This is a genomic window from Limnothrix sp. HT2024, assembly GCF_059138625.1.
Genome location: NZ_CM181121.1, coordinates 1,095,759 through 1,153,429, shown reverse-complemented (window position 1 = coordinate 1,153,429; position 57,671 = coordinate 1,095,759). Strand labels below are relative to the sequence as shown.

The window sequence follows — 57,671 nt, the reverse complement described above, 5'->3', positions numbered from 1 at the left end:
ACGATCAGCTCTCGGTTTGTTTAAGGAGTTAGAGTCAGGCACTGGGGCGATCGACAGCGGCGATCTGGGTGTGGGTGCAGAAGCAGTGCAAAACCGCTCGATCGCCCGCCATGCCCCGGTTCCACCGTTGGCGGCCCGTGGGGGCAAGGGGCTTAAGCCCCTTGTCTGGGGCGGTTGGGGCATGAAAATAGCTGTTTCAGGGTGATCTGAGGAAATGACGATCGGCCCTAGGGCCTGTCGTCATTATTTCGAGGTGATGCTGAAACAGTTGATCTTCCATGCCCTAGTCGTCGCAACAAGATGCTTGAGCATCTTGTCCCCCACGATCCGCTAACGGCAGATCTAGGGTTTCGTGCTCAACGACGACAGGCCCTAACGCCCTTACAGAGTCGTGCCAAGTTGTCGCTCCAGTTTCCGAATTAGGCCCGCGCGACTGACCACGGTGGCCCTTTGCCGATCGACCCGCACAAACACCCGTCCCGAAAACCACCTGCGCCAGGAAGCGCGTTCATACACCTGGATATCAGTGCGATCGCCCAACACCGTTGTGGGATCCACCGTCGCAAATTCCCAGCTCGTGAGCAGTTGCTCCAGTTGCGCTTGCAGATCGTTGCCCGATCGCACCGTCAGCTCCAGCGAAGCCGTGCGGTTGAAATAAGCCCCCAACAGCCCCAACACCAGCCCGATCGGCAAGGCCGTCTCGATCGCCTCCAGGCCCAACCGCCCACCAAACAGCAACGGCGCACTCGAGAAAGTGGCCACCACCGTCGCCATCACGGTGTAGTAGACAAATGTGAACAAAAATCCTGGCCCCTGTGGCATGGTCTGGCGACTCCGTACAACGTTTCCAACACAATTTCCCACCCAATTTAGACGCGATCGCCCGCCAATCAAACCCCGATCGCGATTCGGCGGCTTTCCCCAATTGATCCTTTCCCCGGTCGATCCCCGCCCGGTTTTCCAGCCAATGGCAGCCAAAGCAAAATGGTAGGATGAAACCTCAGCGCCAGCTCCACCACTGGCCAAGCTAGGGGTGTCTGGGATCCTTGCCCAGGCTGAGAACACACCCTTAGAACCTGATCCGGTTCAAACCGGCGTAGGAAAGCTGTTTTTTGAGGAATAACTATGTTGCGTAGCGAATGGGTTGCCAAGCGTCGCGGTCAAGAAAACGTGTCGCAAATGCACTACGCACGTCAGGGCATCATCACCGAAGAGATGCTCTACGTTGCCCAGCGCGAAAACCTCACGCCCGAGCTGATTCGTGATGAGGTGGCTCGTGGCCGGATGATTATTCCCGCCAACATCAACCACCCCAACTTGGAACCGATGGCGATCGGGATTGCCTCCAAGTGCAAAGTCAACGCCAACATCGGCGCATCGCCCAACTCCTCCAACCTGGCCGAAGAAGTGGCCAAGCTGGAACTGGCGGTGAAATATGGCGCAGACACCGTGATGGACTTGTCTACCGGTGGCGGCAACCTGGACGAAATCCGCACGGCGATTATCAACGCCTCGCCCGTGCCGATCGGCACCGTGCCGATCTACCAAGCCCTGGAAAGCGTCCACGGTCGGATCGAAAACCTGACCGCCGATGATTTCTTGCACATCATCGAAAAGCACGCCCAACAAGGTGTGGACTACATGACGATCCACGCCGGGATCTTGATCGAGCACCTGCCCTTGGTCAAGAGCCGGATCACCGGGATCGTGTCGCGTGGCGGCGGCATCATCGCCCGCTGGATGTTGCACCACCACAAGCAAAACCCGCTCTACACGCACTTCGACGACATCATCCAAATCTTCAAGAAGTACGATGTGTCCTTCAGCTTGGGCGACTCGTTGCGCCCCGGTTGCACCCACGACGCATCGGACGAGGCGCAATTGGCCGAGCTGAAAACCTTGGGCCAACTGACTCGCCGCGCTTGGGAACACGATGTGCAAGTGATGGTGGAAGGCCCCGGCCATGTGCCGATGGATCAGATCGAGTTCAACGTGAAGAAGCAGATGGAAGAGTGCTCCGAAGCGCCCTTCTACGTGTTGGGGCCGCTGGTGACGGACATCGCACCGGGCTACGACCACATCACCAGTGCGATCGGGGCGGCCATGGCCGGCTGGTATGGCACGGCGATGCTCTGCTACGTCACGCCGAAGGAGCACCTGGGCTTGCCCAACGCGGAAGATGTGCGCAACGGCTTGATTGCCTACAAGATCGCGGCCCACGCGGCGGACATTGCTCGCCACCGGCCCGGCGCGCGCGATCGGGACGATGAGCTGTCGGCTGCTCGCTACAACTTCGATTGGAACAAGCAGTTTGAGCTGTCCCTCGATCCGGAGCGGGCCCGGGAATATCACGATGAAACCTTGCCGGCCGACATCTACAAAACTGCTGAGTTCTGTTCGATGTGTGGGCCGAAGTTCTGCCCGATGCAAACCAAGGTGGATGCGGATCAGTTGACGGAGCTGGAGAAGTTCCTGGCCAGCGAAGCCGCGAAGAAAGACTTGGTGGCGGCTCCGTAAGGGTCAATCACTGGGCTGATGGGTGGTTCGATCGAACCTTACGGGGCGATCGAACCGCCTAACTCGCAAGGGGTGGAATTTTCCTACCCCAGTTGATAGCACTTTTGATCCAGCCATATTGTCTGTTCTTGTAGTTGAGCGATCGACTCCGGCAACTCCCTCAGTTGGTTGTCTTGGAGATCAAGACTTGTCAGATTTTTCAGTTGAAGGATGACTGCTGGTAGCTCAGTTAGTTGGTTGCCACTGAGGTAAAGCTTGGTCAAATTTTGCAGTTGCCCAAGCTCTGCTGGTAGCTCAGTTAGTTGGTTGCCATCAAGGTGAAGCTCAGTCAGATTTTGCAGTTGTCCAAGCTCTGCCGGTAGCTCAGTTAGTTGGTTGCCATCAAGGTGAAGCTCAGTCAGATTTTGCAGTTGTCCAAGCTCTGCTGGTAGCTTGCTTAGTTGGTTTCTATCGAGGTCAAGCTTGGTCAGATTTTGCAGTTGACCGATCGCTGCCGGTAGCTCCCTCAGCGGGTTATAGCTGAGGTCAAGTTTAGTCAGATTTTGCAGTCGTGTGATTGCCGCTGGTAGCTCCCTCAGTTGATTGAAGTTGAGAAACAGCGCGATCAAGTTTTCCAGTTGCCCAAACTCCGCCGGTAGCTTGCTCAGTTGGTTGTAGCCGAGACACAGCTCTTTCAAATTTTCCAGTTGCCCAAACTCCACCGGTAGCTCGCTCAGTTGGTTGCCACTGAGGTAAAGCTCGCTCAGATTTTGCAGTTGCCCAAACTCCGCCGGTAGCTTACTCAGTCGGTTTCTATCGAGGTCAAGCTTGGTCAGATTTCGCAGTTGCCCAAACTCCGCCGGTAGCTTGCTCAGTTGGTTGTCCGAGAGGTCAAGCTTGGTCAGATTTCGCAGTTGCCCAAACTCCGCCGGTAACTTACTCAGTCGGTTGTAGCGGAGGTCAAGCTTGGTCAGATTTCGCAGTTGCCCAAACTCAGCCGGTAACTTACTCAGTCGGTTGTAGCTGAGAGACAGCTCTTCCAAATTTCGCAGTTGCCCAAACTCTGCCGGTAGCTCGCTCAGTTGGCTGTAGCTGAGCAACAGCTCGATCAAATTTTCCAGTTGCCCAAACTCTGCCGGTAGCTCGCTCAGGTGGCGGTTGCTGCTGAGAAACAGCTCTTCCAAATTTCGCAATTGCCCAAACTCTGCTGGTAGCTTTCTCAGTTGGTTGGAAGCGAGATTAAGCAGTCTCAGATTTTGTAGTTGGCCAATTTCTGCTGGTAGCTCTCCTAATTGGTTGTCGCTGAGCACCAGCTCGATCAGATTTCTCAGTTGACCAATTTCTGCCGGTAGCTCTCTCAAAGACCACCCGACGTGTAGCTCAGTCAGATTTTGCAGTTGACCAATTTCTGCTGGTAATTGCTCTAGGGCCGGCCCCCGCCCCCAAATAGCCAACTGTGTCTGGCCCTTCGCTTTGGCACGCTCCAGTAGCGCCAACAACTTCGCCCGTTCCATGCCACCGCCCCCTCACATCACCGCTCCAATTGTAAGAGCCTGTCCCCTACAGAATGTTGGCGACATGGGAGCAACGCCGCAGAGAAACTAGTAAGGGGTGGGATTTTCCTGCCCCTTTTTTGTGTTTTTTAGGAAGCGTTATGGCTCAAAAGCTGGGTTCACCGAAGGGGTTGTCTTCCCCGGGGGGCAGGGCTTCGCGGGCTTCGAGGCTGCCGCGCACCCCTTCGACAATGACGTTAAAGGCGGCGGCGGCGATCGCTCCGGGTAAACCAGCGCTGGCCAGGGCGATCGACACAGCTCCAATTGTAGAAGCCTATCCCCAACATCCCGTAGGGGACATGAGAGCAATGCCGCCAAGAAGCTAGAAATGGGTGGGATTTTCCTAGCCCAGTTTCCAGCAATGGTGATCCAGCAATATCGTCTGTTCTTGCAGTTGAGCGATCGACTCCGGCAACTCAGTCAGTTGGTTGTCTTGGAGATCAAGACTTGTCAGATTTTTCAGTTGAAGGATGACCGCCGGTAGCTCAGTCAGTTGGTTGCGGCTGAGGTAAAGCTTGGTCAGATTTTGCAGTTGCCCAAGCTCTGCCGGTAGATCAGTTAGTTGGTTGCCATCAAGGTGAAGCTCAGTCAGATTTTGCAGTTGCCAAAACTCAGCCGGTAGCTCAGTTAGTTGGTTGCGGCGGAGGTCAAGCTTGGTCAGATTTTTCAGTTGAAGGATGACTGCCGGTAGCTCAGTCAGTCGGTTGCGGTGGAGGTCAAGCTTGGTCAGATTTTTCAGTTGAAGGATGACTGCCGGTAGCTCAGTCAGTCGGTTGCGGTGGAGGTCAAGCTTGGTCAGATTTTGCAGTTGCCCAAACTCCACTGGTAGCTCACTTAATTGGTTGCCGCCGAGGTAAAGCTTGGTCAGATTTTGCAGTTGCCCAAACTCCACCGGTAACTCACTCAGTTGGCTATATTCGAGAAACAGCTCTTCTAAATTTCGCAACCGACCAAACTCCGCCGGTAGCTTACTCAGTCGGTTGTAGCGGAGGGAAAGCGATGTCAGATTTTGCAGTTGCCCAAACTCCGCCGGTAGCTCGCTCAATCGGTTCTTCCAGAGGTCAAGCTCGCTCAGATTTTGCAGTTGCCCAAACTCCACCGGCAACTCACTCAGTTGGTTGTCCGCGAGGTCAAGCTTGGTCAGATTTCGCAGTTGCCCAAACTCCGCCGGTAGCTCAGTCAGGCGGTTGCTGCTGAGGTCAAGCTTGGTCAGATTTCGCAGTTGCCCAAACTCCGCCGGTAGCTCAGTCAGGCGGTTGTTGCTGAGGTCAAGCTTGGTCAGATTTCGCAGTTGCCCAAACTCAGCCGGTAACTTACTCAGTCGGTTGTAGCTGAGAGACAGCTCTTCCAAATTTCGCAGTTGCCCAAACTCAGTCGGTAGCTCGCTCAGTTGGCTGTAGCTGAGCAACAGCTCGATCAAATTTTCCAGTTGACCAAACTCTGCCGGTAGCTCGCTCAGGTGGCGGTTGCCGCCGAGAAACAGCTCTTCCAAATTTCGCAATTGCCCAAACTCTGCTGGTAACTTTCTCAGTTGGTTGGAAGCGAGATTAAGCAGTCTCAGATTTTGTAGTTGGCCAATTTCTGCTGGTAGCTCTCCTAATTGGTTGTCGCTGAGCACCAGCTCGATCAGATTTCTCAGTTGACCAATTTCTGCTGGTAGCTCTCTCAAAGACCACCCGACGTGTAGCTCAGTCAGATTTTGCAGTTGACCAATTTCTGCTGGTAATTGTTCTAGGGCCGGCCCCCGCCCCCAAATAGCCAACTGTGTCTGGCCCTCCGCTTTGGCACGCTCCAGCAGCGCCAACAACTTCGCCCGTTCCATGCCACCGCCCCTTCACATCACCGCTCCAATTGTAAGAGCCTGTCCCCTACAGAATGTTGGCGACATGGGAGCAATGCCGCAGAGAAACTCGCAAGGGGTGGGATTTTCCTGCCCCTTTTTTGTGTTTTTTAGGAAGCGTTGTGGCTCAAAAGCTGGGTTCGCCAAAGGGGTTTTCGTCGTCGCCGGGGGGCAGTGCGCCACGGTTTTCCAGGCCCCCACGCACCCCTTCGACTACCACGTTAAAGGCGGCGGCGGCGATCGCTCCGGGTAAACCAGCGCTGGCCAGGGCGATGCCAACGGCGCTTTTGGCGAGTTCGGGGCCGGCGTTTTTGAAGGCGGCCCAGAGGGTTTGTTGCCATTCCAAATCTTTGAACGTGACTTGGGTTTGCAGTTTGGCGGTGGTGGTTTGTTCGTCGATTTTCAGTTGTTTCAGCAGCTCCTGAATTATCTGTTGAGCGGCTTCGGGGGTTTGGGGGGCTTGGTAGTTGTTAACGGTTTTGTCGCCTGCTACGTTGTCGCCGCTGCCGTGGTGGTTTTGGGTGATGTTGGTGGTCATATTCAGTGTTTGATTTCGATTAACAAATTTATCGATCTTGACTACTATTTTATGAAAAAGAGAAGAATGATCATCTGCAAAAAAGCTGCTATTTCCTAAGGATTCTTGTGATTTGCTAAAAGAAATGGCTTTAAGATTTTGATCGCTGAAGTAAAGATCTAGAATTGTTCTTAAATCACCTGGCTCTTCCAAACCTAAAATTTCCGATGAAATAGGAATTGGATTACCGCGTAAGTCTAGCCTCTCAAGATTGATCAATTCTCGAATAAATGTTGGTATATGGTTCAATTGGTTATAAGCGAGATGTAATTCTGCTAGATTTTGCAAACACGTTATATCAATTGGCAGAAAATCTAGTTTGTTGTTGTTAAGATGAAGCCCTACTAAATTTTTAAGTTGAAAGATCTCGATTGGTATTTGAATCAGGTTTGCATTTGTAAGAGAAAGCCAATTTAGTCTTTTTAGGTTCACGATTTCTGGTGGTAATTTTGTTATTTGCTTACCTCCAAGGATTAGTGTTTTCAGATTTTGTAATTGGATGATTTCCAGTGGAAACGAATTCAGTGAATTGTGACAAAGTTCAAGTGTGCTGAGATTTTGTAGTTGGCTAATTTCTGCTGGCAGTGAACTCAGTGGGTTACTCCAGAGTTCAAGTGTGACTAGACTTTTCAGTTGACCTATTTCTGCTGGTAGTTGACTTAGCTGATTGAAGTCGAGGGCAAGTGTTTTCAAATTGTGCAGTTGACCAATTTCTACTGGTAATTGACTCAACTGGTTGCCGCCGAGGTTCAACGATCTCAGATTGTGCAGTTGACCGATTTCTGTCGGTAATTCTTCCAATCCCTTCCATGAAAGATCCAGCTCCGTCCAGCCTTCCGCCTTTGCCCGTCCCAACAGCGCCAACAACTCCGCCCGTTCCATGCCACCGCCCCCTCACATCACCGCTCCAATTGTAGAAGTCTATCCCCCACATCCCGTAGGGTGCATGGGAGCAAACCCCAATGGTCACGAAATGATTAATTTGTTTTCCCATGCACCGTGGATTGAACGCCGCCCAACCGATCAATGTTGTTGAATGTGTGATGGGTTGCGGTGTGTGGAAATGATTGTTGAATGCGTGACGGGTTGCGGTGCATGGGAGAAGAATGATGATGGTCGTTTGTTTCCGAGCGTGCTCCCATGCACCCTACGGTTTTGGTGATTAGCGCCGATCGCCCATTACAACAAACCCACCCCAAAAATGCCAGACTAATTGCCCGGTTTCTATCGTCCCCAAATCCAATGCAAGAGCAGAATCAACAAATACACCACCGCCAAAATGGCCAAACCATAGAACAGAATCGATCGCTCGTCCTTGGGGCTGGGGAGCGAGGGATCTGCCTCCACCGGACAAAACCGCACCAAACTGCGATTCACAAAAGCCTCGCCTAACACAGGATTGCTGAAATAGGCCAACAGTTGCTTACCCAAGGTGGTTTCAATGCCCAGCCCATCGCGGGACACACCCACACGGGAAATGCCCCCATAGGCAAAAGCAGCCAGCTCTCGCACCGGTTGCTGGCTCCAAAAAGAGGGCAGGGCGATCGCGCAGAGTCGGGTACTGGTCACCAGCAACACCGCCGGCCCGTCATCGATGCGCACGGAAACCACGTCAATGAGCTGTTCTTCCGGTGCGTTCAGGAAATACACCAAAAATTCTGCCAGCTTGGGAATCGCGCCCTGCATCGGAAAACCCAGTTGGCCCGTTTCCGCCAGCCAATCTTCATAGACCTTTTCCGGCTGAATCAGGTCGATCGCCTCTTCGGGGTTGGGATAGGTCGGCTCAGGATAAATCGGCGGGAGTTGGGGCGCGGGGGCTGGGCTGGGCGCGGGGGCCGGCGCAACAAACCCGGTATTCCCCGGATCGTAGGTGGCGCTGATCTCCGAGGGGGCGGGGGAAACGCTGGGGGCGATCGTGTAGCTGGGCGAACCGGTCAGGCCCAGAGCGCTCAACGGGGGCGTGGCCAAGGACATGCCAGAGCCGTCATTGGCCAGGTAGAGGGCATCAGTCCAGGTGGGTGCGCCGGCCCCGGCCGCCCAACCGGAGACCCGCACCACGCCCACGGGTTCCACCTTCAGGATGTTCATGCCCTTGCGAACAAAGGTCATCAGCGCCGGGCGATCGGGGGCGTGATCGGCCCCCAACAGATTCAAAATCAAGCAATTGCCATCAAGGCTGACTTCCACCGCAATCCCCGCCGCTTGTAATTTGCGGTTCATGAGGGTGGCGATCGCCTCTACATTGCCCTGCCGGGCGAGCAGTAACAATTCCGTCTGAGACATAGACCGGTGGTGTCAATTGCCTGAAAGCCTGGAGGCTGCTCAACGAGTCAACATAGCCCGGGGGCTGCTGTTGGCCGGGAGCGCCATTTCTCGCAATCATACACCTGGTTTTCGGTGGCTCGCCCATGGTGTCTTGCCGTTGGGGTGCGGCATCCTCAGGCACGACCCCTCAGGCGCGGCCATAGTGGGCCAGGGGCTGACCGGTGCGATCGGCCCACAGTTGATCGCCCCAGGAAAAGTGCCACCACTCTTGGGCATGTTGGGCAAACCCGCCCGCGGCCATGGCCCGTTGCAATAGTTGGCGCTGGGCGTGGAACTGCTGGTGTTGGGGATCGGTGGCTGGGGCGAAGTGGTTGGGAAATGAGCGATCGGAACATTCATCGATCGGGGATCCCATGTCCAGCAGCCGCCCGGCCGCGTCAATCAGGGTCAGATCCAGGGCGGCTCCGGTGCTGTGGGGTGGCGGGGTGGCGGGGTGGTCGCTGGGGCTGGCCCAAAACTGGCTAACGCGCGATCGCAAGGCTTGGGTTTGGGGATGATTGGGATCTTGTGCCAGGGGGACAGGATCCAACCCTTCCATGAGGGCCAATTCGGCAAAGGTGTAGTCCACCATGAATTGCTGAACGGCCAAGGGGCGATAGGCATCAAAGATGGCCAGTTGCCAGCCCGGTTGTTGTTGGGCTAGCCAGTGGGCGGACTGAAGCAGTCGATCGAGCACGCCCGATCGCACCCAAAAGGGCGATTGGTCACCATAGGGCGCACCCAAAACCGCATAAGGATGGGGATCCCAGAGATGGAACCGATCGGGCGGAATGGGCACTAGGGGTTCGCCACAGTCCGCGATCGGGATTTTTTGATAGGGCTTGAGGGCCATGGGGTTGATGGGTGCGGCGCTTTCAGAGCCTGAGGGCAGAGCTTAAGGGTAAAGCTTGAGGATTCATCAACGGCAATCCCTAGGCGCGGCCCAATTCCTGCGATCGTTGCCAGGCTGCGCGTACCGCTTCGATGGTGGCGGAACGGAATCCGGCCTGCTCCAGGGCGGCCACTCCGGCGATCGTTGTGCCGCCGGGACTGGTCACCCGATCTTTCAGGATTGCCGGGTGCAGTTGACTGTCTTGCAACAGTTGGGCGGTTCCCAAAACCGTTTGCAGGGCCAAGGTGCTGGCGGTGGCGCGGGGCAACCCGGCCGCCACGCCCCCATCGGTGAGCGCTTCCACAAACAAGGCCACAAAGGCCGGCCCCGACCCAGACAACCCGGTGACCGCATCCATGAGGGATTCCGGCACTTCCACCACTTGCCCGATCGCCCCAAAAATCTGGCGAGCCTGTTCCATGGCCGCCTGCTCGGCCAAAGAACCGGGGGCGATCGCCGTGACCCCTGCGCCCACGGTGGCCGGTGTGTTGGGCATTGCTCGCACCACCGGACAGCCGCCGAAGGCCGCTTCCAGTTTGGCCAAGGTTGTGCCGGCCAAAATCGACAGGATCAGGGGCGATCGCGCGGGATCCCAAGCACCGGCCACCTGGGCCGCCACCGTGGCAAAGACCTGGGGCTTGATGGCCAAAAGGACGATTTGGGACTGGGCCAGGAGCGATCGATTGTCATCGGTGACCTGTACCCCATAGCGCTCGGCTAAGGTCGCTCGGCGCTCGGCCATGGGTTCACTGACGCAAATTTGCGCTCCAGGAATCACATCCCGATCGCACAACCGGGCCAAAATCGCCTCGGCCATCACGCCCCCGCCAATTACGCCCAACTGCCAAACCGCACCGGCCCCGGAATCCGTCATAAACCTTGTCTCACGCTGAATTTTTCGATCCAATCGATGCGGATTGGATGGGTCTAGGGCAAAAATATAGGGCAATAGATGTACTACTGCCCTACAGTTCGGCCCGGTGTTCAAGGGCCCCTCGATCGCGCTTGATCGTTGAAGATTGAGCCGTGATTAAACCTACTGAGCGGCGGCCTGTTGGAAGCGATCGGTTGCCCAAACGGGGGCTTGGCCAGGACGAGCGGCGGCCTGAGCAGCAGCCTGAGCCTGGAACACTTCGCGCACCAAACCGCTGTGGGTGCTGACCTGCACACAACTGGGCGTGAACAGGAAAATGCTTTCGCCAATCCGCTCTTGGTGACCATCCAGGGCGTAGGTTCCGCCAGCGATGAAGTCCACGGAGCGCTGGGCCTGGTCGGGATCCATCATCGTCAGGTTCAACACCACCGATTTCCGTTCCCGCAGGGCCTGAATCGCTTGGGGCATTTCCTCAAACGATCGTGGCTCCATTACCACCACTTCGGAAATTCCGTTGACCGCACCCGGCATACCAATCACGTTGCTCATAGAAGAAGTTGTTGGGGTTCCAGTTGTTGCGCGGGGGCTGGGCGGCACAATCGGCTCGGGCGATCGGGCCGCGGCCGGTGCCGGGAACCCACCGGCCAACGAAGCGGATGCATCAGCAACGGCGGCATAGCGACGGCTCCGGCGGGCGCTGGCCTCATCCGTGGGAGCCGCAGCGGGCTGGGACTCCGCCGCCGGCTGCTGATACGAACCACGGTAGCCGTTGTTATTGCTATCGTTTTCGTCGTAGTCGTAATCGTATTCCACTGGATCGCCCAGACCCACAAAATCCCGAAGTTTCGTAAAAATAGCGTTCACCTCGTCCTCTCCACTTACTAACCACGTTGGGGGCTGGAGTACCGACGAGTTTCTAGGGGCTGTTGAACGCCGCCAAAACTCCGTCGGCTTGGTTGCCTAACATCCACTCCTCGACGAACCACCATTAACCACCATTTAAACCGCCATTGACCCCAAGAGTTGCATCATTGCTTCCGGTGGGATTGATCGTCACCTTCAGCGTTTTTGGCGCTTGTGGTCTTGAAAATGGGGTTCCAGCGCAGGGCTGTTCAATGATTGTTGAATGGGTTGGGGTATAGGTCGCCCCGATTTTATCAGACTGGGCTAAAAGCCACCTGCTGAAAGGTCTGAATCCAGACCCAATTCCCCAATCTGCACCCCAATGAGCTATTCAAAAGGAGCCGTAATTGATTGGCTGCCCATTTTTTGGTCAACAGTCTACTCCAATTTTTTTGATTCCACCACGATCGGGTTGGTCGCTGAAGGATGGATGGTTTTTAGGAGCGATCGAGTGGCTGAGGGGGAGCGATCGGGGTTGGCGGTTGCCTATGGTCACCATTCGCGAAGATCAGCACTCGATCGGGTCAAAATTGGCTACTTTCAGGCAAATTTTGATAGGTCTTGCTGAATGGTGGGTGAATTTTTGGTGCAATCTCCTCAATTCAACGGGTTAGGAATCTAGACCCGATCGCCAAATAGGGTTCGTCCTAGGCGAATCATGGTGGCCCCCGCTTCTAGGGCGATCGGCCAATCGTTAGACATACCCATTGATCGCTCCGTCATGGCCAAGCGTTGCCAAGGTTGGGCTTGAATGTGATCCGCCAGCGATCGGGCTTCGGCAAAAAAGTCTGCTAGTTCCGCCTCGTTTAATCCCAGGGGAGGAATGGCCATCAGTCCTCGAATTTGCAGATGGGGCAACTGATCCAGCTCGGGCAAGGCCGCTTGCAGTTCACTCGGCGACCAGCCGGCCTTGTTGGGGTCAGGCCGCAACTTCACTTGCAGACAAATTTGGGGCGGGCGATCTCGCTCGGCGGCCAGGCGATCGAGCCGTTGGGCCAAATCGAGTCGATCGACCGAATGAATCCAATCAAACAGTTCCAGCGCTTTTTTGGCCTTGTTACTTTGCAGTGGCCCAATTAAGTGCCAGCGAATATCCGTCAGGTCACCGAGGGCGGCGCGTTTTTCGGCCGCTTCCTGCACACGATTTTCCCCAAAGTCCCGAATCCCGCATTCATAGGCTTCCCGCACGCGATCGGGGCCAAAGGTTTTGGAAACGGCAATTAATCGCACCGAGTCCGGCAGGCGATCGCGCAGAAATTCGACCCGCTGGGACAAACGGGGCAGCATAGCCAAAGCCTGCACCCAATCCTGGGACATAGACGGTGCACTCATGGCAACAGGATGGTTCGTAAGGCGATTTTACTGGAAGGTGCGCTGGTAGGCGGCCCGCACCGCTTGATATTCCTCCCGGTTGCCATTGCGCTGAAGCGCTCGCATTCTGACCTCGACCATGGTTCGGGCATCGCTGCGGGTAACCGGTTCAAACCGGAGTCCCGTTTCCGCGATCGACACCAAAAAGAACAGACGATGGGCGTATAGCGTCGTAAATAATTCGCGACTGTTTTCCAGCCGACAAATCATCAGCAATAACCCAAACGTGGGGTGATTTAGATAGGCTTCGAGGCTCATTCCAGCTCTAGTGGGGTAGGACAGCAAGCCGGCCACCCAGAGCGCTTGGCTCGGGATGGCCAAGGAAGTGCGATCGGGTTAGTTTATGGCGTTCAGATTGCCATCAAATCATGACGCAGCAAAACGTTCGTGTCGAACAGTTGCATCGAACAGTTAATAGTATCGGAATGCGATCGCCTTTCACCGGGATGGCCCGTGAAATCTCTGCGGGATTTCTCCAATTTTCAGGTCTTTCGCGGGGTGTTTCTGACGGGCGATCGGGGTTTTGGGTCGAGATTCGATCGGGGTTTGACTCAAATTCAGCCCAATTCGGTTGAAATTCTTAATTCCGATGACTGTACTGGGGCCAGAAACCGGGGATCAATCAAACACAATCCTTGCCTAGGTTTGCTGCTTTGTTGGGGCGATCGGCCCGATCGACCCCCGAATTCAATTCCCAACGGTTGGGCTGCCTAACCTTGAGTGTTGGGGCCAGGGCGAGGGCCATTGTCATGGCCAGGATCATGCGGCAACCCAAGAGGCTGGGATCGCAGGGAAATGTTACGGCGGGCTAACTTTCTCAGGATCCGTCGAGTTCAACCCTAGGGGGTGTCGTCATTTTTCAAGGTGATGCTGAAACGGCTGATCTTCCGTACCCTAATCGTCGTAACAAGGGGCTTAAGCCCCTTGTCCCCCACGATCCGCTAATGGCAGATCTAGGGTTTCGGGTTCAACGACGACAAGCCCTAAGCCCTTTGTCCCCCACGATCCGCTAACGGCAGATCTAGGGCTTCGGGTTCAACGACGACAAGCCCTAAGCCCTTTGTCCCCCACGATCCGCTAACGGCAGATCTAGGGTTTCGGGTTCAACGACGACAAGCCCTAAGCCCCTTGTCCCTCACGATTTGCGCCCAATTCATCCCCAGATTCAATCTCCGATTCTAGGCGGGCTACCTTGGGTTAATCAACGGCACTGGAGTCAGCCACCGAGCCAACCCCAAACCCACAAACCAGAATGGCGGAAGCGGTGGCATAGTCCCGATCGTGGCTGAAACTAACTTGCCAGTGGTTTTTTTGCCCAGCACTGGCAACGGCGGGGTGGGTTTGGCAATGGAGGGCACAGCGGCGATCGAGCGCGTCCACCGCTCGGCCATGCAAACAAACGCCCGGTTCGCCCGTGGCCCGGCGGGTAATTTCCACATCCTTGTAACCCACTCCGTGCCAGCCTGTGCCCAGGGCCTTGACCACAGCTTCCTTGGCAGCCCAGCGGCCCGCCAACCGGTTCACCACATCGGGGGTGAGGTGATCGTTCAGCAGAGTTTCGGGATTAAGGGTTTCCCAAGGGATCGATCGAGCCAGCGATCGCCAACAAGTCCGCTGTTCCTGGGGAGTATAGACCCGTTGCAGAAAGCGGCCCCCGAATCGATCGAGGGCTGCTCGGATGCGGGGGATATAAACCAAGTCAGTACCCAGATAAAACACGGCGACTAAACATCATCCATTGGGTCAAGGCGGTAGGAGCAGTCCTGGTAACAAGGGGCTTAAGCCCCTTGCTGCCTAACGGTTTAGTGGCGGTAACAGTCAGTTAACTTGACCTATCATTCATGCCTAGTCCGCAGAGCCAGCGGAATTCAGCCGCTGTTGCCAAGCCCGATCGACCGCTTCCGGGTTCAGGGCTTCCTGCTCCGTCACGTCCATTTCTGTGGTGTAGGTCAAATCCCGATCGGTGATTTGGTTGCGGGCTTGGGTCAGTTGCTGTCGAGCGGCCAACTTGCGGGACAAGTCAGAATCTGGATTGGTCACCAAATCCGCTAGGGAACTGCGCTGCTGGTTGCGTCGCTCGATCGCCCGATTGCGCCCCGAAATCACCCACCAACGAACCGCCGGAATGCTCAAAAATGCGCTGCTGTAGCCCAGTCCCAACAGGCAGGTAAAGCGCAAGAACCCATAGGCCTGGCCAAAGGTTGCCGCATCCCCCGCCGCAATCAGACCACCCAACACCAAGGACAGCACCAACAGTGCCACCCCCAGGGCGATCGCCCCGGCCCGTTGCCCCGAGCTGGCGCGACTGAAGTTATAGATACGCTCCGACTGGAATCGCGGCAGGGTTTCGGGCAGATCGGCCAAATCCTGCACAGTGGTTTGCAAGTCGGGGAATTGGTAAATAATTTCGCCTTGCTCGGTCACCTGGGGCTGGCCATTAAACCGCACCAAAACTGGCAACATCCAATCTTCGTCCAGGTCTTGGGCCTTGGGCATTACCCGATCGGGCAGCTCCAGATAGGGGGCCACCTGTTCCACCACCACTGCCCCTTGGTTTTGGCGAATCACTTGGGCAATCAGTTGCCAACGTTCCTTTTCCAAATACAAATTCGGGTTGCCATCCCCAAACAGGAAGGAATAGATCGCCTCTAAAAAGTTGAGGTCGGGCTTTTCCCGTCGCCGTTGGTAGGCGTAGTTGTCGTAGTCGGGCCACCAGATCCAAATCCAATCGGACCAGCCGTAGTAGCCGCCCCAGATTGGGAAACCAATATTCCAACTGCCCGAGCTGGAGCCAGACCCCCGCGAATCGCCACCACCACCACTATCACTATCGCTGTCCCGCGAGTTGCTGAGGGCCACTAAAGCGATCACGATCGCCGCCACCACTGCCACAATCAACAGCAACAGCACAATGCCAACGGACAGCCGAATCAGGTAAAACAGGACTTTCCAAATCTTGGCCCAGGTTTCCTGAAGTTGGAGTTGCCAGAATTTGTTGCGCAGAATGTCTCGAAAGTCGCGGGAAAAGACATAAACCACGTCACCGGACTCGGCCACTTGCAGGTTACCGCCGGCCGAAGCCGCCAACACCATCAACCCCCGTTCCGCCAGGTTTAAATCCAAACCCGATTGGGCAGCCACATCGGCCACGGTGACACGGTAGTTCAGTTGCTCAACGGCTTCTAACAAGCCAGATTCGATCGTGGGCGCAGCAGCCATAGGTCTATAATCAGCCGCTCTGGGTCTTTTGCGGTTTTGCTCAGTGCTGTTCCCAGTATAGGGAAGCCCCTTGGGTTTGAGCTTGGGCCTGAGCCGATCCCAACCGGTTCGGGCCGCTGGGCTGAATATCTGGGCTGAATATGAGGTTGCTTAAGCGACCGATCGACGCATCGCCACCCACAGGTCTTGATATTGCCGTAACGATTCGGCCGGCAACGGTTGCAGCAGTTCGCAGCGATCGAGTTGCTCAGAAGTGGGCAGCAACACATCCCGCTGAACATTTGCTGTCATGGCCGCGCGATCGCCCTCCAACCAGGGAGCTGGAGCCGCATCCACCCACCCGGCCAACCCCTGGGCAATGTCTGATCGCCAAGCAAGACTGGCCCACAGGGTCGCCAAATCCAGTGATTCCGGAACCGCATGAACCGGCCGCACCCACAAATCCGCCCAAAGAGACGTGCCTGATTGGGGAACCACCGCCCGCAAACTTCGCTGGCGAGCCAGGGCCGTCACCACCTCATGGGACCAACCCACCGCCACCCAAGCATCCCCCAACAGCAGCGGTTGCAAGTAATCCTGAGTCGCATAGATCAGAGCCTGTTGATTCAGGGCCGCCAAAGCAGCGGTCAAGCCGGTTACGGACTGGGGTTGAGCTTCGTTATACGATCGCCCCAATCGCTTCAGGGTCAAGCCAATCACCTCCCGAGGCCGATCGAGCAGCACCACCTTGCCCCGCAGCTCCGGCCGCCACAAGTCCGCCCAATCCTGCGGTTCCCATCCCAAGGCCGCAAACCGATCGGGCCGGTAAACCAAAACCGTCGTTCCCCAACGGTAGGGAATTCCCCAAAGGGATCCGGCGCGATCGGGCAATCCTTGGCGATTGAGTTGGATCACGGACTGCCAGCGATCGCCGAAAGTTAACCCCGACGGGCGATCGGGCCAAGGCTGGAGCCAACCGCGCCGCACCGCCCCCGCCAGCCATTCATGGCCCAGCAATCCCGTTAGCCCCACCGGCCCCGCCCCCGTCGGCCGCAAAAACGGAATCCACGATCGCCAATCACCTTGGCCGATGGTGGTTCCCGCCGGATCCCGTTGCCAGTCTTGCAACTGTTGCATCAGCAGTTCCGCCTGATCCAGCAACGTCAGGTGAATGCCTCGGGTGGCTCCCTGTTCGTTAGCCAGCCGTTGAAAAGCTTGGAGCAGTTGGGCAGGAACCGTATTCTCGATCGCTAGCACCGTCAAATCATTGGGATTGCGCCGACCACAGCCCCCCAGCAACAGGCTCGCCGCGATCGCCCCCGTGCCGAGCAACCATTGCCGCCGCCCCCACCGAGGCTCCGGATCCGCCGCCATGCCGGGCGATCGATTCCCCTTCAACTCCACCCTTGCCTCGGGATTTTGCAAAGTCATGGCCGCCTAGATTGTCTTATTGATGCGAAATTGATGCGACTTGCGCGTCGCTTGCCCGTTAATGGCGCATTCATTGCCAGGTCATTTTAGCGATCAACTCTCAATATTTGAAGTTTTATAAAGTTTTGACAAGTTTTTTGTACATATCTTTCTAAAAGATCATTCTTCGGAAGAATGCGAAACACTTTCCAAAACAACAATATCTTGCACAATCTACCATGCGGATAATCGTTAAATGATTCAGCGATTGCTGAACTTTTGAGGATGGGTTATTTACGATAAAAACACAAGCCTCCGCCAGCGCAATCCAAAACTATGCGCTGACCTCCTATGGAACCATTGCAAGATCAAATTTCACTCCTCAATCACAAGCTCGATGCGCTACATCAGTCGATTGAAACACTCTTGGGACGCTTAGCAAGTCGTGTTTCTTCCGAAGAGTCATCATCCTTACATGAACCAATGGCTCAGATTCTTCAACGGGGTGCAGCCTTGGTTGATTCCCCCAGCCCTGTTCTCCATTCCATGGCTGATCTGAATGCTGAATATAAAGATATTCTGATCGATGATAGCTATCGGGAACCGAGCGATCGCGCGGGAGACAAGGAACTCACGCCGGAAATTCAAGTGCAACGGTTAATGGCTCAATTAACTGCTGCCTACAATCGGATCGCCGACTTAGAGGAACAACTCCTTTCGCGACGGATCCATTAACTTGGATGCCTCCAAGGAACGAGTCGATCGACTCTTTGCCTTGGCCTCAATCCGATTGTAGGCAAGTCTTAAATTGGCAGTCATTCGCCGATGACGGTTCGGATTTGGGTCAACTCCATCATGCCTTTCTCATATTTCAGAGGGGCAACTTTGAGACTACTGCTATTAGTTTGTGATCAAAAATTTGATCAGATCCTTGAAGGTTTTTGGAAGGAATTTCTCTGAATTTTGTGGGATCAGCGGATCGCGTGGAAGTAATTCTGTTAGAGATCCCCAACCATTGCCCATGCTTTACGCATCAGGCTTCAGCAATCGCAGAGCGTACCAGGGCTAGTAGATCACGATCGGTGCGCAATATTCAGTTTCGGAATCTTTAAGCTCAGTGGTTACTCCAGAATTCGTAATCACCCTCTGACTTCTTTAGCAAATTGGTGGGAAGACTTTACAAAGCACTATGTGGCTGCTTACCCTTTGGCTCAAAGGGGGGATCTGATGCCAATGGCCGATTCAGGGGCGCTTTGGTTGCGATCGATCGCCCCCTGAAAGCCCTGAACAGCTCTGAAAAGTCCTGCAACGTTCTGAACAATCAGCGTTGTCGCCCAGTCCAAAATCATGAATCGGGATTGATGGATTGGGGCGCATCGCTGTGCATCCCGATCCGGACTCTCGGCTGGCGCTTCTGACCTGTGCCAATCATGGGGCGAGAATGGTCTCAATTAGGATGACTTGTCCAATCTCGCTCTCTTGTATTCCATCATGCAGTACTTCACGCTTGCACGCTCTGGCCGCCACATCACGATCCTAATCAGTGCGATCGCCCTGCCGCTTCCCCTGCTGAGCGCTTGTGCCCCTAGCCGTCTCAGCCCGGAAGTAACCATGGCGCTCGCACCGCTGGCCGTTGCTTGTAGTGGCCAACCGGTTGCCGAAGCCACCGACTACGACCCCAAGAACCCAACACCCCCAATGGTGGCGATGGTGGCAGATAATGGCAATTTCGTTGCCGATGCTCTGTACCTAGATGCCAAAGCCAAGCAGGCAACCGCCGTTAAAGAGACCCAGCTCGTGTTGTGTGTGGTTCCTGAAAAGCCAGAGCTGATTGAAACCTGTCGATATAGTGGCTCCGGGTCTTACGAAATCCCTCGGTTTTCACAAAAAGTTGGTCTGAAATTGGTCAGTGCCAAAACGGGCAAAGTGCTAGCAGAAGCGAATCCCACTGCTGAGGCTAAACCCTGTTCGGAATCGCTGACTACACGCGAAGGATCAACACCCAACACAGCTCCATTGACAGCAGAAATTCCCCTCATGGATTTGGTGCAGTCTTGGAGTTTGACGGCGATCGCCAGTACCGCTCCTGCCGTGAGTGTATCCCCCGCAACTGGTGGATCTTCCTCAACCCAAGGAGCCAGTAACTCCAGCACACCCAAGGAACAGTGCAAAGCCCTAGAAACCCTTACGAAGAGTGACTTTGGCTACGGGTTAAAGGCTCAAATTGAAGTGCAGTCCAGAGCCAACCAGATCGAAGATCCGAATAACGATATTCAGTTGCGCGTCGCAAACAACATGGGCAAACAATCCATGGCAGAACATTTGCCGGCTGTGGCTAAGGCGATCGCCCAAGGTGAAGCCTTGTCGCTGTCGGATAGTGCTTTACAGACCATCCGCGATCGTTTCTTGGTGGGGTTGAAAGGGATGGAAAAAGACTTAAAAGCCTTTGACGGTTTAGTGAAAGAGTCGGCAACAGCGATCGAGAATCAACCCATTGATCGTCAAAAAGTGCAAGAAATCAACCCCAAGATGCAGAAGATTGCCAATGATTTGACAAAACAGTCCAAAGAACTTTCGGAAATTACAATCAATGTTTCTGTGCTTTGCTCAACCATCAAATAATTACGCTGACTCAATCAGAATTTGAGGTGTATTTGGGCTTAATTAACAACTAGTCATCGGCCGTTTGCACCACGGCTAAAAACTCCACCAAGGTGGGAGCCGATCGCCCCGGTATCTCTTCGTCACGCAACCAAAGCAAAAATTCCACATTGCCCGCCGGCCCCGTAATGGGCGATCGCACCAGGCCGCCGTAGTGCCAACCGATCGCCTCGGCCGCTTGCCAAACCGTGGCGATCGCCTCAGCCCGATCGCGCGGATTCCGCACCACGCCATTTTTGCCCAGGCGATCGCGTCCCACTTCAAACTGCGGTTTCACCAACAACACCACCTCACGCGGCGGTTGCAACAACGCCCAGAGGGCCGGTAACACCTTCGTTAGGGAAATAAACGACAGATCCGCCACGCCCAAATCAGGCATCGGATCATCGGGCCCGTAGAGTTCCGCCGGGGTCAGGTGGCGCAAATTCGTGCGTTCGCGCAACCGCACGCGCGGATCCTGGCGCAAGCTCCAGGCCACTTGCCCATAGCCCACATCCACGCCATAGACCTGGGCAGCGCCCGCCTGCAACAGGCAATCGGTGAAGCCGCCCGTGGAAATGCCACCATCCAGGCAGACGCGGCCCGTGGGGTCGATCGGGAAGGCCTCCAGGGCGTGGATCAACTTTTCGCCACCCCGAGACACAAAGCGCGATCGGGCTGCCACTTCAATTTCGGCATCTTCGGCGATCAGGGTTCCCGGTTTGTCCACACAGGCGCGATCGACCCGCACTTCGCCGGCCCGAATCCAGCGCTGGGCCAACTGGCGCGACTCGCACAATCCGCGACTCACCAACAGCGCATCTAATCGTTGTTTGCCCGTTTTTGCCACCGATCGGGATGCTCGCAGCGATCCTGGATTTGGGCGCACAGCGGTGCGCCCCTACCAATTGTTGATTGATCGTTTGAAATTGCAGGGATTGAATCTGAATCCCAATGTTTCCGGCCCGTAGGGGCGCACAGCCGTGCGCCCTCCGATTCTCCGGTGTGATACTTACGCTTCGTTCAACACCGCGATCAGCGCTTCACCCATGGCCGTGCAACCCACCAGGGTCTTGCCTTCGGACATGATGTCACCCGTACGGAAGCCCCGATCGAGCACTTCATTCACCGCCTTTTCGATTCGATCGGCCCCTTCCGGCAGATCCAACCCGTAGCGCAACATCATCGCCGCGCTCAAAACGTGGGCTAACGGATTTGCCTTATCTTGGCCCGCAATATCCGGCGCGGAACCATGCACCGGTTCAAACACGCCCGGCTTGCCCGGTTCGCCCAAGCTGGCCGAGGGCAACATGCCAATACTGCCGGTCAGCATGGCTGCCGCATCCGAAAGAATGTCGCCAAATAGGTTGCCCGTAACGATTGTGTCGAACTGTTTCGGTGCGCGAACTAACTGCATGGCCGCGTTGTCCACGTAGAGATGAGACAACTCCACTTCGGGATAGTCCGCCGCCACGGCCGTCACCCGATCGCGCCACAGTTGCGACACTTCCAACACGTTCGACTTATCCACCGAGCAAAGCTGGTTGCCCCGACGCTTGGCGGTTTCAAAGGCCACGCGGGCGATGCGATCGACCTCGCCTTCGCTGTAAACCATCGTGTTGACACCGCGCTTTTCGCCGTTTTCGCCCTCAAAAATGCCGCGCGGTTGCCCAAAGTAAATGCCGCCGGTCAGCTCGCGCACCACCATGATGTCCGTGCCTTCCACCACTTCCCGCTTGAGGGTCGAGGCATCCACCAACTGGGGCAAAATCGTCGCCGGCCGCAGGTTGGCAAACAACCCCAGACCGGCCCGCAACCCCAGCAGGCCGCGCTCGGGCCGTTGGGCATTGGGCAGGCTGTCCCACTTGTAGCCGCCGATCGCCGCGAGCAACACCGAGTCACTGTTGCGGCAAATCTCCAGGGTGCTGGCGGGCAGGGGTTCGCCGGTTTGGTCGATCGCGCAGCCCCCGATCGGCGCTTCGGTGAATTCAAAGGTCACGCCAATCTTTTGGGCGACGGTTTCGAGCACCTGAACGGCAACGCGGGTAATTTCGGGGCCAATGCCATCACCGGGCAGCAGCGCAATGCGATAGGTCTGGGTCACGGGTCGGTCAAACAAAATCAGGAGGGTTGAACGGACTTCATCATAGGACGGGAGGCGGCCCTTTCCATGGGAGATTTTCCCGACGACTTAGGGCATAGTCGTGAAGACAAATGATTGATGGTTATCTAGTCAACGGTCTAAACCATGAGTTCCAAAGTTGATATCACAGCCCAAAACTTTCAGACCGAGGTGGTGAGCAAATCCAGCGAAAAGCCGGTGGTTCTGTACTTTTCCTCGCCCACTTGCAGCGCCTGCCAACAGCTCAGCCCGGTGCTAGAAGAGATCGTCAAAAACTACGACGTGGTTTTGGCCAAGGTGAACACTCAACAGGAAGTGGGCTTGGTGCAACAGGCGGGGGTGCGATCGACCCCCGATGTGCGATTGGTGCAGAGTGGGCGTGCAACGGATCAATTTGTGGGTGCAGTGTCCGGCAACGAGGTACGCAGCTTCCTGACCCGCAACAGCGTGAATTTGTTGGCGGGGCCCAAATTCCTGGACTTGACCAACGACAGCGATAACCGCGTTATCCCTGTCAACAGTCTCAGTGAATATCCCAGCGGGGTGCGGGCCTTGGGTGGCAATGACACCGTGACTGGCTCCAGTGATGTGGATGTGCTGTTTGGCAATGCGGGCAATGACCTGCTGTTGGGCAACGATGCCAACGATGTGCTCAATGGTGGTGCTGATAATGACGTGTTAGATGGCGGCTTAGGCAATGATCTGCTGAGCGGCAACCGGGGCAACGATTCCCTGGTGGGCGGCGATGGCAATGACATCCTGCGGGGCGGTCGGGAGAACGACACGCTGTTGGGTGGTGATGGGGATGATGTGCTGTCCGGCGACTTTGGCACGGATGTGCTGACGGGGGGTGCGGGCCGAGATTTGTTTGTGCTGCGGGCTGAAGAAGCCGTGGCCGGAGCCGGGGTGCAAACGGTCGATCGAATTACGGATCTCAGCGTTAGCCAAGGAGATGTGGTGCTATTGGCGGCCGATTTTGCCATTGCTGATGTGACGGTGACCGCTGGCAATGTGAACAACAGCGGAGCGGCCGATGCCATCATCAGCCGCACCTCCACCGGGGCTTTGTTGGGGGTGGTGTTGGATCAAACGCCGGACGTGGTGCGATCGGCCTTGCAGGTGATTCCGCCCTCTTCCCTCTAAACCGATCCTGTTCAGTTGATGGGGGCTGCTAGGCGATCGCCCTAGCAGCCCCCTTTGCTCTGGTTGGTCTTGATCAGGCTGCCCGAGTGCCAAGGGAGGTTCCTGGGGCGGAGATTGCTGAAAACCAGTTACAAAACTGGACGCTGAATCGCCATCACCGCCAACGAAATCATCAGCCTTTCAGCGATCGGGCGATCGGCCAGCCTCCGTAGTTTCACGGCTGCCCCTCTCCGGATTTGCAACGCCCACGAGAGTAAGAGTCATCAGGAGCGCGACGCAATCCAATCGCGACCCTGGTTGACCTTCACGACTCGCATCAGGGGCTTGAATCATGACCGCACTTCAAACTTGCACCCGCATCGGCCAAAGCTTGACCCTCGTGGGCGTAATTCTGGGTTCGGCCGCCGTGATGCAACCGATCGATGGCCATTCGATTGATTCCGCCCTGGTGGCAGCCGTTGCGCCCCAAAGCGCCTCAGCCGCCCAGCCCACGCCCCCCGATAACGGTGGCCCCAGCCGCACCCAAGGCACGGGCACTCGCTAATTCTTCAGGGCAGGGGGTTCGGTTGGGGCCCTGCGTTAATGATTAGAATTTCAGTCTGAGCAAATTAATCAAAACTGGGACTGAAATTCGATGGCTATTAAGCTTTATGGCGGTGCGCGCAGCCGGGCCTCGATCGTGCAGTGGTATCTCGAAGAGTTGGGCCTAGACTACGAGTTCATTTTGCTGGACATGCAGGCCGGCGAGCACCGCCAGCCACCGCTGACAGACATTAACCCCTTTGGCAAAGTGCCGGCCATTGAAGATGGCGACTTCAAGTTGTGGGAATCCGGTGCGATTTTGCTCTATCTGGATGCTAAGTACGGCCCCGAAAAATCCACGGAGCAACGAGCAGTGGATCAACAATGGACGCTGTTTGCCAATTCCACCGTGGCCACCGGAATTTTTGTGGAAGCCAACCGCGATCGGGAAGCTCCGCGCTTGTTGGGCGGCATCAACGAGTTGTTGAGCCAATCGCCCTACATCACGGGTGAAACTTTCGGGGTGGCGGATGTGGCCCTGGGGTCAATTTTGGCCTACATCCCAATGATGCTGAAGATGGATCTGTCGCCCTATCCGGCGTTGGGCGCTTACCTGAAACGGTTGAGTGAGCGGCCGGCCTTCCACAAGGCGATCGGCTCGCGAGCTTAGACAGCGCGGCCAGTCCAGGGATAGGGATCAGCATCAAGATCCCAACGAATACGCAAAGGAAAGTGGGAGTCGATCGCCCGATCGGCCCCCACACTTCGTGATCAATTCGTGATTAACGTGATCAACCTGAACAGATCAGTTCGGATCAGTTCGATCGCGCCCCGATCGCCCGTTGTCGGGTGGCAACGGGAATCGCAAACATCGCAGGAACTACTTGCCTTCCACAAATGCCTGGCAGCAACAGAAGGGTTGCGCGGCCGGCGCAGGCGTTGGCGCGGGGGTTGGCGCAGGGGCCGGAATCACCGTCTTGCTGCCGCAGATCACCTTTTGCAGCAGTCCCGTGAAACCACTCAGAGCATCTTGCGATGTGAAACCCTGCCCACCGGTTTCCTTGGCCACGCGGGCATATTCACCCTCGATTTCTTTTTTCACACTGGCCTTCACACCGGAAGTCCCCAAGTAGGTGTGGACTTTCACCTTGGTTTGCTTGGCCGTGGCGATCGCCCGGTTGGCGGCTTCGATATCTGCCTGATCCTGCTTGGCGTTCTCGTTGCCCCCTTCCAAGGACTCATCGCCCAGAAAGAAGACGGCCCGCGATGCGCCCGATCGCCAGTCAAAGTTCAGGGACACATCCTCGATCGCCCTTGCGCCATCCTCTTGGGCCCCGCCGCCGGCCACCGTGCCCACCTTGCGGCCCTTCAGCACCGATTCCGACACCTTGGCCGTTTCCGTCAGGTAACTGCGCACGGTGCGATCGAACCGCGTGCCCTTAAACACCCCCTCAATGCCCAAATAGGTCACCCGCAAATCAGAAGGGCAACTGGTTTTAGCCGCCTCGATCGCCGCGCCCACCGCCTCACTCAGGGCCGTCGCTTCATCCTTCATCGACACGCTGGAATCAATCACCACCACCAAATCCACCTTGGGAATCGTTAAGACCTCCGTGGGCGAGGGCGTTGGCACCGGGGCCGGCGCGGGAACCGGCGTGGCGGAACCGCCCTGGCCGGTCATGGTGGCCGGAGCCAAGGTGGGCCATTGCAGCCGCTTTTGGGTTGAAACATCCCCATTGCCCCGGTGACCGGAAATGGGGCCCAGGCGGTTCGGTTGGGCTTGGCCAGCGGTCATGCCGTGGCTGTTGTAGGGATGGTTCCAGAGGTTGAAATCAAACCGATAGTGGACCCCCTGCCAACCATTTGTCCAGTTGAAGTTAATCAGTGCGCTGATATCCAGCGTGCCCGTCACCGGGTCGCTATACCAAAACGACAGCATCTTATTTGCCGTTCCACCGGCCGACGTGCCGAAGTTGTATTGAATATCAACCCCATCCGGCGGCCCTTCATAGGCAAAACAGCCCCGGCCATAAACCGAACCATCCGCATTCAAGGTGTGGAAAACGAAACTCGTAACCTGAGGCATAGCAGCAAATTCCTATGAGGTTTAGGCTTGGTGATCGTGAAACGTTGGGCAGATCGCTGATTAGAGAACCCCTAGGATTCAACGTAGGCCTGGCAGCAACAGAAGGGATGTTCAATGCGGCGCGGCTCGGGCTTGCTGCCGCAAATCACATCTTGCAACAGAGCTTGGAAGCCCCGCAGCGCATCCTGGGAGGTGAAGGATTGACCGCCCGTTTCCCGAGCCACCCTGGCGTATTCCCCTTCAATTTCCCGGCGAACTTTGTCTTTCACCGAGGAAGTTCCAAGATAGGTATGCACCCGCACACCGGCTTCTTTGGCCACCGCGATCGCGAGGTTGGCGGCTTCGATGTCTCCTTGATCTTGCTTGGCATCCTGGTTCCCGCCATCCAAGGACTCATCGCCCAGGAAGAACAGGGCCCGCCCAGCCCCCGGCCGCCAGTCAAAATGGCGACTCAGATCCTCGATCGCCCTTGCGCCATCTTCCTGGGCCCCGCCGCCGGCCACCGTGCCGCGTTGGCGACCCCGCAACTCGGACTCCGCTGCTTTGGCCGTTGTGGTGAGGTATTTGCGAATGGATTGATTAAAACGGGTGTCTCGGAACGTGCCTTCAATGCCCAGATAGACCACTCGCAAGTCAGAAGGACAATGGGCCCGGGCCGCCTCGATCGCGGCGGAAACGGCCGCATCCAGCGCCACCGCTTCGTCCTTCATGGAAACGCTGGAATCGATCGCCACCACCAAGTCCACCAGCGGGATCGTCACGCCATCTTCTTCAATGACTTCGATCGTGGGCTGCCCGATCGCCACCCACTCCAGCTTGCGCCCTTGACAGCTTCCGTCTTCCGTTGCCCCCCGGTGCGCAGACACAGCACCCAGTTGATCCGGCGTTGCACCACCGGCCACCAAGCCCCGATCGAAGTCTGGCTGGGCCCAGGCATTGAACTGGAACTGTTGTTCACCGGCCCGATCGCTAAAACTCAAGCTCAACAGAGCACTGAGATCCAACACACCGATGATCGGGTCGCGATACCAAAACGCCGTCAAGGTTTCCGCAGTTCCTCGGCGATATTCCACCGAAGACTCGCTGCTATTCCCCAGGGTAAAGCACCCTTTTCCAAACTCAGTGCCGTCGTTGTTCAGGACTCGAAAAGTGTAGGACATTGCTTGGGTGGATGGTGCTGAGGTAGCAGAATCTGCTGCTGTGTTGGTTGTTGCTGTGGCCAAATTCCAAGGAATCAAAACGCTGGGTGTGAGATTCAGCCAGCCGCCATTCTTAACCGTGCCCACATCCGCCAGCGATTTCGACTCCAAAAAATCCAGTAAAGTCTCGCCCTCTCCATCAGCCAAATAGCGTCCAATGCCCTGATCGGAAAAAACAACTAGATCTGCGTTTTGGCAATAGACCACCTTGACAAAATTTTCTTCATCAATTTCCCAGCGGTAGCCAGGCATCGCTTCAACAATCTTCTGATTCTTCATCGATCACTTCTCCAAAAAGCACTGTAACCCTGAGGAAACACCAGGCAACTGATTCGGTTGATCGACTCGATCGACCGAATTGGGCTAATGGGTTTGCCGATGCTTGCTCAACCTGAATCTTGTTTGAGTGGTTGATCTGCGACCTAGTGGAATCTAGCCATTGACCTCTGGATCGGCTCATTACCCACCCCGATCGCCTTGATCTACTCCAAACGAATCTGCTTATTGGCTAATTCCAAATCAAACGGGTAATCTTCATTTCCCCCCGCAAGGGCCTTTTGGAAAGTTTCCTCATTCGCAAACTCACTGACGCGAAACCACCAATCTTCAAATACAATCACCCGCCCATCAGGACAGCGGTAGACCAAGACATGGTAGTCGTCGCGGAATTCATTGCTGAGATCAAGAACTTCACCACCCATTGCTTGAGCAGCGGGTTCTGCACTGTTCACTTTCCAATCCACTGACATGTTGCACAATCTCCAGCTTAATTGGAGGGTTGATCAGACTTTCCAATTGGACTCTACAAATTGTGCCTCAAGCTAATTGAAATTTGAGAGAAGTTAATGTTAATTTTTTCATTTTTCTGAGCAATCCCGTATAAATACGCAATTAAAAATTGACAACAACTCTCTTAAAAAGAGATCATTTCATTTTTAAGTATTTGCAATACAATTTTTTACAAAAATTTCAATTCATCCCAATTGTCAATTCAATTAATTTCTCTTTTTGTTGTAATTTTCGTCATTCAATTCAGGGAGGTAATCGAGAATTTTTTTGGAAAGTTCAATTCGATTTAACTTTATTCGATACTTAAATACGAATAATTGAATCGTTGAAATTCATGAAATTCTCGAAAATCTAAAAATTGAGCATCTTTTCTTGGTTTCAAGTCATTTTTGATGACCGTATCTTATTTTACATTGATACTCTTGATGAAAAAATAATGCTTGAGTCTAAGATTTTGGGCTAAAAGGCATTTAAAAAGTCAACTTTGCTTGTTTATGGAAGAGATCCGCGATCGACTCCCATTGGCAATCGAAAGTGATCAGCTTCTTTGAGGTTGGCTGGTTCTCGATCGTCTGAATTTTGAGGATGATTCGGGGTGGCTTTGGGCTGTTTCTGCCCAGCAAAAGACGAAGATCAGGGCGATCGGGGGGTTAAATCATGGTTGGCAATTTTTTTGACCTGTCTGCCGGGCGCTGGTGTGATAAATTACGCAGCCGTATTTAGAGAGCGCGGCAAACGGTCACCGTTGCCCTGTGACAAGGCAGCATGAGCAAGGCGACTGCATGGGCTGCATAGGCTGATAAAGTGGCGTTGAATTCAGCTTGGCGTTGGCGGACTGGAAACTATGGCTATTGCGATCGCACTAGGATTACTCGTTTTGGCCTACCTGCTCGGCTCCATCCCTGCCGGGTATCTGGCCGGGCGCTGGCTCAAAGGCATCGACATCCGCCAATATGGTTCCGGCTCCACCGGGGCCACCAACGTGATGCGCACCGTGGGCAAACCGGCCGGGATCACGGTCTTTATCTTCGACATCCTGAAAGGGGCGATCGCCATTGGATTGGTGCGCGCCCTCTGGACTAGTGATTTAGTAGTGGATCCCAATTGGTTTGCGATCAAGCCCTGGTTAGAAGTGGTGGCTGGTCTCACCGCCGTGATTGGCCACAGCAAGTCCCTGTGGCTGAATTTCCAGGGGGGCAAATCCGTGGCCACCAGCTTGGGTACGTTGTTGGCCCTGTCTTGGCAAGTGGGCTTGGGTGGGTTTGCGGCTTTCTGTGTGGTGCTGGCGATTTGGCGGTATGTGTCTCTTGGGTCGATCGTTGGGGCAATTATGGTCAGCGTGTTGATGCTGTCTTTGCAAAATCCCTTGCCCTACTGTTTATTTGGCTTGGCCATTACGGTGTTTGTGATTGCGCGGCACAAGGCCAACATCAGTCGCCTGCTGAAGGGAACAGAACCCAAGTTCGGCCAGAAGGTGCAAATCCCCGATCCCGTTTCCGACAGCGCCAGCGGTTCTTAGGATTGCTGTCGGACAATGATTTGGCCTCATGGGTTGTGGTGGCGTATCCGATCAACATCAACAGTAGGTAAGTTAAACGCGCCAATTTTGCAGCCCAACGCCGTTTAACCCTTGCCTATCGGGGGCTTGAGCTGCGGTTGCCGCTCGATCGGGAAGTGGCCTAGAGATGACCATCTTCTGATTTGCCCCCAAATGTAACGAATTGCAACGTATAATAGCTCTGAAAAATTAATTCTTAAGAATTATTCAAGGGAATCCAACACCCATCGCATTTCAAGCGCGATCGGGCGGTTTCCACCCCCATCAGCCCTGTGGCTTCCGTTGTTTACCCCTAGCGAGTAGGACTGTTGAAATCCATGCGAGTTGCAATCGCCGGTGGCGGCCTAGCGGGCCTGGCCTGTGCCAAATATTTGGTCGATGCGGGACACCAGCCGATCGTGTTGGAACGCGAGGCCGTGTTGGGTGGTTTGGTGGCCGCTTGGAAAGATGAGGATGGTGATTGGCTGGAAACGGGGCTGCACGCCTTTTTCGGCGCTTATCACAACATGAAGCAATTGATGGGCGAACTGGACATTCTCGATCGCCTGCAATGGAAGCGCCACGCCCTGGTGTTTAACCAACCGGAAAAACCGGGAACCCTGTCTTGGTTTGATGTGCCGGATATTCCCGCCCCCTTCAATGTGATCATGTCGATTTTGCGAAATAACGACATGCTGACCTGGGAGCAAAAAATTCGATTCGCGATCGGGCTGTTGCCGGCGATCGTTCGGGGTCAGCAGTACGTGGAATCCATGGATCAGTACAGCCTGTTGGAATGGCTGCGGCTCCAGGGGGTTGACGAGCAGGTGAACACCGACATTTTCATCGCCGCCTCCAAGGCCCTGACTTTTATTAATCCTGAGGATGTGTCGGCGACGGTTCCCCTGACGGCGCTGAATCGATTTTTGCAAGAGCGCTACGGCTCCAAGGTGGCCTTTTTGGATGGGGCCCCGCCGGAGCGCTTGTGCCAGCCGATTGTGGATTACGTGACGGCCCGGGGCGGGGAAGTGCGCACCCAAGCGCCGCTGAAGGAAATTGTGTTGAATGGTGCTCGATCGGTGAAGTCTTTCATCGTGCGCGGTCAAAACGGTGCGCCCGATGAGGAAATTGTGGCTGATGCTTTTGTGTCTGCCATGTCGGTGGATGCCTTAAAAATCATGATGCCGGACGTTTGGAAAACTGTTCCGGAGTTCGAGAAGCTGCAAGGCCTCGAAGGCGTACCGGTGATCAATGTGCAAATTTGGTTTGATTCCAAGCTGCCGACGATCGACCAGTTGTTGTTCTCCCGATCGGATATCCTCAGTGTTTATGCGGATATGAGCCGCACCACCAAGGAATACGAAGATCCAGATCGATCGATGCTGGAACTGGTGCTGGCTCCGGCCAAGGATTGGATTGGCCGCTCCGATGAAGACATCATTGCCGCCACCATGACCGAACTGGCCAAGCTATTTCCCGATCACATTCCCCACCAGGTCAAAATTCGCAAAGCCAAGGTGAAGAAAACACCCCGATCGGTCTATACGGCCCGGCCGGGATGCCAGGCCCTGCGCCCCCAACAGGAAACCTCGATCGCGAATTTCTTCCTGTCTGGTAGCTACACCATGCAAGAGTTTCTAGGCAGCATGGAAGGGGCTGTGCTTTCTGGTAAGCTGACAGCGCAAGCGATTGTCCGCAATGCCGCGCGCCTTGAGCGCGATCGCGATTTGGCCCTGGCCACTTCCGCCTAAGCCACTCCTTTGACTGACCCATCGACCTTTCCCAGCCCCGCCGGTCTTCATGCTGCACTTGCCTGACCCGCCACGCACCAACACCCTGGCGACCCTGGAAGAATCCTATGAGTTGTGTCGCCAGGTCACAGCTAAGTACTCCAAAACGTTCTATTGGGGCAGTGCGCTGATGCCGTTGGCTAAGCGGCGGGCCATCTGGGCAATCTATGTTTGGTGTCGGCGCACCGATGAACTGGTCGATGGGCCCATGGCCAAGCTGACCACGCCGGAAACCCTGGACGACTGGGAACGGCGACTCGAACAACTCTTTGGTGGCCATGCGCTGGATGACTCTGATGTGGCGCTGGTTGACACGATCGGGCGCTACAACCTGGATATTCAGCCCTTCCGCGACATGATCGCCGGGCAGCGCATGGATCTCTATCGCAGTCGCTACCAGACCTACGAAGAGCTAGAGCTATATTGCTATCGCGTGGCGGGCACGGTGGGCCTGATGACCACGCCGGTTTTGGGAGTGGCTAGCGAGCCGGCCCGCGCTCCTTGGGATGGGTTCTTACAAATGCAAACCAGTCCCGATCGCAATCCAGATGACCCTACGGAACGGGCGATCGCCCTTGGCATTGCTAACCAGCTCACCAATATCCTGCGAGACGTAGGTGAAGACCGTCACCGGGGCCGAATTTATCTGCCCTTGGAAGATTTGGAGCGGTTCCGCTACACCGAGCAAGACTTAATGAATGGTGTGGTTGACGATCGCTGGCGTGCCCTAATGCAGTTTCAAATTCAGCGGGCCCGCACGATTTTCGACAGCGCCGCCAAGGGAATTCGCCTGCTTCACCCCGATGCTCGCTGGCCCGTTTGGGCTGCCTTAATGCTCTACAGCCGAATTTTGCACTCGATCGAGCGCAATGGCTACGACGTGTTCAATAAACGCGCTTATGTCCCCACCACGGGAAAAGTGCGCTGTTTACCCGTGGCCCTGATGCGATCGCAGGTTCTTTAGGCCCAAGCTGTTAACCCGCCGCGCAGAATCGTTGGGCGAGCCGATCGGTGCTCGTCAGCGGCTGGCTCAGTTCAAACGGCTCAGCCCTTAATTGGCAATTGAATCCGGAATTCAGCGCCTTGTCCTGGTTCCGACTCAACGGTCAGGCTGCCGCTGTGTTTATCGACGACGATTTGTTGGGCGATCGCGAGACCCAATCCTGTGCCTTTGCCTACGGATTTTGTGGTGAACAAATGGTCAAAGATCCTGGATTGCACCTCTGCGCTCATTCCCTTGCCATTGTCCCGAATTGAGATCTGCACTTGCTGATCAATCAGAGTCGTGCTGATCGTGATTTGTTGAGGATTTGCTTCTAATTCCTTGAATGATCGACCCTGCGCCATCTCATCAAACATGTCGATCGCATTAGCCAGGATATTCATAAATACCTGATTAAGCTGTCCCGGGAAGCAATCGATCGGCGGTATTTCACCATAGTTGGTAACCACCTCGATCGCGGGTCGGTTCGCATTCGCCTTGAGCCGATATTTCAAGATTAATAGAGTGCTATCAATCCCTTCATGCAGGTTGGCGCTGACTTTATACTCCGTATCGGCACGGGAGAAAGTCCGCAAACTGGTACTAATCGATTTGATGCGATCGGTTGCCCCTTGCATGGAATTCAAGAGTTGGGGCAAGTCTTCGCAGACATATTCCAAATCAATATCTTCAGCGTGATCTTGGATCGGAGAAGTAGGACTAGGATAATGCTGCTGATATAGAGCTAAATGTTCAAGCAAGTCCTGTACGTGCTCTTTGCCATTATTGATGCTGCCATTCAGAAAGCCGATCGGGTTGTTAATTTCATGGGCAACCCCTGCCACTAGGTTTCCTAGCGATGCCATCTTCTCGCTCTGCACCATCTGTAACTGAGCACTTTGTAGCTCTTGCAATGTATTTTCTAAGTCCTGAGACTTTTGCTGAATAATAGCTTCTGCGGCCTTGCGATCGCTGATATCTCGTATAATTCCTTGTAGCCCAATAGATTGGCCTTGAAGATTTTTAATAGGCGTTACATTGACTGTTACCCACAGATATTCTTTACCTTGACATAGGTGTCGAAATTCTATGTTTTTCTGGCTTTTACCTGTTTCGAGTGCAGCCGTAGCTGATGCTGTCACTATTTCTATATCATCAGGATGAACTAACTTGACAAAAGATTGCCCTACCCAGTCAGATAGCGACAATTTAAACATTGGTTCAAATTGAGGAGATAAATAAGTCAATGTGCTATCTGCTAGAGCAGACCAAATCATATCATCTGCCCCTTCCACTAATCTTCTAAACTTTGCTTCACTACTTTGTAGAGTTTGGTAGAGGTCAGCATTGCGTAAAGAAATAGCAGCTTGAGTGCAAAGAAAGCTAAGCACTGCAATACGATCTTCAGTAAATACACCACTAGTTGATTGATTTTCTAGATACAAAATAGCATGTAGACTCCCCTGGTTCAGAACTGGTAAACATAGAACACTTTTAGGCTGATGATGACTTAGGTAATCACCAATCACTGGAAGATCAGTTTTGAGATCATCAACCATCACCGTCGTCGCAGTATTCTTTACGTATTGAATAAGCTTCACAGGAACCGTTAAATTATTGTCTAGCGGTGCAGAGTGCAAAGTTACTTGCTCTAGGTCTGCTATTACCCGCACCTGCCATTGATTCTCTTCGCAGAGCACCAAAGCACATCGGTCTGCTCCAGAGTTCTCAAGCATCGTTTGAGCCAGCATTTGTAGGAGGTCATCCAGGTTGATCGTGCTAGCAATGGTCTGAGAAATTTGTAGCAAGGTAGCTAAATCTAAGGATTGATGAATGCTGCTAGATGAACTCTTTCGAGAAGTAGAATAAGCTGCATAACCTGGAGCAGTAATATTGGTTAGGGTTTCCAAAATAGTTAGAGATTGAATATCAGTTTTTAAAATTGGTTGCAGTAGTTGGGGGTAGCGTTGCTCTAAGTCGGCAACTTTAGCTTTTGCGCCCCAACGAGCGTAGCAATAATAGGCTTCTTGCATATAGCTTGTAGCAATTTTCTCTTTATCCCAATTGAGATAAAATTTAGCAGCAAGTTCATTAGCGAGCGCTTCCTCTTGGATATAGCCACTTTCTTTGGCGTTAATAATTGCGCGATCATAGTAATCCATCGCTGCGTACATTTGCTCCAAGACTCGATGCTGCTCTGCTTCTACCAAATAAAACTTATGTAAATAGTTAGTGGGTGCAAAACTTGACCATTTTCTTAGAAGATTCTGATTTTCAGCAACTCTTTGTAAATCCAAATTCCGAGCGCTAGATAATTTGGCAAGATAAGTTAGTGAATCATAGAAATGAAATAAGGGAACCATGAAGCATCCTGATATTCCGCTGAGATATTTTTTAGCTTGCGCGGCAGTTTCAGTCGCGGATTCCCATTCACCAAAAAGGTAACAGAGAATTAACTTATTCACGTAAAGGGTTCCTAGCGCATAAAGATCGTGAGCTTTCTGATGTAGAGGCAACATATTGTTTTCATCATAGATTTCACCCTGAATTTTCCAAGAATGCTCATTCCGCATCATTAGGTTCATGATAGATTGATAGAAAATTTTCAAATAGTTATGAGCCACTTCTTGTTTAATTTGTGCTAGTGCTTGATTGTATAGATGAACTTCTGGTTCTAGAGTTGATAAATCTTTTCCGAGAAAGTAGGAAAGCGAGCAATAGTTATAAGCACAATAGGCAGCATATTCTAAAGTTCCTGTTTCTAGTCCACTGTGATATCCATCGAGTAAAGGAGCTAGAGAATTTTTAATGTGGTGCTTCCAGGGCTTTACGAACGGATAAACCATGTTGATAGTGCTAGCTTTAAATTCTCGGTTCTGAAAACGTGATAGTAACCCCAGCGCAATTTCTCCAATGTGATTACCCAAGTCAATTTCTCCGGTAATACACAAAATTACTCCATACCAAGCAAAAGCTTGAGCCGATACAGCAGCACTACCATACTGAACTGATAATTCAACTTGTTTACATACAATCAGTGGTAAAAGTTCAGGGATTGCTTGGTAAACTGCTGCTGTAACAGTTGCTAAAATTCGTATTTGAGCAATAGCTTGTAAGTTAGTCATCTCTGGCAGCACTAATAAATCTGCCAAGTTTTTTTCTTGTAATAATTCCTGAGTCCGCTTTAGGCTTTGAGAAATATCATCAGCATTAGGATTTGTTGGAAACACCATACCGAATAGCTCTAAGACATTAAGAGCAGTTTTGATAGCCTCAGGTTGTTTACTTTGTGCTACCTCAGCCAAAATTTTTACTTCATAGACTTTGGCTTTATCCAGAACATGACGTGCGTTTGTAACTACTTCGTCAACCAATTGCTGCATTTTTCCAAAGTTACTAACTAAACAAGTCACTTCTGCCGCTAAACTATATAGACTCAATGTGATTTTGTAATGTTGTTTCCAAGATTGCGAAGTAAGCAACTTTATCCCTTGGTCAGCATATTCAATGGCTGCGATATAAGCAGTAGAGAGTTTTGCTTTTTGTGCAGCTTTTAGGTTTAATTTAGCTAGCTCTTCTCGCTCATCTCTAGATTTAATCAGATCAGATCCTTGATTTAACTGATTAACAACTTCAAAGATTCTCTCTTCTTGATCTGCTGAATCTACTGCACGAGCAAGAAGTTGCCCAATCTTTAAGTGCTGCACTTGCTTTTGATTATCAGGAATTAGAGAGTAAGCTGCTTGCTGTACTCTGTCATGCAGAAATTTATAATTAATGATCTGTTGGTTTTTGAACGCACTTGATCCAATACTTTGACCGATATAAAACTTGTAAACGTCACCAATGGGCACAATCAGTCCTTCTTGCAAAGCTCTCCACAGGCAAGTGGCTGCTTCCGTTTGAGATTGCTCTGCCACAATCGCCAGGGTTTGTAAATCAAACTGCGCACCAATACAGGCCGCTAATTTCAAGATCTCCTGCGTTGCTGTCGGCAGCTTCTGCAACTGCAATGCCATAAACTCCACCACATCATCCGTGAGTGCCAGGGCATTGACCTGGGCAATGTCACATTGCCAATAGCCTTGATCGCGGTCAAAGATGATGTACCCATCTTCGTGAAGAGCCTTCAGGAATTGGGTCGTAAAGAAAGGATTTCCTTGGGTTTTACGATCGACCAATTGAGTCAGTGGCTGTGCTAACGCTTGGCTGCATTTCAAAGTATCCGCCACCAAGCAATTGGTATGCTCCAGGCTCAGCGGCAACAAAGTAATCGTATTAACGGTCAAGTTCGCTTTTTCCAATTCCCCGATCGTCAACATCAGGGGATGAACCGGTGAAACCTCATTATCTCGATAAGCACCCAACATCAGCAGATAACCACTGCTTTCCATGAGCACTTTCAACAATTGCAGCGAAGCAGAATCCGACCACTGCAAGTCATCTAGAAAAATGACTAACGGATGGTCAATGGTCGTAAAAACCTGAATAAACTTCTGAAATAACAAGTTAAATCGATTCTGGGCTGCGGTTCCCGAAAGCTCCGGGGCTGCGGGCTGCTGACCAATGACCTGCTCTAGCTCTGGAATCACCTCAATTAAGACCTGGCCATTTTCGCCAACAGCCTTGAGAATTTGAGCCTTCCACTCTGCTAACTGACCATCAGATTCTGAGAGCAGTTGCCCCATCAGATCCCGCAAAGCTTGCACGAACGCCGAAAGAGGAATGTTGCGATTGAATTGATCAAACTTTCCCTTAATGAAATAGCCCTTTTGCTGAGTGATCGGTTTATGAACTTCATTCACAACAGCCGTTTTACCAATCCCCGAAAAGCCCGCCACCAGCATCAGTTCTGATGCCCCTTGGGAGACTCGCTCAAAGGAGTTGAGAAGGATCTGAACTTCGGTTTCGCGACCATAGAGCTTTTCAGGAATTAAGAAGCGATCGCTCAGATCTCGTTGTCCCAACTCAAACTCAGTAACTGTGCCTGTTGTTTCCCATTGGCTTAAGCACTGCTGCAAATCATGCTGAAGACCCAGAGCACTTTGATATCGATCCTCAGCGTTTTTAGCCATCAGTTTTGCCACGATCGCCCCTACGATCCTAGGTACAGATGGATTCACCTGCTCCACGGGTTGTGCTGTTTTAGCAATATGACAATGCAGAATTTCTAGGGGATCGTTAGCAATGAAAGGCAATTGACAAGCTAATAGCTGGTATAGCGTCACGCCCAAGGCATAGTAATCAGCTCGATAGTCAATGCCACGATTCATGCGCCCGGTTTGCTCAGGAGCCAGGTAAGCTAAAGTTCCCTCTAAGATGTTTGGATTCTGAATCTCTTGAGTTTCTTTAGGCAACAAAGAAGCAATGCTGAAATCGATTAATTTAATTTCTTTTGATTCAGGATTAATTAGAATATTGGCAGGTTTAATATCTTTATGAATAACGCGTTGCTGATGTAGATCGTGCAAAATAGTGGTCAGTTGCAGAGCAATCTTGAGCACTTCGACCCAATTGAGTGTGTGCTGCTGTAGGTATTGACTCAGGGACAATCCTCCCCAATCTTCCATCACTAGAGCATATCCATTACCCAAAGCTTGAAGGCTCAGGGGATGGATAATTCCTGGTATATTGAGGTTTTTGGCGATCGCGTATTGATTCCGAAACTGCACCAGTTCGCTAAAGGTGGGATAGTCCGACAGCAGGATTTTCAACACCACCGATCGCTGATCCGCATCTTGAACAGCTCGATAGACAGCCGTTCGCGATCCCAAATAAAGTTGCTCCGTGATTGTGTGGCCAGCAATTGCAGGCAATGGCTGGGATGAAGAGCTGGTGAGGGGGAACATGGGTGGGGTTAAGAAGAAAACCTACTTTTCAGTATAAGTCTCCCTTCGGGTGATACGACAACCTAGCAGTGCCTTATATGACATGGCATACGAATGTAATTTCTTGATGCAACAGCTTAGTATTGCGTAATAGACTTTATGACTTAATCGGTAGTTGAATCCGAAATTCAGCGCCTTGTCCTGGCTCCGACTCAACGATCAGGCTGCCGCTGTGTTTATCGACGACGATTTGTTGGGCGATCGCGAGACCCAATCCTGTGCCTTTGCCTACGGATTTTGTGGTGAACAAGTGGTCAAAGATCCTGGATTGTACCTCTGCATTCATCCCTTTGCCGTTATCTCGAATAGCAATTTGTACCCGATCGTCAACTAGCGTTGTGCTGATCGTGATCTGTTGAGGATTTGCTTCTAATTCCTTGAACGATCGCCCCTGGGCCGTCTCATCAAACATATCGATCGCATTAGCCAGGATATTCATAAACACCTGATTAAGCTGTCCCGGGAAGCAATCGATCAGTGGTATTTCGCCATAGTTGGTAATCACCTCGATCGCGGGTCGGTTCGCATTTGCCTTGAGCCGATATTTCAAGATTAATAGAGTGCTATCAATCCCTTCATGCAGATTCGCGCTGACCTTATATTCCGTATCCGCACGGGAGAAAGTCCGCAAACTGGTACTAATCGATTTAATGCGATCGGTTGCCCCTTGCATGGAATTCAAGAGTTGGGGCAAATCTTCGCAGACATATTCCAAATCAATATCTTCAGCGTGATCTTGGATCGGAGAGGTAGGACTAGGATAATACTGTTGATATAGAGCTAAATGTTCAAGCAAGTCCTGTACGTGCTCTTTGCCATTATTGATGCTGCCATTCAGAAAGCCGATCGGGTTGTTAATTTCATGGGCAACCCCTGCCACTAGGTTTCCTAGCGATGCCATCTTCTCGCTCTGCACCATTTGTAACTGAGCATTTTTTAGCTCTTGCAACGTACGTTCTAGATCTTCAGACTTTTGTTGAATTACAGCTTCAGCCAAAATTCGATCGCTAACATCTTGAATCATTGAAAAGATGCCAATAGCCTTTCCTTTAGCATCCACCAAAGGTGTATTAATCCATTCACACGTGATGATCGTTCCATCTTTCCGAATGTTCTGATTTAAACTATGGAACCCACCCCGTTGTTCTAGCAGTGCTGTCATGACTTCAGCCACAAGGGGTCTATCCGGTTCTGGAACGATCTGAGTTGCGTGGTGATCTAACATTTCTTCTGCAAGATAACCAAATATTCTTTCAGCGGATGGATTCCAACTTGCCACCTTAAATTGGTCATTCCATTCAATAATGCCAATAGGTGTTTGTTGAATAAGAAATGTCAGCCTCTCTTGAAAGTCCCTCAGCGAAGCCTCTGTCGCTTCGCGCTCCTGTGATGCAGCTTTTTGTTCACTGATATCCAACAAAAGCCCATCCCAAACTAACGTTCCATCTGCCAGTTTTTTAATTCGTGATTCTCCATGAATCCACTTAACTGTTCCAGAAGGGGTAATAATCCTCCCTTCCCACCGCCAAGGCTTTAAGGCTTGAGCTGAATCAGCAATCGTTTGACGATACAGCTCAACATCTTCTGGGTGTGTCATGTTCATGAGAATGCGTACGTCGGCGATCGCTCGTTCAGCCGTAACCTCATACAGGTCGTAACAAGCGTTGCTGATATACGGCATTGATACTGAGCCATCGGTTTTCATGAGGAACTGATACACCACCCCCGGAACGTTATCCACTAGATGATGAAAGCGGGATTGGGTATTGTCCAACTCATGGAGAGATTGCTCTAGCTGTTGACTGTATTTCTGAGACTGTTGATAAAGTCGCGCATTTTCCAGAGAAATTGCCGCTTGGGTGCAAAGGAAGTTAAGCACTGCAATGCGATCGCTCGTAAATACGCCGCTAGTGGAGTGATTTTCCAAATGCAAAATGGCTCGTAGTTTTCCTTGATTGAGAATCGGCAGACATAGAACACTCTTCGGCTGATGCTGCTTCAGGTAATCACCAATCACTGGAAGATCAGTTTTGAGATCATCAACCATCACCGTCGTCGCAGTATTCTTTACGTATTGAATAAGCTTCACAGGAACTGTTAGATTATTGTCTAGCGGTGCAGAGTGCAAAGTTACTCGCTCTAGGTCTGCTATTACCCGCACCTGCCATTGATTCTCTTCGCAGAGCATCAAAGCACATCGGTCTGCTCCAGAGTTCTCAAGCATCGTTTGAGCTAGCGTTTGTAGGAGTTCATCCAGGGCGATCGTGCTAGCAAAGGTTTGAGCAATTTGCAACAGAGTAGACAGATCTAGAGTCTGGTTAATGTTGCTGGAGGAATGTGTGCGAGGCGTGGAATGAATTGAATAAGCAGGAGTAGCAAGACTTGAGAAGGTGTCTAAGATAGTCAAGCGCTGGCTGGTTGCTTGCAAAACGGGTTGCAATAATTGAGGATAGCGTTCTTCTAAATCTATAACTTTAGCTTTTGCGCCCCAGCGAGAATAGCAATAATAGGCTTCTTGCATATGGATCGCAGCAATTTTGTCCTTACCCCAACCAAGATAGAACTTAGCAGCAAGTTCATTGGCGAGAGCTTCTTCTTGGAGGTATCTATTTTCCTTAGCTCCGATAATGGCAAGATCGTAATATTCTATTGCTTTATAGGATTCGCCCAATATTCGACGATATTCAGCCTCCATTAAATAAAATTTATGCTGATAGTTACTGGGAGCATGAACTGCCCACTGCTGCATACTCATTTTCCTCTTGTCTAGTGTTTGCAACATACTAGATTGATCAGAACTATCCAAGTCAAAGTAAGATGCAACCTTGGCTAGATAATCATAAAATGTAAATATCGATAGCGCGATATTGCCTGTAACAGTATCTAGATACTTTTCTGCATGTTGCAAAGCTTCTTGTGATTCAGCAATATACCCCATCAAGAAAAATAAGCTACCGTGATTTAGGAGTGCATGAAATAATCCGTGAAAGTCTTGTTGTTGACCGAGATGTTCCAAAGTATTAGCCCGATCAGATTGGGCATCTGAAGTATTAGCATGTTTTTCCTGTAGTAATGACAGAATCGACTCCAAGTAAAATTGAGTCCAATTCATGGCCGAGTCTTGGTTCAAGCTTCTCAATATTTCAATACCATCAGCCAACTGTTGCTTGAGTGAACTTAAATTGATTCCAGAAAAATAAGAGCAAAATGAATAATGAAACATTGCGTACCCGGAGAACTCAAGTTCACCTTGCTCAATTCCCCACTGGTGTACGTTCTTCAGCAATGCAACTACATCATCAATATGATCTCTCCAAACATTAATGAATACACTGACACAAAACATGGTTCTAACTTGAATCTTACGATCATTAAATTGCTCAGCTAAGATTGTTGCAAGATGCCCAAATTGATATCCATTTTCTATTTTATTTTTGTCACAAAGCAAGAGTCCATAGCAAGCATAGCCAAATGATGAAAAAGCAGTATTTCCATAGTCCAAAGATAAATCAATTAACTTAAAGACCATTATCTGAAATAATGGTGCGTTAATTTGATAAATTGTAGGAACAGCGCATTGAAGAATTTGAACCACAGCCAACCATTTCTTGTCTGTCATTCTTGGCAGTTGACTGAGAGCTTCAATCGAGTTATTCACCAGACGAAATATCTTAGTCTGTAGCTCTGTGAAGCTTTGGTCTACTGCTTCTGGGCTAGGTTTTTCTGGACAGTTAACTTTTAACTTTCCAAGCACTTGTAACGCAAGGTTGACAACTTCTTGCTGCTTGGTTTGGGCAGTATATGCTTGAATTTTTGTCTGATAAGCATCAATTTGGTCTAGTACACTGGTAGTCTGATCTAGTAGAATAGATAACCACTGTTCCATCAATATAAAATCCCCCGAAAGGTAAGCCGTTTCTCCGGCGAGGTTATATAAATCAAGAGCCAGGTTATATTGAGAAATCCAAATATTTGGAGGCAGTAGAGAAATAGAAATTTTGAGATAGCCAAGTGCTGCATCATAGGCGATGGAGTTCTTTGCTTTCCGGCCGGCCAGAATATCCAAGCGAATGAGGTTCATCCTATCTGGTTCACTGGCCAAGATCAGATCCAGAGCCTGATTCCAGTGATTCACAATATCGAAAATGCTATACTCCAATGCCTCAACGCTTGTGCTTTCTAATAGCAATCGACCAATGCTTAAATGAGTTGACTGTTTTTGATCCCTGGGAATCAAAGAATAAGCCGCTTGCTGAACCCGATCGTGCAGAAACCGATAGGCTGGATTGGCATGATTTTGAGATTCAAGCTGCTCAACTTCCTCAGATTGAAAAAATTTGTAAATCTGCGTAATTGGGACGATCAAGCCTTCCTGCAAAGCTCTCCACAGGCAAGTGGCCGCTTCCGTTTGAGATTGCTCTGCCACGATCGCCAAAGTTTGCAAATCAAACTGTGCACCAATACAGGCCGCTAATTTCAAGATCTCCTGCGTTGCTGTCGGCAGCTTCTGCAACTGCAACGCCATAAATTCCACCACATCATCCGTGAGCGCCAGGGCATTGACCTGGGCAATATCGCATTGCCAATAGCCTTGGTCACGGTCAAAGACGATGTACCCATCTTCGTGAAGAGCCTTCAGAAATTGGGTCGTAAAGAAAGGATTTCCTTGGGTTTTACGATCGACCAGTTGAGTCAGTGGTTTCGATAACGCTTGGCTGCATTTCAAAGCATCCGCCACCAAGCAATTGGTATGCTCCAGGCTCAGCGGCAACAAAGTAATCGTATCAACGGTCAAGTTTGCTTTTTCCAACTCCCCGATCGTCAGCATCAGGGGATGAACCGGTGAAACCTCATTATCTCGATAAGCACCCAACATCAGCAGATAACCACTGCTTTCCATGAGTACTTTCAGCAATTGCAGCGAAGCAGAATCCGACCACTGCAAGTCATCTAGAAAAATGACTAACGGATGGTTGATGGTCGTAAAAACCTGAATAAACTTCTGAAATAGCAAGTTAAATCGATTCTGGGCTGCGGTTCCTGAAAGCTCCGGAGCTGCGGGCTGCTGACCAATGACCTGCTCTAGCTCTGGAATCACCTCAATTAAGACCTGGCCATTTTCGCCAACAGCCTTGAGAATTTGAGCCTTCCACTCTGCTAGCTGACCATCAGATTCTGAGAGCAGTTGCCCCATCAGATCCCGCAAAGCTTGCACGAACGCCGAAAGAGGAATGTTGCGATTGAATTGGTCAAACTTCCCCTTAATGAAATAGCCCTTTTGCTGAGTGATTGGTTTATGAACTTCATTCACAACAGCCGTTTTACCAATTCCCGAAAAGCCCGCCACCAGCATCAGCTCTGATGCCCCTTGGGAGACTCGCTCAAAGGAATTGAGCAAGATCTGTACTTCACCCTCACGACCGTAGAGCTTTTCAGGGATTAAGAAGCGATCGCTCAGATCTCGCTGTCCCAACTCAAACTCAGTAACTGTGCCTGTTGCTTCCCATTGGCTTAAGCATTGCTGCAAATCATGCTGCAGACCCAGAGCACTTTGATATCGATCCTCAGCATTTTTAGCCATCAGCTTTGCCACGATCGACCCTACGATCTTGGGCACTGATGGATTCACCTGATCCACGGGTTGTGCTGTTTTGGCAATATGGCAATGCAGAATTTCTAGGGGATCGTTAGCAATGAAAGGCAATTGACAAGCTAATAGCTGGTATAGCGTCACACCCAAGGCATAGTAATCAGCTCGATAGTCAATGCCCCGATTCATGCGCCCGGTTTGTTCAGGAGCCAGGTAAGCTAAAGTTCCCTCTAAGATGTTTGGATTCTGAATCTCTTGAGTTTCTTTAGGCAACAAAGAAGCAATGCTGAAATCGATTAATTTAATCTCCTGCGATTCAGGATTAATTAGAATATTGGCAGGTTTAATATCTTTATGAATAACACGCTGCTGATGTAGATCGTGCAAAATAGTGGTCAGTTGCAGAGCAATCTTGAGCACTTCGACCCAATTGAGTGTGTGCTGCTGTAGGTATTGATTGAGAGACAATCCTCCCCAATCTTCCATCACAAGCACATAGCCATTCCCCAAGGACTGAAGATTTAGGGGATGGATAATACCGGGTAAATTGAGGTTTTTGGCGATCGCGTATTGATTCCGAAACTGCACCAGTTCGCCAAAGGTGGGATAGTCCGACAGCAGGATTTTCAACACCACCGATCGCTGATCCGCATCCTGGATAGCTCGGTAGACAGCCGTTCGCGATCCCCAATAAAGTTGCTCCGTGATTGTGTAGCCAGCAATTGCAGGCAATGGCCGGGATGAAGAGCTGGTGAGGAGGGACATGAGTGTGGTTAAGAAGAAAACCTACTTTTCAGTATAAGGCTCCCTCCCATTGATGCGGCAACTTCAGAGTGCTCAATATCACACTAAATGCAAGATTGGTTTATATGCTTTATATTTTGTATCGATAAAAATTCCCCTGCTTCAAAAAAGTCTATGACTTAATTGGCAATTGAATCCGGAATTCAGCACCTTGTCCTGGCTCCGACTCAACGGTCAGACTGCCGCTGTGTTTATCGACGACGATTTGTTGGGCGATTGCGAGACCCAATCCTGTGCCTTTTCCTACGGACTTTGTGGTGAACAAATGGTCAAAGATTCTTGATTGCACTTCTGCACTCATCCCTTTCCCATTATCCCGAATAGCAATTTGTACCTGATCGTCAACCAGCGTTGTACTAATGGTGATCTGTTGAGGATTTGCTTCTAATTCCTTGAACGATCGCCCCTGGGCCAGCTCATCAAACATATCGATCGCATTAGCCAGGATATTCATAAACACCTGATTAAGCTGTCCCGGGAAGCAATCGATCAGGGGTATTTCACCATAGTTAGTAATCACCTCGATCGCGGGTCGGTTGGCATTTGCCTTGAGCCGATATTTCAAGATTAATAGAGTGCTATCAATCCCTTCATGCAGGTTGGCGCTGACTTTATATTCCGTATCGGCACGGGAGAAAGTTCGCAAGCTGGTACTAATCGATTTAATTCGATCGGTTGCCCCTTGCATGGAATTCAAGAGTTGAGGCAAATCTTCGCAGACATATTCCAAATCAATATCGTCAGCATGATCTTGGATCGGGGAAGTAGGACTAGGATAATGCTGCTGATATAGAGCTAAATGTTCAAGCAAGTCCTGTACGTGCTCTTTGCCGTTATTGATGCTGCCATTCAGAAAGCCGATCGGGTTGTTAATTTCATGGGCAACCCCTGCCACTAGGTTTCCTAGCGATGCCATCTTCTCGCTCTGCACCATCTGTAACTGAGCACTTTGTAGCTCTTGTAATGTATTTTCTAAGTCCTGGGACTTTTGCTGAATAATAGCTTCTGCGGCCTTGCGATCGCTGATATCTTCAACACTTGACCAAATGAACTGCTCACCATGTCGCTCCACAAGAATCCCAGAGAGTCGAACCGGAACGAGATGCCCATCCTTGTGAATATATTCCTTTTCATAGGGGCCATAGCGTCCAGTTGCTTGGATGCGTTGCATCTGTAGTTGCTCCTGATCGGCATAAGATGCTGGCGTAATTTCAAAGTAAGTTAGTGTATAAAGCTCATCAGTTGTTCGTCCTACAATCTGGGCATAAGCAGGATTGCAATAGAGCAGTTGCCCATTCATTCTGCACAGTGCCAACCCAATGGATGCTTGGTCAAAAAGCGTGCGGTGATAAGCCTCACTCTCAATCAATGCAGCTTCAGCTTCCTTGCGATTGCTGATATCTAACAAGAGGCCATCCCACACCAACGCACCATCCGCAAGTTTTTCGATTCTTGCTTCTCCATGAATCCATTTAACTTTTCCGGATGGTGTGATAATGCGCCCTTCCCAGTGCCAAGGAGTTAAGGTGTGAACCGAGTCGGCAATTGACTGACGATGTGATTCAGTATCCTCTGGATGCGTCATATTCATAAGAATTTGCACATCAGCGATCGCCTGTTCAGCCGTAACTTCATACAGGTCGTAACAAGCGTTACTGATATAGAGCATTGACACTGAGCCATTAGTTTTCATGAGAAACTGATACACCACCCCTGGAACGTTATCCACTAGATGATGGAATCGAGATTGAGTAGTGTCTAATTCATGAAGAGATTGCTCTAGTTGTTGGCTATATTCTTGAGATTTTTGATAGAGTCGCGCATTTTCCAATGAAATGGCAGCTTGAGTACAGAGAAAATTAAGAACAACAACGCGATCTCTCGTGAATATGCCACTAACAGAGTGGTTCTCTAGATACAAAATGGCACACAAATTACCCTGATTGAGAATGGGTAAGCACAGGACGCTCTTAGGTTGATGCTGGAGTAGATAATCACCAATGACTGGCAAGTCAGTCTTGAGATCATCAACAACAACCGTTGTTGCAGTATTTTTGACGTACTGAATTAAATTACTGGGAACACTAGAGTAATCATTGAGAGGGATAGACGGCAGTACCACGCCCTCTAGATCGGCCATAACCCGCACTTGCCATTGCTCACCCTCGCCAAGAATTAAGACACACCGATCAGCCCCAGAATTTTCCATCATGGTCTGGGTCAAGACCTGTAGCAACTCATTTAGGTCAATTGTGCTTGCAAAAGTCTGAGAAATTTGCAATAGAGCAGCAAGATCTAAAGTTTGGTTAATGCTACCAATAAAGCTTCTATGAGAAGTGGAGTCTAATGAGTGGGTAGAATTTACAATTGTCGTGAGAGTTTCCAGAACGGTGAGGGGTTGATGGGCAGGTTGTACGATGGGTTGCAGTAGTTGAGGGTAACGTTGTTCTAAGTCAGCAACTTTAGCTATAGCTCCCCACCTCTGATAAGCATAGTAGGCTTCGTTTAAATGCAGGTTAGCAAAAGCCTCCTTACCTCGTCGCTGCCAAAACTTAGCAGCTTTCTCATGGATAATTGCTTCATGATGAATAAATCCATGCTGATGAGCAGAAGCGATCGCTTGATCGTATAACTCTATTGCTTCTGAATCTCGGTTTGAAATCTGCGCCATTTCTGCCTGAATAGCCCAACTAAGATGAGCAAAATTTTCAGCACAGCTTACTGCCCAGTCCTGAATTTGCTTCAGCTTTAATTGCAGTTCTTTTCTGATTTTTTTCTGTTCACTAGGTGTGGTATACAAATATTTTTCAGTCAAAACTAAGCAACTATAAAAATAAAAAGTTGGCACCATAATTGTTGCTCTTCTATTTAAAATTAGAGCCTCAGCTTGGCACATTTTCTGGTAAGCATTTTCTCGATCTTCAAATAGATAAAATTTAATCAACTGCAAAATATAGTGAGTGCATAGACCGGCAAATAGCTTTGATGCTTCGCAATACTGAATAAAATCTTCTTCAAGAAAATTACGATTTTGATAAAAGATAGTTGTTTCTGGTTTACCATATAAATCCATGGTAAAAAATCGGAAAGCCGCTGTAATTGTTTCTGTATATTGATTCTCAAACTTCTTTAAATCAGCTTGAACGATTTTAATCTCTGTTAAAATCTCGGCAACTGTATTTCCAGCAAAAAGAATATTGGCTAAATATTCAGCTTGGTTATATCCGGCATAGGTCAAATCTCCCTTGCCGCCTAGCTGCTTAATTTCACCAGAGTCCTGAACATGGTTTACCCAAATCGTCAAAAAAGAACTGATGATGTGACAACTACGACAAATCTGAACAGCATCGTTATATTGCTGACTGAGTTTTAGAGCAACATTGCCGAACTCATAGGCTTCTTGATATTTATCAGTTTCAGAGACCAAAATCATGCCATAACAAGCAAAACCTACAAATCCTTCTGGGTGCAAGCCATGCTTCATTGAAAATAGCACCATCATGACATTGACCCAAGGAAAAAGTTCTTGGCGTGCCAGGTAAGTTGTAGGAATTAGTTCGCCAAATAGCTTCATGGACAGTTTCTTGACAGGATCTGTCATTCTGGGCAAATCTACTAAGGAAGCGATCGACCTATTTACTAACAAGTCCTCGATTTCGGACATCCTTCTTTGAATAATTGACTTTGGATTTCCCAAGGGAACTTTAATACCTAATAAATTGGCAGCTTGATAACCAGAGTTTAAGGCTTGTGGGTAGTTGCCACTGAGAGTGTGAAGTACCATTTGACGAATGTAGATGTCTGCCTTTTCTAAGGAAGTTTTTGCCTTTTCTAGAGTCTGATTAATCCAAAAATGGGATTCTTCAAAGTTGCCATTTAGGAATTCAATATCTGCTCTTTCACGATACACATCCATGGCGAGGTTGAATTCTTCACTCCAAAGACAATCATTCATCAACTTCATGCCACTTAGCATATATTTTAAGGCTGATTCATAAGCCAAGGCTGCTTTTGCTTTCAGAGTTGCTTGTAAATTAAGGCGAACTAACTCGATCTGTTCTTCTAATTGATCAACTAAATCAATTCCTAAATTTAAATGCCCAACAACTTCAAATAACCGTTCAGCAATCACTTCGGGTGAACTATTTTGTAAGATGAGGCGGCCAATTTTCAAATGTACTGCTTGCTGGTTTTCGGTAGGAATTAAAGCATATGCAGCTTGTTGAATGCGATCATGTAAAAACTGATAGGGAACATTAACTGATTCAGGGATAGTCGGCATCTCCGACCCATCCTGAAAAAACCGATAGCCTTTATTCAGCGGCAAAATCAACCCCTCCTGTAATGCTTCCCATAACGCCACTGATACCTCTACCTCCGTTTGCTCAGATATGATTGCTAGAGTCGCTAAATCGAATTTAGCCCCAATACATGCTGCCAACTTCAGTACTTCCTGAGTGGCTTGGGGTAACTTCTGCAACTGTAGTGTCATAAACTCCACCACGTCCTCTGGCAGCGTCAAGGTCATTGTCGCTGTCCCATCCCAGAGCCAACATCTTTTTTGGCGATCAAACCGAATCAACTTATCTTCATAAAGCGACTTGAGCAACTGTGTACTAAAAAATGGATTCCCCTTAGCTGTATTCATCACTAACTTAGTTAATGACATTGCTAACTCTGTTGAGCAACTCAACGTATCTGCTACCAGATGATTAATTGAGCTAAGTGACAAAGGCATCAAATTGATTCGATTAATAGGTACTTGCAATTTCTTAAGCTTCGCCAAGGTCAATATAAACGGATGAATTGGGCTTACTTCATTATCTCGATAAGCCCCTAGAAATAATAAATACCTGGTTTCTGTATCCCCTAGCAGCAATTGCATCAAGTTCAACGAGGCTGCATCTGCCCACTGCAAATCATCAATAAATACAACCAAAGGATGGTCTTGAGTTGTAAAAACCCTAAAGAATTTCTGAAACAATGAATTAAATCGATTTTGCGCTGCCATTCCCGATAGCTCTGGTGCTGGAGGTTGGGAACCCAAAATTAAAACCAACTCTGGAATTACTTCGATCATGACCTGGGCATTGTCTCCCAATGCCCCCAGAATCTTGGCTTTCCAAGCCTCTAATTGAGTATCAGATTCGGAGAGTAACTGCCCCATTAAATCTCGAAAAGCTTGCACAAAAGCACTAAAAGGAATATTTCGCTGAAACTGGTCAAACTTTCCTTTAATGAAATAACCCCGCTGTTTGACAATCGGCTTATGCACTTCATTAATTACTGCCGTTTTGCCAATGCCAGAGAACCCTGCTACTAGCATGAGTTCTGTATTCCCCTGACTGACTCTTTCAAAAGCATTTAGTAAGGTTTCTACCTCTGCCTGCCGGCCGTAGAGCTTTTCCGGAATCAGGAAGCGATCGCTCAGATCCCGTTGTCCCAACTCAAATGCTGCAATGGTTCCTGTTGCTTCCCACTGGCTTAAGCATTGCTGTAAATCATGCTGGAGACCCAAGGCACTCTGATATCGATCCTCAGCGTTTTTAGCCATCAGTTTTGCCACGATCTCCCCCACCATCTCAGGTACTGACGGATTTACCTGATCCACGGGCTGTGCTGTTTTGGCAATATGGCAATGCAACAACTCCAAGGGATCGTCAGACTCAAAAGGCAATTGACCCGTTAATAGCTGGTATAGGGTCACGCCCAAGGCATAAAAATCAGCTCGATAGTCAATGCCACGATTCATGCGCCCGGTTTGCTCGGGAGCCAGGTAGGCTAAAGTTCCCTCTAAAATGTTTGGATTCTGAATCTCTTGAGTTTCTTTAGGCAACAAAGAAGCAATGCTGAAGTCAATTAACTTAATTTCTTGTGATTCAGGATTAATTAGAATATTGGCAGGTTTAATATCTTTATGAATAACGCGCTGCTGATGCAAATCGTGCAGAACGGTGGTCAGTTGCAGGGCGATTTTGAGCACTTCGACCCAACTGAGCGTGTGCTGCTGTAGGTATTGATTGAGAGACAGTCCTCCCCAATCTTCCATTACGAGCAGATAGCCATTCCCCAAGGACTGAAGATTTAGGGGATGGATAATTCCTGGTAAATTGAGGTTTTTGGCGATCGCGTATTGATTCCGAAATTGCACCAATTCGCCAAAGGTGGGATAGTCCGACAGCAGGATTTTCAACACCACCGATCGCTGATCCGAATCCTGGACAGCTCGGTAGACAGCCGTTCGCGATCCCAAATACAGTTGCTCGGTGATTGTGTAACCCGGGATATTGGGTATCGACTGTTCAGCTACTCGAGTTGTGGTGGTCATAAGTGATGCCAGGAGATCGGCTCAATTCATTCAGGAACACATTCAAGGCGCACGAAAGTTCCCCAGCACTCGGCGCTGCCAGGGTATTGATGCAATGTTTTAGAGCACTTAAGAGATCACTCAGCGATCACTCAGCAATGTGGCTCTATAAATTTTGCGTAAAATCAGGAAAATCTCGGGAATGGCAAAAAAGTGCTGCGTAGAAATCTTCCCAACACTCAGCACTGACAAGGCACTGATCCAAGGTCATGGGGTACCAAGGAGATCACCCAGCAGTATAGCGCTACAAATTTTGCGTAAAATCGGGAAAATCTGGGAAATTTCAGGAAATTTCTGAAAAATTACAACTTTTCAGAGCAGGGAAGCGCTAATTGCTCAATACTGAGGCGAGAGGCTGAGGCTGCTGCTCAAAGAAGCGAATGCTGGTGGGCGTGCGGTTTTTGAGATCGGGGGCGTAGCGGGCTAGGTGGCGCACTACCCGATCGTTGACCCACAAAATAATGGGAAACCGAAACTGATGGGTGAAGGCGTTGAAGGCCCGATTGGTGGCTACCAACAGATCATCCAGTTCTTCTAAGGTTTCCAGCCCGGTGACCACCAAGGCTTGCGGTGGGTGTTGGTGGCAAGTGTGTTGAATGGGTGACAAGAGCGATCGGGCGGAGGTGGGCAACTGCAAGCACCCGACCTCCAGGGACAGCATCTCGCGTAAGCGATTAGTGGCACAACGCTGAACCGTTGGATCGTTGCAGTGCGCCAGAATCAGGGCAAATTCTCCCTGCTGGTGCAACAGAGTTCTGGCCAAAATGGCAACAGATCGTTCATTGGCGTTGGCGAGACTGCCTGGAACTTTGGGGCCCATGGCTTAACGCTCCTCATTGGAAACAGTCGCATGACTGCTACGTATTGCGCCTGGGTGGATGGGTTGGGCCCAGGCGGCGATCATCTGGGAGTTAGCGGTTTTGTTGCTGCCAAGCTTGAAACCAATCGGTTTCTTCGAGGGAAGGGTTGATGCCAAACCAACGCCCCTGGGCATCGCGGTACTCGTAAACAATTTGAGTCCGCAGCAGCATTTGGTAGCTGTCCTCGCCACGCACACTTTGTTCACGGACAACTTGGAAAAGGCGCTCTCGCTCGATGTCATCGATCGACAGGGTGAGATCGTCCCGACTGTCGCGAATAGCACGCTCCAAGTTCGCCCGAGCAAAGGGAGGGTCTTCCTGCTGTAGGCAGCGATAGAGTAATCCTAACAGGCTTCGGGGGTGACCACCACTGACCCGACAAAGACGATTTAGGGTTTCCAAGTCTTCAAAAACTGCGCTGACATGGCTGAGGGCTTCGGTGGGAGCAAGGTTTGGAAAAGCCCTCGCCAAAACAGCCGATCGCAAGGCTTCCATGCCTGGTTCAAAGGGTTCCCCATTCCGAGTCCGCACCGGAATCATTGACAATACTTTGGGAGCCAAACCGCCGCCTAAGCGGTTTTTCATCGCTTCGTATTCGTCAGCAAACATTAACGAAAGGGGAACGGTGTAGACCAAGTGGCAATTAATTCGCCGGAGCTGTGCGCCGCGATCGATAAACAAATATTCCGGTTGCCGCCGCCCGATCGAGGGCAAGGTGCGACTATCCACCCGATCGAGGTTATCCACAATCACCACCAGGCCCTTTTTGCCGCGCCGCAGCAATTCTTGGGTGGCCCGCTGAATAATTTCCTCGTTAATGGCCCGCAGAATCCCCTCCGTTCGCGGCTCCAGGTATTGCCGTAATTGGCTGCGCAGCTTGGGATTGTCCTGGGTTTTGGCGGTAATTTTGGCAATTCCTAGGGAAACCTCCGCCTGAGCACCCAGCTCGATCGGGGTTTGCAGAAAATCTGAAACCTCTTGGAACAAGTTGGCAAAATAGCTAGGTTTCAGCTTGATACCAACGGAATCTAAGTTTTCGCTGACCTGGCGAGTAATGGCCAACAAAATATCACTAATATCCACATCGGCCATGTCTAAGTCTTGGGTAGACTCGAAATAGACCACATGGAAATTCTCTTGCTCCAGTTCAGCTTTCAACCGCAAGAGTTCCGTGGACTTGCCGCAACCAATGTGTCCCGTAAAAAGCTGACAAGTGGGCACATCGGGAGAAATTCGGACGATCGTCCGCTTCAGCTCACCAATGATATTGCCACCGCGCACATTCGAGAAATCAATATAGTATTTTCGATCTTCCGGCTTGGCGAGATCGAGCGTATAGGAAGGATTGCAAGCCTTAAAGAAGCGGGATATATCGTCAATTGCCATGGTACTGAGAAATATCGGCCAAAGAAAACAGCAACAATCGACTTGGACTAGGGCTACGATGCAACCATCATGACTAACCTAGCGATCAAAGTACAGGGACACTGGCATTCACCCTGAAATCTATTCCTGAAATCTTGAAATTGATGGAAGTTGTGCAGTTTGTCCTGGGTTTTCGTTGCGGGGCGAGCAGCGGCAACTATTCTAAAGGGCCCAATTTTGAATTGGGGTTGGGGGTCTTGGCCACTGAAGCTCAGGAGAAATCAGGTATCCCTTGCAGGAATCCATATATTCAGGACGCTATTACAGACGCTATTACATAAAACAGATCAGTTAAATGGGCCAGATGTTCAACGGGCCAGATGACGGGCCAGATATGGATCCGCTTGTTCCCTTGTCTCGCCGCCACTTGGATTTGCGGCGATCGCACCTCCGCCGTCGCCGCCACTGGAAAATTGCGCGGCGGAGTTGGCGCTTGGTGGCGGTGGGGTTGGTGGCGATCGCGACGGCCAGTTTGGTCACGTCTGCCCCTTGGGTGATTCGGGGGCCCGAACAGGTGGACGTGTTGGGCAATCGGATGCTGAGCGATGACCATGTGCGATCGCTCCTGGGCATCAGCTATCCCCAATCTTTGTGGAAACTCCAGCCCCAAGTGATTGCCGCTAGTTTGCGGGCTAGGGGCCCCGTCGCCCACGCGGAAGTCACTCGCCAACTGTTGCCGCCTAAGTTGGTGGTGCAGGTCACGGAGCTGTTTCCGGTGGCTGTGATTGAGTCCACGGTTCCTATACCACGGGCTGGCGGCAACTCCCGCGCCCAAATCGGCCTGATGGACAGCCAGGGCACTTGGATTGAGCTAGAGCGATACCAAGCCATGCGCCCTGTCCCCCAATTGCCCGTGCTCAAGGCGATCGGGGACTATGGCACGATCCAACGGGAATGGGCTTTTATCTATCGATGGCTGAGTCTGTCGCCCGTGGCTGTGCAGGTGGTGGATTGGCGCAATCCCCGATCGATCCGTTTACAAACCGAGCTGGGGCCCGTGGAATTGGGAACCTATGGGCGCGATCGCTGGGCCCAACAAATGGCACTTCTGGCGCGGATGCGATCGCTCCCGCAACAACTTGATCCCAGACAAATTGATCACATTGATTTTCGGGATTTGGAGCGACCCGCTATCCAAATGCGATCCACCACTCTGGACAAGGGAGCACAACAACAGCTAAAACCACCCTAGTAACACTGTTGTTGCCTGAGCACATCGCCCGAGCATTCCACCTGCCGATCGCATTCCCGCCTCAGCAACTTCTCCACACTCGTTCACGCCCCGGCCCCTTGATCCAACAGCCGCCAGATTGCTGAGATAACTTTTTTCCAGCAACTTTCAGCAACTTACCCTATAGTTGTCTACAAATTCTGTAAATTCTGTCGGTTGGACAATCTAACCTTCGACCCTTTTAGCTTGCCAATCCCATGACGCTTAATGACCGCCTGGGGCCTGCCCAAGACAACCCAACCGCCTACGACTCCGCCGAGTACCCCCGTGGAGCCAGCGGAGCCTATGGAAGTGCTGGCCTGCCCCTCAGCAATATCGGTAGCGGCTTTAAGAATAATGGAGATGGCGGGATGCAGCCCGGTGAAACTGCCAAAGGAAGCGAGATCGTGCCAGGAAGCATCGCCCGTATTAAGGTCATTGGCGTAGGTGGTGGCGGCGGCAACGCCGTGAACCGCATGATTGCCAGCCAAATTTCCGGCATTGAGTTTTGGTCTATCAATACCGATGCCCAAGCCCTGACCCAATCGGCGGCCCAAAACCGCTTGCAAATTGGTCAAAAGCTCACCAAGGGGCTGGGGGCTGGCGGCAACCGCACCATTGGCAAAAGCGCCGCTGAAGAGTCCCGGGAAGAAATTGCCAACCTGGTGCAAAACACAGAATTGGTCTTCATTACGGCCGGCATGGGCGGCGGCACTGGAACCGGGGCCGCCCCGATCGTGGCGGAAATGGCCAAGGAAGCCGGTGCGCTGACGGTGGCGGTGGTGACCCGGCCCTTTAAGTTTGAAGGGCGGCGGCGCATGGCCCAAGCCGAAGAAGGCATCGCGGAACTGCAAGCCCAGGTGGACACCACGATCATCATTCCTAACGATCGCCTGTTGGCCGCCATTCCGGAACAAACCCCCGTCCAAGAAGCTTTCCAGTTTGCCGATGATGTGTTGCGGCAGGGGGTTCAGGGGATCTCTGATATCATCACCATTCCCGGGTTGGTGAACGTGGACTTTGCCGATGTGCGGGCAGTGATGGCCGATGCTGGTTCGGCGCTGATGGGCATTGGTATTGGTTCCGGTAAGTCCCGGGCCCGGGATGCAGCTAATGCGGCCATTTCTTCCCCGCTGCTCGAAGCCAGCATTGAAGGGGCCAAGGGCGTGGTCTTGAACATTACGGGCGGCCGTGATCTAACCCTCCATGAGGTGAATGCGGCCGCTGAAGCGATCTATGAAGTGGTTGACCCGAACGCCAACATCATCTTCGGTGCAGTGATTGATGAGCGACTGCAAGGGGAAATTTGCGTCACGGTGATTGCAACGGGCTTTTCGGCAGATTTGCCTCCCAATCCGGCGGCGGGCCGCTTAGGCACGGGTTTACCGCGATCGACCCCCAAGCCCCTTCCGAACCCCACGGGCGACCAAAAGGGCAACAGCATGTTGGGTGGGCTAGATATTCCCGAGTTCCTGCAACGGCGGCGGAATCCCTAGGCTCCCCGATCCCACCCGATCTTGATCGTCCTAGATTATCTAGACCATGAGCCAGGGAATGCAGCCCCCGATCGCCCTGACCATTGCCGGTTCCGATAGCGGTGGCGGCGCGGGAATTCAAGCCGATTTAAAAACCTTCGCCATGCACTGTGTCCACGGTGCTTGTGCCTTAACCTGCGTGACGGCCCAAAACACCTTGGGGGTAACGCGGGTGGATCCGTTGGCTCCGGCGGCGGTGCTGGCCCAAATTGATGCGGTGGCGATCGATTTAGGCATCGCAGCGGCCAAAACGGGCATGTTGCTGAATCGGGACATTATTTCGGCCGTGGTCGATCGACTCACAAGCGACCCGTTACCGGCCTTGGTCGTGGATCCGGTGATGGTGTCCCGCACGGGAGCGCAATTGATTGATGATGACGCGGTGGCGCTGATGCGCGATCGACTGTTGCCCTTGGCGACAGTGGCCACGCCCAATTGCTATGAGGCGCAATTATTGGCCGGACAGGCGATCGAGTCCTTGGCGGATTTGATCGCGGCGGCGAAAGCCATTTGGCAGTTGGGGCCCCAGGCGGTGGTGGTGAAGGGGGGCGGCCTACCGGGAGAGTTACGGGGCGTGGATGTGTGGTTTGCGGGCGATGAACCGGTGGTGTTGCGAACGGAAACCGTGGACACCCCCCACACTCACGGCACGGGCTGTAGTTTGTCTGCGGCGATCGCGGCGAACTTGGCCTTGGGGCAAGCCCCCTTGGCGGCAACCCAGGCAGCTAAAACCTACGTTACGCAAGCATTGCGCCATTCTCTGGCGATCGGGCAAGGCCAGGGGCCAATCGGGCACTTTTTCCCGTTGTTGAACGGTTGATTGCCCCTGCATCGCACCCAGCTAATCCCTAACTACCGATATCTAACCACCGATCTCCCACTGAAATCACACCCTAATTTCGCAATCCTGGAAGTTTTCAGCAGGAAATTGCCTAAACGCGCTGAATTTTCACCAATCTCAGTTCCCTAGCGGGCGTGGGAAGATTTGGCGACCGATCATCGGCCAGTTTCGCAGGCGACAATCAGCCCCTCCCCAGTCCGGAAGTCTGCTGCTTCGGTAGGAAGAGGAAAAAAGATGGTGACGATCGCTACGACCGATGGTGAAAACACGGAAATTGGGCGATCGGGGACAGGCTGCTGCATGACTGAGATCGGTCTCCGTTTGCGATCGCCGTCGCCATCTGTGATTGCTAACCGAGTGAAACTAGAGACATCACAAACATGATGGGCGATCGAGCAATGATGAGCACGCATTCCCCCAAATCTGGCCAGCGTCCAGAGGACAACGTGCGGGCGATCGCCGACGCGTTGGCCGTCTATCTCGCTTGGTCGTTCCGTAACAGTGTGACGCAGGTCAAAAAAACAACAACTGCTACCCCGGAAGTACCCGCTGTGGGTCGGCCAGCTTCGGATTCTCAACCATCAGCCACGGTCGAAGCCATGGCCGACCAACCGCCAGCCGGTTTGGCCGACTCTGGGGCCCCGCCTGCAACTTTGGGGAAAGCTGAGGATGACTCGGTGAATCTACGGAGATTAACTCAGTTCGCGCAACTGGGCCCGGGCGCGATCGAGCCAATCCTTTCTTCTGAGTCATGGCCGATGGCTGAACTGCGGGCAGAAACAGAACCCTCCCGCCAATTGCCAGGGTTAACTGCGGCCATGACCACCACGGAAACCGTTACCAGCGGTGTGAATTTCCAAAGTGAGCGATCGGGCACTGCCACTCCTGCTCAAGGATCGCCGGACTCCGATTGGGTGGATTTT

The 57,671-nt window shown here is 51.6% G+C and carries 38 protein-coding genes and 1 riboswitch (1 of these 39 only partly in view); of the genes, 14 read left to right on the top strand and 24 right to left on the bottom strand.

What is annotated here, in order from left to right; translation table 11 throughout:
* The first annotated feature begins 16 nt into the window (after positions 1 to 16).
* Positions 17 to 205, top strand: a complete 189-nt coding sequence (locus AC2IAX_RS04640; protein WP_494389544.1) for a hypothetical protein — start codon at positions 17 to 19, stop codon at positions 203 to 205.
* A 176-nt stretch (positions 206 to 381) separates the two neighbouring features.
* Here the strand turns inward: AC2IAX_RS04640 and AC2IAX_RS04635 are convergent, their stop codons facing one another.
* Positions 382 to 822, bottom strand: coding sequence for a hypothetical protein (locus AC2IAX_RS04635; protein ID WP_494389543.1), 441 nt, complete (start codon positions 820 to 822; stop codon positions 382 to 384).
* A 197-nt stretch (positions 823 to 1,019) separates the two neighbouring features.
* Positions 1,020 to 1,120: riboswitch (TPP riboswitch) on the top strand.
* Positions 1,121 to 1,128: 8 nt separating this feature from the next.
* On the opposite strand from AC2IAX_RS04635, the gene thiC reads away from it, so the two are divergent.
* Positions 1,129 to 2,517, top strand: coding sequence for a phosphomethylpyrimidine synthase (gene thiC / locus AC2IAX_RS04630; RefSeq protein WP_494390276.1), 1,389 nt, complete (start codon positions 1,129 to 1,131; stop codon positions 2,515 to 2,517).
* An 83-nt stretch (positions 2,518 to 2,600) separates the two neighbouring features.
* Here the strand turns inward: thiC and AC2IAX_RS04625 are convergent, their stop codons facing one another.
* The 13 genes from AC2IAX_RS04625 to AC2IAX_RS04565 form a co-directional block, all read right to left on the bottom strand.
* Entirely contained in the window at positions 2,601 to 4,010 is a 1,410-nt protein-coding gene (locus tag AC2IAX_RS04625) for a leucine-rich repeat domain-containing protein (RefSeq protein ID WP_494389542.1), read from the bottom strand.
* A gap of 145 nt (positions 4,011 to 4,155) precedes the next feature.
* The gene (locus AC2IAX_RS04620) at positions 4,156 to 4,305 is read right to left on the bottom strand and encodes a hypothetical protein (protein WP_494389541.1); all 150 of its coding nucleotides are present in this window, start codon (positions 4,303 to 4,305) and stop codon (positions 4,156 to 4,158) included.
* A gap of 87 nt (positions 4,306 to 4,392) precedes the next feature.
* Complete coding sequence (locus tag AC2IAX_RS04615; protein ID WP_494389540.1) at positions 4,393 to 5,871, bottom strand: leucine-rich repeat domain-containing protein; 1,479 nt, start codon at positions 5,869 to 5,871, stop codon at positions 4,393 to 4,395.
* Positions 5,872 to 6,016: 145 nt separating this feature from the next.
* The gene (locus AC2IAX_RS04610) at positions 6,017 to 7,348 is read right to left on the bottom strand and encodes a leucine-rich repeat domain-containing protein (protein ID WP_494389539.1); all 1,332 of its coding nucleotides are present in this window, start codon (positions 7,346 to 7,348) and stop codon (positions 6,017 to 6,019) included.
* 342 nt (positions 7,349 to 7,690) lie between these two features.
* A complete protein-coding gene (locus AC2IAX_RS04605) occupies positions 7,691 to 8,749 on the bottom strand; it encodes a hypothetical protein (RefSeq protein ID WP_494389538.1) in 1,059 nt (352 codons plus the stop codon).
* 169 nt (positions 8,750 to 8,918) lie between these two features.
* On the bottom strand, positions 8,919 to 9,623 hold the full coding sequence (locus AC2IAX_RS04600; protein ID WP_494389537.1) for a M15 family metallopeptidase: 705 nt from the start codon (positions 9,621 to 9,623) through the stop codon (positions 8,919 to 8,921).
* A 79-nt stretch (positions 9,624 to 9,702) separates the two neighbouring features.
* Entirely contained in the window at positions 9,703 to 10,536 is an 834-nt protein-coding gene (gene proC, locus AC2IAX_RS04595) for a pyrroline-5-carboxylate reductase (protein ID WP_099533631.1), read from the bottom strand.
* Between the two features lie 162 nt (positions 10,537 to 10,698).
* A complete protein-coding gene (locus tag AC2IAX_RS04590) occupies positions 10,699 to 11,400 on the bottom strand; it encodes a cell division protein SepF (RefSeq protein ID WP_494389536.1) in 702 nt (233 codons plus the stop codon).
* A gap of 657 nt (positions 11,401 to 12,057) precedes the next feature.
* Positions 12,058 to 12,726, bottom strand: coding sequence for a YggS family pyridoxal phosphate-dependent enzyme (locus tag AC2IAX_RS04585; RefSeq protein WP_494390275.1), 669 nt, complete (start codon positions 12,724 to 12,726; stop codon positions 12,058 to 12,060).
* A gap of 72 nt (positions 12,727 to 12,798) precedes the next feature.
* Positions 12,799 to 13,068 (bottom strand): PipX family protein, encoded by a 270-nt coding sequence (locus tag AC2IAX_RS04580; protein WP_099533635.1) that lies wholly within the window; start codon positions 13,066 to 13,068, stop codon positions 12,799 to 12,801.
* 939 nt (positions 13,069 to 14,007) lie between these two features.
* Positions 14,008 to 14,529, bottom strand: coding sequence for a holo-ACP synthase (locus tag AC2IAX_RS04575; RefSeq protein ID WP_494389535.1), 522 nt, complete (start codon positions 14,527 to 14,529; stop codon positions 14,008 to 14,010).
* A 126-nt stretch (positions 14,530 to 14,655) separates the two neighbouring features.
* Positions 14,656 to 16,029, bottom strand: coding sequence for a hypothetical protein (locus AC2IAX_RS04570; RefSeq protein WP_494389534.1), 1,374 nt, complete (start codon positions 16,027 to 16,029; stop codon positions 14,656 to 14,658).
* A gap of 150 nt (positions 16,030 to 16,179) precedes the next feature.
* A complete protein-coding gene (locus AC2IAX_RS04565; RefSeq protein ID WP_494389533.1) occupies positions 16,180 to 17,439 on the bottom strand; it encodes an extracellular solute-binding protein in 1,260 nt (419 codons plus the stop codon).
* Between the two features lie 330 nt (positions 17,440 to 17,769).
* Between AC2IAX_RS04565 and AC2IAX_RS04560 the strand changes: the two genes are divergently transcribed.
* Complete coding sequence (locus AC2IAX_RS04560) at positions 17,770 to 18,153, top strand: hypothetical protein (RefSeq protein ID WP_494389532.1); 384 nt, start codon at positions 17,770 to 17,772, stop codon at positions 18,151 to 18,153.
* A 756-nt stretch (positions 18,154 to 18,909) separates the two neighbouring features.
* Positions 18,910 to 20,040: a hypothetical protein gene (locus AC2IAX_RS04555; protein WP_494389531.1), complete on the top strand. Its 1,131-nt coding sequence runs from the start codon at positions 18,910 to 18,912 to the stop codon at positions 20,038 to 20,040.
* A gap of 49 nt (positions 20,041 to 20,089) precedes the next feature.
* On the opposite strand, the gene AC2IAX_RS04550 is transcribed toward AC2IAX_RS04555, so the two are convergent.
* Both AC2IAX_RS04550 and leuB read right to left on the bottom strand, forming a co-directional pair.
* Positions 20,090 to 20,908: a TlyA family RNA methyltransferase gene (locus AC2IAX_RS04550; RefSeq protein ID WP_494390274.1), complete on the bottom strand. Its 819-nt coding sequence runs from the start codon at positions 20,906 to 20,908 to the stop codon at positions 20,090 to 20,092.
* A gap of 162 nt (positions 20,909 to 21,070) precedes the next feature.
* Positions 21,071 to 22,162 carry a 3-isopropylmalate dehydrogenase gene (gene leuB / locus AC2IAX_RS04545; protein WP_494389530.1) on the bottom strand — a complete coding sequence of 364 codons (1,092 nt, stop codon included), beginning with the start codon at positions 22,160 to 22,162 and terminating at the stop codon, positions 21,071 to 21,073.
* 144 nt (positions 22,163 to 22,306) lie between these two features.
* On the opposite strand from leuB, the gene AC2IAX_RS04540 reads away from it, so the two are divergent.
* The 3 genes from AC2IAX_RS04540 to AC2IAX_RS04530 all read left to right on the top strand — a co-directional run bounded on the left by AC2IAX_RS04540 (position 22,307) and on the right by AC2IAX_RS04530 (position 24,515).
* Positions 22,307 to 23,323 carry a thioredoxin domain-containing protein gene (locus AC2IAX_RS04540; RefSeq protein WP_494389529.1) on the top strand — a complete coding sequence of 339 codons (1,017 nt, stop codon included), beginning with the start codon at positions 22,307 to 22,309 and terminating at the stop codon, positions 23,321 to 23,323.
* 331 nt (positions 23,324 to 23,654) lie between these two features.
* The gene (locus tag AC2IAX_RS04535) at positions 23,655 to 23,867 is read left to right on the top strand and encodes a hypothetical protein (protein WP_494389528.1); all 213 of its coding nucleotides are present in this window, start codon (positions 23,655 to 23,657) and stop codon (positions 23,865 to 23,867) included.
* A 90-nt stretch (positions 23,868 to 23,957) separates the two neighbouring features.
* Entirely contained in the window at positions 23,958 to 24,515 is a 558-nt protein-coding gene (locus AC2IAX_RS04530) for a glutathione S-transferase family protein (RefSeq protein ID WP_494389527.1), read from the top strand.
* A gap of 210 nt (positions 24,516 to 24,725) precedes the next feature.
* Here AC2IAX_RS04530 and AC2IAX_RS04525 read toward each other — a convergent pair whose 3' ends face one another.
* The 3 genes from AC2IAX_RS04525 to AC2IAX_RS04515 form a co-directional block, all read right to left on the bottom strand.
* The gene (locus AC2IAX_RS04525; RefSeq protein WP_494389526.1) at positions 24,726 to 25,931 is read right to left on the bottom strand and encodes a vWA domain-containing protein; all 1,206 of its coding nucleotides are present in this window, start codon (positions 25,929 to 25,931) and stop codon (positions 24,726 to 24,728) included.
* 71 nt (positions 25,932 to 26,002) lie between these two features.
* A complete protein-coding gene (locus tag AC2IAX_RS04520) occupies positions 26,003 to 27,409 on the bottom strand; it encodes a hypothetical protein (protein WP_494389525.1) in 1,407 nt (468 codons plus the stop codon).
* A gap of 203 nt (positions 27,410 to 27,612) precedes the next feature.
* On the bottom strand, positions 27,613 to 27,879 hold the full coding sequence (locus AC2IAX_RS04515) for a hypothetical protein (protein ID WP_393014183.1): 267 nt from the start codon (positions 27,877 to 27,879) through the stop codon (positions 27,613 to 27,615).
* A gap of 884 nt (positions 27,880 to 28,763) precedes the next feature.
* Between AC2IAX_RS04515 and plsY the strand changes: the two genes are divergently transcribed.
* From plsY to AC2IAX_RS04500, 3 genes are all read left to right on the top strand, one after another.
* Positions 28,764 to 29,438 carry a glycerol-3-phosphate 1-O-acyltransferase PlsY gene (gene plsY, locus AC2IAX_RS04510; RefSeq protein WP_494389524.1) on the top strand — a complete coding sequence of 225 codons (675 nt, stop codon included), beginning with the start codon at positions 28,764 to 28,766 and terminating at the stop codon, positions 29,436 to 29,438.
* A 356-nt stretch (positions 29,439 to 29,794) separates the two neighbouring features.
* Positions 29,795 to 31,207, top strand: a complete 1,413-nt coding sequence (pds, locus tag AC2IAX_RS04505; RefSeq protein WP_494389523.1) for a 15-cis-phytoene desaturase — start codon at positions 29,795 to 29,797, stop codon at positions 31,205 to 31,207.
* 49 nt (positions 31,208 to 31,256) lie between these two features.
* Entirely contained in the window at positions 31,257 to 32,210 is a 954-nt protein-coding gene (locus tag AC2IAX_RS04500) for a phytoene synthase (protein WP_494389522.1), read from the top strand.
* 80 nt (positions 32,211 to 32,290) lie between these two features.
* Here AC2IAX_RS04500 and AC2IAX_RS04495 read toward each other — a convergent pair whose 3' ends face one another.
* The 5 genes from AC2IAX_RS04495 to AC2IAX_RS04475 form a co-directional block, all read right to left on the bottom strand.
* Positions 32,291 to 38,077: a trifunctional serine/threonine-protein kinase/ATP-binding protein/sensor histidine kinase gene (locus tag AC2IAX_RS04495; RefSeq protein WP_494389521.1), complete on the bottom strand. Its 5,787-nt coding sequence runs from the start codon at positions 38,075 to 38,077 to the stop codon at positions 32,291 to 32,293.
* Between the two features lie 136 nt (positions 38,078 to 38,213).
* Positions 38,214 to 44,471: an AAA family ATPase gene (locus tag AC2IAX_RS04490; protein ID WP_494389520.1), complete on the bottom strand. Its 6,258-nt coding sequence runs from the start codon at positions 44,469 to 44,471 to the stop codon at positions 38,214 to 38,216.
* Positions 44,472 to 44,622: 151 nt separating this feature from the next.
* On the bottom strand, positions 44,623 to 50,838 hold the full coding sequence (locus AC2IAX_RS04485) for an ATP-binding sensor histidine kinase (protein ID WP_494389519.1): 6,216 nt from the start codon (positions 50,836 to 50,838) through the stop codon (positions 44,623 to 44,625).
* 367 nt (positions 50,839 to 51,205) lie between these two features.
* Positions 51,206 to 51,697: a hypothetical protein gene (locus AC2IAX_RS04480; protein ID WP_494389518.1), complete on the bottom strand. Its 492-nt coding sequence runs from the start codon at positions 51,695 to 51,697 to the stop codon at positions 51,206 to 51,208.
* 91 nt (positions 51,698 to 51,788) lie between these two features.
* Positions 51,789 to 53,123: a P-loop NTPase fold protein gene (locus tag AC2IAX_RS04475; protein WP_494389517.1), complete on the bottom strand. Its 1,335-nt coding sequence runs from the start codon at positions 53,121 to 53,123 to the stop codon at positions 51,789 to 51,791.
* Positions 53,124 to 53,496: 373 nt separating this feature from the next.
* Between AC2IAX_RS04475 and AC2IAX_RS04470 the strand changes: the two genes are divergently transcribed.
* The 4 genes from AC2IAX_RS04470 to AC2IAX_RS04455 all read left to right on the top strand — a co-directional run.
* Positions 53,497 to 54,354: a cell division protein FtsQ/DivIB gene (locus AC2IAX_RS04470; RefSeq protein ID WP_494389516.1), complete on the top strand. Its 858-nt coding sequence runs from the start codon at positions 53,497 to 53,499 to the stop codon at positions 54,352 to 54,354.
* A gap of 236 nt (positions 54,355 to 54,590) precedes the next feature.
* On the top strand, positions 54,591 to 55,868 hold the full coding sequence (gene ftsZ / locus AC2IAX_RS04465; protein WP_494389515.1) for a cell division protein FtsZ: 1,278 nt from the start codon (positions 54,591 to 54,593) through the stop codon (positions 55,866 to 55,868).
* 46 nt (positions 55,869 to 55,914) lie between these two features.
* Positions 55,915 to 56,727 (top strand): bifunctional hydroxymethylpyrimidine kinase/phosphomethylpyrimidine kinase, encoded by an 813-nt coding sequence (thiD, locus tag AC2IAX_RS04460; protein ID WP_494389514.1) that lies wholly within the window; start codon positions 55,915 to 55,917, stop codon positions 56,725 to 56,727.
* 419 nt (positions 56,728 to 57,146) lie between these two features.
* A protein-coding gene (locus tag AC2IAX_RS04455) for a hypothetical protein (protein WP_494389513.1) crosses the window boundary here: on the top strand, positions 57,147 to 57,671 show its 5' portion. It continues 45 nt past the right edge of the window; the window shows 525 of its 570 coding nt (coding positions 1–525); its start codon is at positions 57,147 to 57,149; the stop codon falls past the right edge of the window.

Excerpts from the sequence above, each read along its gene's own strand:
- AC2IAX_RS04485 (WP_494389519.1), bottom strand. The coding sequence starts at position 50,838 with ATGACCACCACAACTCGAGTAGCTGAACAGTCGATACCCAATATCCCG.
- AC2IAX_RS04540 (WP_494389529.1), top strand. The coding sequence starts at position 22,307 with ATGAGTTCCAAAGTTGATATCACAGCCCAAAACTTTCAGACCGAGGTG.
- AC2IAX_RS04615 (WP_494389540.1), bottom strand. The coding sequence starts at position 5,871 with ATGGAACGGGCGAAGTTGTTGGCGCTGCTGGAGCGTGCCAAAGCGGAG.
- AC2IAX_RS04535 (WP_494389528.1), top strand. The coding sequence starts at position 23,655 with ATGACCGCACTTCAAACTTGCACCCGCATCGGCCAAAGCTTGACCCTC.
- AC2IAX_RS04515 (WP_393014183.1), bottom strand. The coding sequence starts at position 27,879 with ATGTCAGTGGATTGGAAAGTGAACAGTGCAGAACCCGCTGCTCAAGCA.
- AC2IAX_RS04520 (WP_494389525.1), bottom strand. The coding sequence starts at position 27,409 with ATGAAGAATCAGAAGATTGTTGAAGCGATGCCTGGCTACCGCTGGGAA.
- plsY (WP_494389524.1), top strand. The coding sequence starts at position 28,764 with ATGGCTATTGCGATCGCACTAGGATTACTCGTTTTGGCCTACCTGCTC.
- AC2IAX_RS04490 (WP_494389520.1), bottom strand. The coding sequence starts at position 44,471 with ATGTCCCTCCTCACCAGCTCTTCATCCCGGCCATTGCCTGCAATTGCT.
- AC2IAX_RS04500 (WP_494389522.1), top strand. The coding sequence starts at position 31,257 with ATGCTGCACTTGCCTGACCCGCCACGCACCAACACCCTGGCGACCCTG.
- AC2IAX_RS04555 (WP_494389531.1), top strand. The coding sequence starts at position 18,910 with ATGCAGTACTTCACGCTTGCACGCTCTGGCCGCCACATCACGATCCTA.
- AC2IAX_RS04625 (WP_494389542.1), bottom strand. The coding sequence starts at position 4,010 with ATGGAACGGGCGAAGTTGTTGGCGCTACTGGAGCGTGCCAAAGCGAAG.
- AC2IAX_RS04560 (WP_494389532.1), top strand. The coding sequence starts at position 17,770 with ATGGAACCATTGCAAGATCAAATTTCACTCCTCAATCACAAGCTCGAT.
- AC2IAX_RS04565 (WP_494389533.1), bottom strand. The coding sequence starts at position 17,439 with ATGACTTTGCAAAATCCCGAGGCAAGGGTGGAGTTGAAGGGGAATCGA.
- AC2IAX_RS04635 (WP_494389543.1), bottom strand. The coding sequence starts at position 822 with ATGCCACAGGGGCCAGGATTTTTGTTCACATTTGTCTACTACACCGTG.
- AC2IAX_RS04585 (WP_494390275.1), bottom strand. The coding sequence starts at position 12,726 with ATGCTGCCCCGTTTGTCCCAGCGGGTCGAATTTCTGCGCGATCGCCTG.
- proC (WP_099533631.1), bottom strand. The coding sequence starts at position 10,536 with ATGACGGATTCCGGGGCCGGTGCGGTTTGGCAGTTGGGCGTAATTGGC.
- AC2IAX_RS04600 (WP_494389537.1), bottom strand. The coding sequence starts at position 9,623 with ATGGCCCTCAAGCCCTATCAAAAAATCCCGATCGCGGACTGTGGCGAA.
- AC2IAX_RS04610 (WP_494389539.1), bottom strand. The coding sequence starts at position 7,348 with ATGGAACGGGCGGAGTTGTTGGCGCTGTTGGGACGGGCAAAGGCGGAA.
- pds (WP_494389523.1), top strand. The coding sequence starts at position 29,795 with ATGCGAGTTGCAATCGCCGGTGGCGGCCTAGCGGGCCTGGCCTGTGCC.
- thiD (WP_494389514.1), top strand. The coding sequence starts at position 55,915 with ATGAGCCAGGGAATGCAGCCCCCGATCGCCCTGACCATTGCCGGTTCC.
- AC2IAX_RS04605 (WP_494389538.1), bottom strand. The coding sequence starts at position 8,749 with ATGTCTCAGACGGAATTGTTACTGCTCGCCCGGCAGGGCAATGTAGAG.
- AC2IAX_RS04580 (WP_099533635.1), bottom strand. The coding sequence starts at position 13,068 with ATGAGCCTCGAAGCCTATCTAAATCACCCCACGTTTGGGTTATTGCTG.
- AC2IAX_RS04470 (WP_494389516.1), top strand. The coding sequence starts at position 53,497 with ATGGATCCGCTTGTTCCCTTGTCTCGCCGCCACTTGGATTTGCGGCGA.
- AC2IAX_RS04570 (WP_494389534.1), bottom strand. The coding sequence starts at position 16,029 with ATGGCTGCTGCGCCCACGATCGAATCTGGCTTGTTAGAAGCCGTTGAG.
- AC2IAX_RS04480 (WP_494389518.1), bottom strand. The coding sequence starts at position 51,697 with ATGGGCCCCAAAGTTCCAGGCAGTCTCGCCAACGCCAATGAACGATCT.
- AC2IAX_RS04530 (WP_494389527.1), top strand. The coding sequence starts at position 23,958 with ATGGCTATTAAGCTTTATGGCGGTGCGCGCAGCCGGGCCTCGATCGTG.
- ftsZ (WP_494389515.1), top strand. The coding sequence starts at position 54,591 with ATGACGCTTAATGACCGCCTGGGGCCTGCCCAAGACAACCCAACCGCC.
- AC2IAX_RS04475 (WP_494389517.1), bottom strand. The coding sequence starts at position 53,123 with ATGGCAATTGACGATATATCCCGCTTCTTTAAGGCTTGCAATCCTTCC.
- AC2IAX_RS04525 (WP_494389526.1), bottom strand. The coding sequence starts at position 25,931 with ATGCCTCAGGTTACGAGTTTCGTTTTCCACACCTTGAATGCGGATGGT.
- AC2IAX_RS04495 (WP_494389521.1), bottom strand. The coding sequence starts at position 38,077 with ATGTTCCCCCTCACCAGCTCTTCATCCCAGCCATTGCCTGCAATTGCT.